This window comes from Myxococcus sp. AB036A (assembly GCF_006547355.1).
Classification (GTDB): domain Bacteria; phylum Myxococcota; class Myxococcia; order Myxococcales; family Myxococcaceae; genus Myxococcus; species Myxococcus virescens.
This window is the reverse complement of the sequence record NZ_VHLC01000074.1, coordinates 1-44554: the sequence shown is the minus strand read 5'-3', so window position 1 is coordinate 44554 and position 44554 is coordinate 1. Positions and strand designations below refer to the sequence as shown.

General features: G+C 68.3%; 35 protein-coding genes. 11 read left to right on the top strand and 24 right to left on the bottom strand.

The window, feature by feature from the left end; all coding sequences use genetic code 11:
* Positions 1–60: 60 nt before the first annotated feature.
* Genes FL344_RS26365 through FL344_RS26355 form a run of 3 tightly spaced genes read right to left on the bottom strand, consistent with a single transcriptional unit; the run spans position 61 to position 3675 of the window.
* Positions 61–270, bottom strand: coding sequence for a mersacidin/lichenicidin family type 2 lantibiotic (locus tag FL344_RS26365; RefSeq protein WP_011552916.1), 210 nt, complete (start codon positions 268–270; stop codon positions 61–63).
* 31 nt (positions 271–301) lie between these two features.
* The gene (locus FL344_RS26360) at positions 302–514 is read right to left on the bottom strand and encodes a mersacidin/lichenicidin family type 2 lantibiotic (RefSeq protein WP_141591823.1); all 213 of its coding nucleotides are present in this window, start codon (positions 512–514) and stop codon (positions 302–304) included.
* Positions 511–3675, bottom strand: coding sequence for a type 2 lanthipeptide synthetase LanM family protein (locus FL344_RS26355; protein ID WP_228565383.1), 3165 nt, complete (start codon positions 3673–3675; stop codon positions 511–513). Before FL344_RS26355 ends, FL344_RS26360 begins: the two co-directional genes overlap by 4 nt.
* A gap of 286 nt (positions 3676–3961) precedes the next feature.
* Between FL344_RS26355 and FL344_RS26350 the strand changes: the two genes are divergently transcribed.
* The 3 genes from FL344_RS26350 (at position 3962) to FL344_RS26340 (ending at position 8998) form a co-directional block, all read left to right on the top strand.
* Positions 3962–4138, top strand: a complete 177-nt coding sequence (locus tag FL344_RS26350; protein WP_153881187.1) for a hypothetical protein — start codon at positions 3962–3964, stop codon at positions 4136–4138.
* Positions 4139–4229: 91 nt separating this feature from the next.
* The gene (locus FL344_RS26345) at positions 4230–7181 is read left to right on the top strand and encodes a DEAD/DEAH box helicase (RefSeq protein ID WP_141620459.1); all 2952 of its coding nucleotides are present in this window, start codon (positions 4230–4232) and stop codon (positions 7179–7181) included.
* The gene (locus FL344_RS26340; protein ID WP_141620458.1) at positions 7178–8998 is read left to right on the top strand and encodes a DUF885 family protein; all 1821 of its coding nucleotides are present in this window, start codon (positions 7178–7180) and stop codon (positions 8996–8998) included. The genes FL344_RS26345 and FL344_RS26340 overlap by 4 nt, the downstream gene beginning before the upstream one ends.
* 13 nt (positions 8999–9011) lie before the next feature.
* On the opposite strand, the gene FL344_RS26335 is transcribed toward FL344_RS26340, so the two are convergent.
* Complete coding sequence (locus tag FL344_RS26335; RefSeq protein ID WP_141620457.1) at positions 9012–10271, bottom strand: P1 family peptidase; 1260 nt, start codon at positions 10269–10271, stop codon at positions 9012–9014.
* Positions 10272–10394: 123 nt separating this feature from the next.
* On the opposite strand from FL344_RS26335, the gene FL344_RS26330 reads away from it, so the two are divergent.
* Positions 10395–12062, top strand: a complete 1668-nt coding sequence (locus FL344_RS26330; RefSeq protein ID WP_141620456.1) for a HEAT repeat domain-containing protein — start codon at positions 10395–10397, stop codon at positions 12060–12062.
* Between the two features lie 181 nt (positions 12063–12243).
* Positions 12244–13302 carry a hypothetical protein gene (locus tag FL344_RS26325; RefSeq protein WP_141620455.1) on the top strand — a complete coding sequence of 353 codons (1059 nt, stop codon included), beginning with the start codon at positions 12244–12246 and terminating at the stop codon, positions 13300–13302.
* Between the two features lie 6 nt (positions 13303–13308).
* On the opposite strand, the gene FL344_RS26320 is transcribed toward FL344_RS26325, so the two are convergent.
* From FL344_RS26320 to FL344_RS26305, 4 genes are all read right to left on the bottom strand, one after another.
* Positions 13309–14442 carry a hypothetical protein gene (locus FL344_RS26320; RefSeq protein WP_228565382.1) on the bottom strand — a complete coding sequence of 378 codons (1134 nt, stop codon included), beginning with the start codon at positions 14440–14442 and terminating at the stop codon, positions 13309–13311.
* A 78-nt stretch (positions 14443–14520) separates the two neighbouring features.
* A complete protein-coding gene (locus FL344_RS26315; RefSeq protein ID WP_228565381.1) occupies positions 14521–14877 on the bottom strand; it encodes a hypothetical protein in 357 nt (118 codons plus the stop codon).
* Positions 14878–14907: 30 nt separating this feature from the next.
* On the bottom strand, positions 14908–15969 hold the full coding sequence (locus tag FL344_RS26310; protein ID WP_141620454.1) for a BamA/TamA family outer membrane protein: 1062 nt from the start codon (positions 15967–15969) through the stop codon (positions 14908–14910).
* Between the two features lie 9 nt (positions 15970–15978).
* Entirely contained in the window at positions 15979–17340 is a 1362-nt protein-coding gene (locus FL344_RS26305; protein WP_141591832.1) for a S9 family peptidase, read from the bottom strand.
* A gap of 107 nt (positions 17341–17447) precedes the next feature.
* Between FL344_RS26305 and FL344_RS26300 the strand changes: the two genes are divergently transcribed.
* A complete protein-coding gene (locus tag FL344_RS26300; protein WP_141591833.1) occupies positions 17448–18047 on the top strand; it encodes a TetR/AcrR family transcriptional regulator in 600 nt (199 codons plus the stop codon).
* 22 nt (positions 18048–18069) lie between these two features.
* On the opposite strand, the gene FL344_RS26295 is transcribed toward FL344_RS26300, so the two are convergent.
* Positions 18070–20154, bottom strand: a complete 2085-nt coding sequence (locus FL344_RS26295; protein ID WP_228565380.1) for a lamin tail domain-containing protein — start codon at positions 20152–20154, stop codon at positions 18070–18072.
* Between the two features lie 95 nt (positions 20155–20249).
* Positions 20250–20837: a TetR family transcriptional regulator gene (locus FL344_RS26290; RefSeq protein ID WP_194863262.1), complete on the bottom strand. Its 588-nt coding sequence runs from the start codon at positions 20835–20837 to the stop codon at positions 20250–20252.
* Between the two features lie 94 nt (positions 20838–20931).
* Here FL344_RS26290 and FL344_RS26285 point away from each other — a divergent pair, with 94 nt between their 5' ends.
* Both FL344_RS26285 and FL344_RS26280 read left to right on the top strand, forming a co-directional pair.
* Positions 20932–22746, top strand: a complete 1815-nt coding sequence (locus FL344_RS26285; protein WP_194863261.1) for an NAD(P)/FAD-dependent oxidoreductase — start codon at positions 20932–20934, stop codon at positions 22744–22746.
* A complete protein-coding gene (locus tag FL344_RS26280) occupies positions 22743–24404 on the top strand; it encodes a PQQ-binding-like beta-propeller repeat protein (protein WP_194863260.1) in 1662 nt (553 codons plus the stop codon). The genes FL344_RS26285 and FL344_RS26280 overlap by 4 nt, the downstream gene beginning before the upstream one ends.
* Before the next feature lie 17 nt (positions 24405–24421).
* Here FL344_RS26280 and FL344_RS26275 read toward each other — a convergent pair whose 3' ends face one another.
* Complete coding sequence (locus FL344_RS26275; RefSeq protein WP_228558135.1) at positions 24422–24751, bottom strand: hypothetical protein; 330 nt, start codon at positions 24749–24751, stop codon at positions 24422–24424.
* Between the two features lie 304 nt (positions 24752–25055).
* On the opposite strand from FL344_RS26275, the gene FL344_RS26270 reads away from it, so the two are divergent.
* Complete coding sequence (locus FL344_RS26270) at positions 25056–26249, top strand: AI-2E family transporter (RefSeq protein ID WP_141620450.1); 1194 nt, start codon at positions 25056–25058, stop codon at positions 26247–26249.
* A gap of 85 nt (positions 26250–26334) precedes the next feature.
* Here FL344_RS26270 and FL344_RS26265 read toward each other — a convergent pair whose 3' ends face one another.
* The 3 genes from FL344_RS26265 to FL344_RS26255 all read right to left on the bottom strand — a co-directional run bounded on the left by FL344_RS26265 (position 26335) and on the right by FL344_RS26255 (position 32293).
* Complete coding sequence (locus FL344_RS26265; RefSeq protein ID WP_194863259.1) at positions 26335–29907, bottom strand: endopeptidase; 3573 nt, start codon at positions 29905–29907, stop codon at positions 26335–26337.
* Between the two features lie 256 nt (positions 29908–30163).
* Positions 30164–31666, bottom strand: coding sequence for a glycosyltransferase family 39 protein (locus tag FL344_RS26260; protein ID WP_141620448.1), 1503 nt, complete (start codon positions 31664–31666; stop codon positions 30164–30166).
* A gap of 63 nt (positions 31667–31729) precedes the next feature.
* Positions 31730–32293, bottom strand: coding sequence for a bacterioferritin (locus FL344_RS26255; protein ID WP_141591841.1), 564 nt, complete (start codon positions 32291–32293; stop codon positions 31730–31732).
* A 235-nt stretch (positions 32294–32528) separates the two neighbouring features.
* On the opposite strand from FL344_RS26255, the gene FL344_RS26250 reads away from it, so the two are divergent.
* On the top strand, positions 32529–34136 hold the full coding sequence (locus tag FL344_RS26250; protein WP_141620447.1) for an FGGY-family carbohydrate kinase: 1608 nt from the start codon (positions 32529–32531) through the stop codon (positions 34134–34136).
* A 17-nt stretch (positions 34137–34153) separates the two neighbouring features.
* On the top strand, positions 34154–35683 hold the full coding sequence (locus FL344_RS26245) for an aminotransferase class V-fold PLP-dependent enzyme (protein ID WP_141620446.1): 1530 nt from the start codon (positions 34154–34156) through the stop codon (positions 35681–35683).
* Here FL344_RS26245 and FL344_RS26240 read toward each other — a convergent pair.
* The 10 genes from FL344_RS26240 to FL344_RS26195 all read right to left on the bottom strand — a co-directional run bounded on the left by FL344_RS26240 (position 35671) and on the right by FL344_RS26195 (position 44497).
* Positions 35671–36963: a TIGR02270 family protein gene (locus FL344_RS26240; protein ID WP_141620445.1), complete on the bottom strand. Its 1293-nt coding sequence runs from the start codon at positions 36961–36963 to the stop codon at positions 35671–35673. The two genes, FL344_RS26245 and FL344_RS26240, sit on opposite strands and share 13 nt — an antisense overlap.
* 6 nt (positions 36964–36969) lie before the next feature.
* Positions 36970–37494 carry a DUF6484 domain-containing protein gene (locus FL344_RS26235; protein WP_141620444.1) on the bottom strand — a complete coding sequence of 175 codons (525 nt, stop codon included), beginning with the start codon at positions 37492–37494 and terminating at the stop codon, positions 36970–36972.
* A gap of 42 nt (positions 37495–37536) precedes the next feature.
* A complete protein-coding gene (locus FL344_RS26230; protein WP_141620443.1) occupies positions 37537–38127 on the bottom strand; it encodes a DUF1629 domain-containing protein in 591 nt (196 codons plus the stop codon).
* Positions 38127–38930 (bottom strand): AHH domain-containing protein, encoded by an 804-nt coding sequence (locus tag FL344_RS26225; RefSeq protein WP_141620442.1) that lies wholly within the window; start codon positions 38928–38930, stop codon positions 38127–38129. Before FL344_RS26225 ends, FL344_RS26230 begins: the two co-directional genes overlap by 1 nt.
* 8 nt (positions 38931–38938) lie before the next feature.
* Positions 38939–39262, bottom strand: a complete 324-nt coding sequence (locus FL344_RS26220; protein WP_228559531.1) for a DUF4150 domain-containing protein — start codon at positions 39260–39262, stop codon at positions 38939–38941.
* A 68-nt stretch (positions 39263–39330) separates the two neighbouring features.
* Positions 39331–40395: a beta-ketoacyl synthase N-terminal-like domain-containing protein gene (locus tag FL344_RS26215; RefSeq protein ID WP_141620441.1), complete on the bottom strand. Its 1065-nt coding sequence runs from the start codon at positions 40393–40395 to the stop codon at positions 39331–39333.
* Between the two features lie 16 nt (positions 40396–40411).
* On the bottom strand, positions 40412–41440 hold the full coding sequence (locus FL344_RS26210) for a DUF2169 domain-containing protein (protein WP_141620440.1): 1029 nt from the start codon (positions 41438–41440) through the stop codon (positions 40412–40414).
* A gap of 181 nt (positions 41441–41621) precedes the next feature.
* On the bottom strand, positions 41622–42803 hold the full coding sequence (locus tag FL344_RS26205) for an iron-containing alcohol dehydrogenase (RefSeq protein ID WP_141620439.1): 1182 nt from the start codon (positions 42801–42803) through the stop codon (positions 41622–41624).
* Entirely contained in the window at positions 42797–43114 is a 318-nt protein-coding gene (locus FL344_RS26200) for an antibiotic biosynthesis monooxygenase (protein WP_090492690.1), read from the bottom strand. The genes FL344_RS26205 and FL344_RS26200 overlap by 7 nt, the downstream gene beginning before the upstream one ends.
* Positions 43115–43201: 87 nt before the next feature.
* On the bottom strand, positions 43202–44497 hold the full coding sequence (locus FL344_RS26195; protein ID WP_141620438.1) for a heparin lyase I family protein: 1296 nt from the start codon (positions 44495–44497) through the stop codon (positions 43202–43204).
* Positions 44498–44554 lie beyond the last annotated feature (57 nt).

Here is a 44554-nt window from a genome sequence, read left to right as displayed (position 1 = left end):
CGTTAGCGCAGGGGGTGGGGGACTGGCCCGGGACTGAACCAGTCCCCCGCTGGGCTTTCGCTACATGCACACGTAGGGCGGGCACGGCGTGCAGTAGTAGCTGCCGAACTGCTCGCAGCTGTCCGCACCCGAGATGCTCTCCAGGACCTCGTCGCTCAACTCCAGCTCGGCGGCGGGGTTGGCGGGCAGGGCCGCGCGCTCCTCTGACGACAGGCTGTTGAAGTACTCGGGGTCACGCCACGCACGGAGGATGTGTTCCTTCTTGCTCATGTCTGCTCCTGGATAGGAAAGGGGGGACGAATCAGAGACAGTGCCGCGGCGGGCACGGCGTGCACTGGGCGCTGGACTGGCCGGGCAGGCAGAAGTCGCCGCCGGTGATGACCTCCAGGAGGTCGTCCCCCAACTCCAGTTCGGCGGCGGGGTTGGCGGGCAGGGCCGCGCGCTCCTCCGACGACAGGCTGTTGAAGTACTCGGGGTCACGCCATGCACGGAGGATGTGTTCCTTCTTGCTCATGACAGCTCCTGGTTGCGGCTGGAGGGACGGCCATCCGGGGTGCCCAGCCCTTCACCTCGGACGATTCGTGGCGGCGCGACCGTCAGCAGCGAGGGCAACCGCTCCGGCATGGCCAGCCGCGCCAGTCCGTAGGCGATGCCTGCCAGGCCCACCATCATGCCCGGCGTCTCCGTGCTGCCTTGCAGGCCGAAGAGGTAGCCGTGTTCGGAGATTCCGCGCAGGATGCCGCCCGCCACCGCGTTCGTGCGCTCCTGGAGCTTCGAGTCCCCGAGCGTGGCCGCCGCTTCCAACAGGAAGTCCGCGTTGCCCAGGTCTCCGTGGCACAGACCGTGGTTGCGGCCGAACCCCCTCGCCAGGGTGGAGTCCAGCGCGATGGCAATCTCCTCGCGCACCCCTGCGTCGTCCACGAAGGGCAGCCCAGACAGTCGCGCCAGGCCAATGCCGGGGGCGCCGGTGCACCATGCCCAGAGGAAGTGTTCCGTCCCCTCCGCCGCCGCCGCCAGTTCCTTCGCGCCCGCGCGCAGGTCGGGCCAGTTGCGCTCCTCGGGCGTGTAGAGCCCGCGCTCGTACTCCATGCCCGCCACCGCGGCGTCACGCAGGCGCGTATCGCCCGCCCGTGCGAACAGCCGCAGCAGCGCCAGGCTGATGCCGGCGGCTCCGTGCGCCATGCCCGCGAGGTAACGATTTCCGGCGGCTTCGCAGAGCCAGGCCGCGCCTCGGGCCTGGGGCGTGGACGTCTCCAGCAGCCGCTGGCCGCAGGCGTCCACCGTGGCCCACAACGTGTCTGACGGGCGGTGCTCACCGAGCACCAGCAGCGCCAGGAGGCAGCCCGCGGCGCCCGCGCCCACGTCCAGCACCGTGTCCTTCTCCACCAGGGGCCGCAGCCGCCGTACGTAACCCGCGGCCTCGTCCAGGAGCGCATCGTCCTTCCACAGCACGCCCAGGTGCGTCAGCGCGTAGAGGATGCCGCCCCAGCCATTGAGGATGCCCAGCCCCACCACGCTGGCGGGCTCCTCCGCCAGGAGTCGCGCCTGGGTGCGCAGCGTGGCCCGCGCCAGCCGCGTGAAGCGCGCGTCTTGCGTGACGTCCCCCAGGTAGCCCAGCGCGAGCGCGATGCCCGCGCGCCCCTGGAACACGTCCGGCCCCGGAGAACCGAGCCGCCAGCCGCCGTCTCCCGCATCCAGGCCAAGCCAATGCGCTTCGTCGCGGCGCTCGAAGGCCAATGGCAGCAGCCGTTCGCCCGCGCGTCGTGCTTCCGCGAGCAACGCGTCGCGGAGGCCGGGCTGGGTGTGCTCCTGGAAGGGATACGACGGACGCGCCACCGTCTGCGAGCTCAGCAGCAGGACATCCAGCGAGCGCTCCAGCACCCAGCGCTGCCGCGTCTGGTCCTCTGGCGACAGGCCCTCCAGCCGGCGGCGCACGCGCGCCATGCCCGTCTCCTGGAAGAAGTCCGGCAGGCGCTGGCCCGAGCCCGCCTCCAGGTCCTTCGAGTCGGCGCGCGCGGTGAAGTACGGCAGGTCTCCCCGCTCCAACTGCTCCGTCTCCAAAGGCACGAGCGTCGCGAAGTCCGGGGCAGGCACCACGACGCGCCACAGGTGATCGAAGAAGCGTTGGCGCTCGAGCCCATCCGTCAGCGCGTGCGGGTGGTAGCTCTCGAAGAGGAGCGCGCCGTACACCGCCGTGTTGCGGAAGAGGACGCGCATGGGCACGTGCGCGAAGGCGGCCAGCGGCCCGTCCTCGGCGAGCAGCGCCTCGCGGTGCTCCAGCAGCAGGCCGTACATGCGGGTGAAGCCGTCGGCCAGCGCGTCGCGGTAGTCCAGCACGGACGCGGTTTCGCCCTCCAAGCGTGGCAGGTTGTTGGACCCGGGCAGCTCCACCGGCCGCCGCTCGAAGCGCATCCGGTCCGTTCCTCGCTCCGTCGTCATCAAGTAGGCCTGCGGCGTGAGCTGACCTGCCCGAGCGCTCAGTCCGCTCAGGTCCACACCGGCCTTCTTTCGCGTGCCCCAGAACTGCTGCGGCAGCAGCCCGCTGCGGAGCACCGACACCGGCGGCGCCTCCACCGCGTGCTCGGAGTCTCGAAGCGTGCGCGTGCCCGACAGCGGGTGGAAGAGCGTCTCCGCGTCCACCAGCACCGGGTGCTCACCGGCGGCGATGAGGTTCTCGAAGTGCAGGTCCGTGCCGTCCAGCGCGTGCATCAGCGCGACGTAGGCGCCCTGGCGTTCGTAGAAGCGCCGGACCTCCTCCGCTGACGCGCACGGCGCGGGGTCCACGTACTCCATCCACCCGTACTCGCCTCGGTCCAACGCCTCCGCGCCCTTCATCGTGGGCGTGGCGCCGCGCGCGTTGAGCCATGTGAGGAGCTGCTGGAGCCCGGCCTCTGCTCCCAGGGAGCGCGGCTTGTAGACAATCCGCAGCCCGGACTCGAAGCGGAGGATGAAGACGCCCTGGCCGCCCCGGTGCGGGTCGGAGAAGCCGCCGCGTGCCTCCACCAGCGCGCCGGGGGACTGGCCCGCGTTGAACCGCTGCCAGAGCAGGGGCGCGTCCCGCGTCAACCGCTTCATCAGCCCCAGGCAGTTGGACTCCCACTCCGCGATGCGCAGCACGACGCAGCGGGCCAGCACCGGGTAGCGCTCCAGGATGTCCAGGGCGACCTGCGGCTGGCGCAGCCGCCTCGTGAAGTCCTGGAAGCGCGCTTCCGGGGTGTCTCCCGCGAGCAGGCCCTCCAACTGCGCGGCATGGAGCTCCACCACCATGGCACGGCCCAGGACTGGTGCCAGTACCTGGGGCAGGTGGCCCAGCATCGTGGAGACGACGACGCTCGGCTCCAGGTCGAGCCCAGGCGCGGCGTGCCTCAGGGGCTTCAGCGCGGCGGTGAGCTGCGTCACGGCGCGCGACACCAACGGCTCCACCAGCGGCAGGAAGGCTGAGCGGTCCGGGCCCTCCGTGCGCTCGGGCCAGGGGACGGGCGCGTGCGAGGGCTCCGCGTAGGTGTGCTCCAGCACCTGCACCCAGCCGGGGACTTCAGCAGGCAGGGTCCAAGGCGCCTCGGTGGGTATCTCCAGCAGCGTGAGCAGCTCCGCCTCGGTCAGCCCCGACGATTGCAGCCTGCGCTGCCACCAGTCCGCCTGTCCGAAGGGCTCCTGCTGACGCCATGCATCCAATCGCTTGCGCGCCGCAGCGGATGTGTCTTGTTGCGTCGTATTGGTTTTGAGAGTGAATTCGGCCCGCTCGGTGAGTGTGGTGGCCTGTGCCCAGCGTGCGAACCGGGACGGAGTGTTGGCTCCCGGCATCGCCTCGTCCTGCCTCTGCGTGATTTCCACGCGGTCCTCTCGTTTCCTGGGCAAAACCCGGTGAGCTGGCTTCGTTGGAGTAGCAGGGAGATGACTGTGATACAGGTAAGTCATTTCATCTTTGCCTGTCAATGCTGGGCGCCCGTGTTCGGCTGGCATGCAATCCAAGCGGGACGGTGGGAGTGATTTGTACGACGCGCTCATCATCGGCAGTGGCGCGGGCGGTGGGCCGCTGGCGTTGAAGTTTTCCCAAGCAGGGCTCCACGTACTGGCCCACAGCTTCCGGAGCGCGGACCCCATCGTCCGCCGCGTCCAGCCGGGGGATTTCGCCTGAGCCGGGGCAGGGAGAGGCCGCCTGCCACGCGACGGTGCGCGCTCATGGCCGTTGCGCGATGCATTGTCGGGGCGTAGGGAAGCAACGCCCCATGTCCGCCACCGCCCAACTGCTCGAAACCGTCCGGAAGGAAGCCAAGCCGGGAATCTGGTCCAACGGCGTGAACCTCGCCCGCTCCGGAGCCGTGGTGCTCCAGTCCCAGAAAGGGGGCGAGCTGGAGCTGAGGGTCCGCGCCAAGGGGCGCCCGGTCGCCCTCACGGTGGTCCTGTACCCGAACGACGACGCCTGGGAGTGCGACTGCCCCAGTCAGGTGGACCCCTGCGAGCACGTGGTGGCGGCGGCCATCTCCATCCAGCAAGCGGAGAAGCAGGAGACGCCCATGGAGACGGCGGCCACCCGCTGGGCCCGCGTCGTCTACCACTTCACCCGCGTGGACGGCGGCCTGGAGCTGCGCCGCTCCATCGTCCAGGTGGACGGCACGGAGACGCCGCTGGAGGGCAGCCTGACGTCGTTGATGGCCCGGCCCGCGGAGGCCGCGAAGCTCCAGGTGGAGAACGCGGACCTGCTGGCCGACCGCATCCTGGAGCAGCGGCGCACACGGGGCACCCTGGCGCCGGAGACGCTGGAGGCGGTGCTCAAGGTGCTGGAGTCGGCGCGCAACGTGCTGCTCGACGGGCGCCCGGTGGCGGTGTCCGACGAGCAGGTGCTGCCACGCGCGGTGGTGGAGGACCGCAGCGGCCAGATTGTGGTGACGGTGAGCAAGGACCCGCGCGTCCAGGAGGTGGTCAGTCCCGGGGTGGCGCTCGCGAGCGATACGCTGGTCCGCCTGGGCGAGACGGCCATGTCCGGCCCCTGGCTGCAGAACCTGCCCATCGTCCGCACGTACTCGGCGGACCACCTGGGTGACCTGACCTCCAAAATCATGCCCGAGCTGGGCCGCCGCCTGCCGGTGGAGGTCCGCAGCAAGCGGCTGCCGCGCCTGGACCGCGAGCTGAAGCCGCGCATCCTGCTGGAGCTGAACCAGCTCGACGCCGGCCTGTCCGTGCTACCCACGCTCGTCTACGGCGCGCCGCCGGTGGTGCGCATCGACAACGGGCGCATGGTGTACCTGCGCGGCGCGGTGCCGCTGCGCGACGAGGCCGCCGAGCAGCGCCTCATCCACCAGCTGCGCGACGAGCTGAACCTGGTGCCCGGCCGCCGGCTGACGGTGCAGGGCTCGGAGATGGTGCGCTGGGCGGACAAGCTGCGGCGTTGGCGCGGCGACCTCGCCGGTGACGCGGCGGGGCTGGTGAGCCCCGACGTCAAGCTGCGTCCGTCGCTCCACCTGGAGTCCAGCGTCACGGGGCAGGGCGTCCCCGACGTGCGCTTCCAGCTCTCCTTCCAGGTGGAGGGGGCCAAGGGCGAGGTCAAGGACGTGGACGCCGCCGCCGTCATCCGGGCGTGGACGGAGGGGCTGGGGCTGGTGCCTCTGGACGGTGGTGGCTGGGCGCCGCTGCCCCGGGCCTGGCTGGACAAGCACGGTCAGCGCGTGGCGGACCTGCTCAACGCGCGGCAGGAGGATGGGAAGGTCTCCAACCACGCGCTGCCGGAGCTCACCGCGCTGTGCGAGACGCTGGAGCAGCCGCCTCCGCCGGGCCTGGACCGGCTGGCGCCGCTCATCTCCGGCTTCGAGAAGCTGCCCCCGCCCGAGCTGCCCGCGGAGCTCAACGCCACGCTGCGCCAGTACCAGCTCCAGGGCGTCAGCTGGCTGGGCTTCCTGCGCGGCGCGGGGCTGGGCGGCATCCTGGCGGACGACATGGGTCTGGGGAAGACGCTCCAGACGATTTGCGCCCTGGGGCCCGGGTCGCTCGTGGTGTGCCCCACCAGCGTGCTGCCCAACTGGGCCGCGGAGCTGAAGCGCTTCCGCCCGTCGCTCAAGGTGTGCGTGTACCACGGGCCCGGCCGCGCGCTGGAGCCGTCCGCCGATGTGACGCTCACCACCTACGCCATCATGCGCCTGGACGCGGCGGTGCTCGGCGCGAAGACGTGGGACTCGCTGGTGCTGGACGAGGCGCAGGCCATCAAGAATCCGGACAGCCAGGTGGCGCGCGCGGCCTTCGGGCTCAAGGCGAACTTCCGGCTCGCGCTCAGCGGCACGCCGCTGGAGAACCGGCTGGAGGAGCTGTGGAGCCTCATGCACTTCACCAACCCGGGTCTGCTGGGGGGGCGCAAGCACTTCGAGGACAAGATTTCGCGGCCCATCTCCGAGGGCCGGCAGGACGCGGCCGAGGGGCTGCGGCGCCGCATCCGCCCCTTCGTGCTCCGGCGTCTGAAGCGGGACGTCGCGCCCGAGCTGCCGCCGCGCATCGAGTCCGTCATGCACGTGCAGATGGATGAGCGTGAGCGCTCCGTCTACGACGCGGTGATGGCGGCCACGCGCAAGGAAGTGGTGGCGCTGCTGAACGAGGGCGGCAGCGTGCTCAAGGCGCTGGAGGCCCTGCTGCGGCTGCGTCAGGCCGCGTGTCACCCCGCGCTCGTTCCGGGCCAGCGGGCCAACACGTCATCCAAGGTGGAGACGCTGGTGGACGCGCTGGAGACGGCCGTCTCGGAAGGCCACAAGGCGCTCGTCTTCTCGCAGTGGACGTCGCTGCTGGACCTCATCGAGCCGCGCCTGAAGGCGGCGGGCATCGGCTTCGGCCGGCTGGACGGCACCACGGCCAACCGCGGCGAAGTCACCGAGCGGTTCCAGTCCCAGGAGGGCGAGCCGGTGCTGCTCATGTCCCTCAAGGCGGGCGGCACGGGCCTCAACCTCACGGCGGCGGACCACGTCTTCCTGGTGGACCCGTGGTGGAACCCGGCGGCGGAGGCGCAGGCCGCGGACCGCGCCCACCGCATTGGCCAGGAGCGCACGGTGATGGTGTACCGGCTCGTGTCCCAGGGCACCGTGGAGGAGCGCATCCTGGGGCTCCAGGAGAAGAAGCGGGCCATCTTCGAGGCGGCCCTGAGCGAAGCCGCCGCCGCGACGGCCATCACCCGGGAAGACCTGCTCGAACTCTTCTCATGACGCGCGCAGTCCTTCTTTCCGCAGTGGGGTTCCTGACGATGCTTCCCGAATCCGCCGACGCCCGGCCCCAGGCCGCCGCCACGCTGCACGCGCTCATCCAGCAGGAGTGGCAGTACCAGTTGGAGCACAGCCCGACGTACGCGTCGGTGCAGGGCGACCGGCGCTGGAACGGCCGCTGGGATGACCTGAGCCTCGAGGCCATCGAGGCGGACCACCAGCACAACCTCCAGGTGCTCGCGAAGCTAAGGAAGGTGGACCGCAAGGCGCTCTCCGCCGCGGACCAGCTCAACTACGACCTGTTCCGCCGCGACTACGAGACGTGGGTGGAGGAGCACCGCTTCAAGACGTACCTGATGCCGGTGAACCACATGGGCGGCATCCCGGAGGGCATCAAACAGCCGCCGGGTGTGCAGACGGCCTACCAGCTCGCGGACAACCTGCGCTTCGAGACGGTGAAGGACTACGAGGACTGGGTGGCCCGGCTCCAGGGCTTCGGCACCTACGTGGACCAGGTGCTGGCGCTGCTGCGCGAGGGACTGCGTGAGAAGCGCATCCACCCCCAGGTCGTCCTCCAGCGGATTCCGCCGCAGGTGGCGAAGCAGTTCGTGGCGGACCCGGCGGACAGCGGCTTCTTCGCGCCGTTCCGCCGCTTCCCCAAGGGCATTGCCTCCGCGGAGCAGCAACGCCTGTCCGCGGCGGGCCGCGCGGCGATTTCGCAGGGCGTGCTCCCCGCGCTGAAGCGCTTCCACCAGTTCCTCACCGAGGAGTATGTCCCGAAGGGCACGGAGGCGGTGGGCATCTGGCAGCTGCCCGACGGCGCGGAGCTGTATGCCTTCCTCGCGCGCAAGTTCACCACCACCGGCCTGGGCGCGGAGGCGATTCACGCGCTCGGCCTGGCCGAGGTCCAGCGCCTGCGCGCGGAGATGGAGGCGGTGAAGGCGCAGGCGGGCTTCAAGGGCACGCTGGCGGAGTTCTTCCGCTTCCTGCGGACGGATGCGCGCTTCTATGCCCGGGACGGGGACGAGCTGCTGATGCGCTACCGGGCCTTGTCCAAGCGCATCGACCCGTCGCTGGTGCGGCTGTTCAAGACGCTGCCCCGGCAGCCCTATGGCGTGGAGCCGACGCCGGAGGCCATGGCTCCGGACGCGACCACCGGCTTCTATTACCCAGGGGCGTCGGATGGCTCGCGGCCGGGCACGTACCTGGTGAACCTGTACCGGCCAGAGACACGCCCCCTGTGGGAGATGGTGCCGCTCACGCTGCACGAAGCCGTGCCCGGTCACCATCTGCAGACGGCCCTGGCCGCCGAGCAGCCCGGCCTGCCCGAGTTCCGCCGCTACGGCTACTACGTGGCCTATGGCGAAGGCTGGGCGCTCTACTGCGAGACGCTGGGCGACGAGCTGGGGCTGTACACCAGCCCGTACGACAAGTTCGGCCAGCTGGCCTACGACATGTGGCGCGCGGTGCGGCTCGTCGTCGACACCGGCATGCACGTGAAGAAGTGGACGCGGCAGCAGGCGCTCGACTTCTTCATGGAGAACTCGCCGCGCCAGGAGCTGGACACCACCAACGAGATTGACCGCTACATCGCCTGGCCGGGGCAGGCGCTGGCGTACAAGGTAGGGCAGCTCAAGATTCGCGAGATGCGCACACGCGCGGAGCAGGCCCTGGGCCTGGGCTTCGACGTGCGCGAGTTCCACGACGTCGTGCTGCTCGACGGCTCCCTGCCGCTGGACATCCTCGAGGCGCGGGTGCAGGCCTGGGTCCAGGCGCGGCAGCGTGGGGCCGCCGCGCCCACGCCTCAGCGCGCGGACTGAGGCGCGCGCGGCGTCACGGCGCGGGAGAGGCCAGCCGGCCGTACTTCTTCATCACCTGGATGAGCCGTTCCTGGGGCAGGCCGAAGACGCGGCTGCCCTCCGCGCCCGTCATCGTGTCGGAGGCCAGCATCGAGTTGAGGATGGCCTCCTGCGTGGCCTGGATGGTGGCCTCGAAGAGCGGCGTCATCCGCTCGTTGTCGAGCGCCGACACGCTGGCCACGGCCGTGCCCGCGGGCGGCTTCAGGCGCTGCGTGGAGAAGGCCACGAAGATGTCGCCGGAGGAGTTGGCCCCGAGGCCTCCCATCTTCCCGATGCCCAGCGGCACGCGCTTCGCCAGCCGCTCCAGTTGATGCGGCAGCAGCGGTGCGTCTGTCGCCACCACCACGATGATGGAGCCGGCGCCTTCGGGCGTTCGAGGCTGGGTGTCGCCGCGTGACGCCGAGCAGGGCGGCACGTTCTTGAACATGCCGGGGCTCGGCTTCTTGGGCCCGGTGTAGCAGGGGCGCAGGTCGTTGATCTCCTCGCCCACCGGAACGCCCTCCACGGTGAAGAGGTGGCGCGCGCCGTAGTTGCACTGCAACAGCACGCCCACGGTGTAGCCGCCCTCCGACTCGGGCAGCTTGCGCGACGCGGTGCCGATGCCGGCCTTGAAGCTGTGGCACACCATCCCCGTGCCGCCGCCCACCGAGCCCTCCGCGACGGGACCACTCTTGGCGCTGTCGAGCGCGCGGTGAGCGTGCGTGGCCTTCACGTGGAAGCCGTAGATGTCATTCAGCAGGCCATCCCACGTCTCCGCGACGACAGGCAGCCCCAGCTCCCACTCCAGCCCTCGCTTCATCGCCCAGGAGATGACGGAGTCGCGCACGGTACCCACGTCATTGGTGTTGGTGAGCATGACGGGACCGGCGAGCTGGCCGGACTCGGTGAGCCAGTGGGAGCCCGTCATCTCGCCATTGCCGTTGAGGGCGTAGATGGCGGCGAAGACGTCCTCGGACACGCCGTTCTTGCCGCGAGGCAGCACGGCGGTGACGCCGGTGCGCACCGCGCCCTTGCCGCGCGGGCCGCGGGTGTCACCCGAAATCAGCGTCGTGTGGCCCACCTCCACGCCGGACACGTCGGTGATGGCGTTGTTCGAGCCGGACTGGCCGCCGAAGGTGATGCCCAGGTCGCGGGCGCGGGGCCTCGTTTGGGTGGACTGTGCTTCCGCTGGAAGGGAGCTCAGCAACAGACAGGACACGACGCCCAGGCGCAAAGGGAGACGGAACGGGTTCATGGCGTGGCGTCATATCGCGACCGCTTCAGGCCCCCAACGGGTGGTCCCGTCTGGCCATGTCCGTTGTCTCCCTGCCAGTATCTCCCGGAGTCCCCTCACCGTCGGGAGGCTGTCGGGCTGCACATGGCCGAACACGAAGACCTTGATGCGTTGTGGCGCAAGGCGCGGCCGGACGACCTCGCCTCGTTGCGGCGGCTGGATGCCGCGCTGGTTCGTTCAGGCTACCAGGTGGAAGGAAAGACGGTGCGCGAGTGGATTGCCGCGCTCGCCGGAGACCGCATCCGCTGGTTTGACGGCAGGGATGCACATGACCGCGTGTGCCAGGCGGGGCTCGCGGCGGTGCCCGCGCTCATGGAGGCCCTGGCGCGAGCGGACCAGGAGGCTTCCTGGCAAGCCACGCGCAACATGCTCGGGCAGTGCGTCGCGGCGCTGGGCACCATCGACCCGCTCCCCACCTGTGCGATTCCGGCGCTCCTCGACGTGCTCCGTCAGCCCGTGGCGCGGGTCCGGCGAATGGCGTTGGCGGTGCTGACGCGCATGCGCCCACGCGCCACCCCCATAGCCCTGCGCGCCGTCCTGCCGTGTCTCAAGGAGCGGGGCGACGCGCCAACGCGGCAGCACGCGGCGCAGGTGCTGGCGGCGATGCAGGACCCGTTGCCGGAGGAGGTTCGCGTCGCCGCGCTCGCGTTGCTCGGGGATGCCCACCGCGCGGTGCGCCGGGAGGGGCTCCATGTCCTCGCTCGCTTTCCGCGCGACGAAGAGGTCCTCACCGCGCTGGAGGAGCAGGCCATTGTGGACGATGAGAATCGGAACGAGGCCCTGCGCGTGCTGTCGCTGCTGGCGCCGGCCCGAGCGATTCCAAGACTGCTCGAAGTGGCGAGTAGCGCGAGGTCGCGCCGGCAAGAAGATGGGCCGCCTCCGCCTTCCTGGCGGGGCCCGCTCGGTGAGACCCGACGGCTCGAAGATGGGAAGCGAGCCCTCTTGTTCATCGCCCGGCTGGGTGTCCGGGGCGCGGAGGCGCTGGCGTCGCTCGACACGCTCCGGTCCGTCGAGGTCCTGGCACCCTATGTGGACGCCGTCATGGACGACATCACGCGCGCGGTGCTGCGACAGCAAGCGCCGCCCTTGAGGACGGACCGTTTCCAGGAGCCGCTCTGCGCCGCGCTCTTGACGGACGTGGCGTGGCCCGTCGAGCGCACCGAGGAGCCGTCCCTGGCGCTGCGCCCGTGGCTCGAGCCCCTGGCCGCCTTCGGTACCGAGGTGGAGGTGCGCGTGGCGCTCGCCGCTGCGAGGCGTGTACTGTGGCTGTGGGAGTCCCAGGACCCGAACAATGACTGGTCGCGCCGCGCCGTCATGGCCATGGACCGCTGGCTCTGCGAGCCCTCGGAGGAGCACGCGGCGCAGGTGGCCGAGGTGGGAAATTTCACCCCCAGCCAGTTCTGCGCGCCGGATGCCTTCTCCGCCGCCTGGGCGGTGAACTACGCCTGCGGGTGTGTCCCCCGGCCGGCCGCGCCCGTCGCCCCACGCCGGACTGAAGAGGACCCCCTGGGCGCGTGCGTCCATGCCGCGTGCCGGGCGCTGAGCCGCCGGTCGGTCATCACCTTCGCGCTGGGCGCCAGCGAGGAGTCTCCAGAGCCGCTCAGCCCGCATGAGTCAGCACGACAGGTCCATCGCGCCATCGTGGACGAGGTGCTGCCCTGGGCTTGTGGTGCCTGGGACCCCGTGAAGGACACGCCACGGCTGCGCAAGGCGCTGCGCGCGGACAGCTGGCGCATCCCCGGCGCGTCCTGACTTCACGCGTCCGGCTGTCCGCGGGTGTGCAGTGGCCGTGTGACCGCCGGGCCGGGGAGTGTGTGCTCGCCTGACGCTGACGCATGTGAATGCCCCTGAGCGCGCGAGCGGTCCACGGGGGCAGGTGACAACCCGTTGGCCACAGGTCTGAGGTCCGGCCCCGTGAATCATGGGGGCGTCCATGGCGTGGAGGGGAGGGGGCGGAGTCCAGCGGTGGTGGGCCGCCCTGCTGTGGGGGACGTGTGTCCTGCTGGCGGGCGTCGTCCGCGCGGACGGGTGGCACGTGGAATACGACGCGCCGATTCCCCTCTTCCTGGACCGCAGCTACATCCTCGACTCCCCCAATCGCATCCGCCGTCAGGGGGCGCCGAATTCCCCGGAGAAGCTCATCTTCGAGGCGCAGGTGGCGCCCAACCTCTTTCTGCCACAGCTCCATCACGGAGACTTCACGCGGCCCGGCGGTGAGTATTTCCTGTCGCTCATCATCACCCCGGCGGTGCAGCTGCGCATCGTGGACACGGCGAGCGACCCCGCCATCCCGCCGTCCTTCATCGCGAAGGCGACGTTCCAGGTGGCGCACCTGCGACCGCTGGCGAAGCCTCGGGCAGAGGGCGCGGCGGTGCGGGGATTGGCGCTCGGGCTCAACGTCATCGTGGCGCACTACTCGAATGGGGAGTCCGGGTGCTTCTACAGCAACCAGACGCGCGGCGAATCCGGATGCACGCCGTCGGAAGGACAGCTGCCGCTGAACGAGGTGTCTGGCAGCTTCACGACGAACCTCTTCCGCATGGAGTTCCACAGCCGGCTGGCTTTCGACGTGGAGCCGGACCTGCGCAACGCGTGGTTGGTGGGCGGGTTCGCCGCCTTCGAGCTGAATACCTCCATGGGCCCTGGCCGCATCACCCACGCCCAGCGAGTCGTCTACGGTGACGGACACTGGGCGGCCGGCGTCATGGGCCAGCGCACGTGGAGCAACCACCGCTTCCCGTTGGAAGTGTCCGTGTCGCAGCCCTTTGGGGAGACGCCCTCGCAGCGGGCCACGTGGAAGGCTGAGTTCGGCGTCTACCCCCGGTGGGGCGCGGGCTTCGGCGTCTTCGCGCGGTACGTGAAGGGACAGGACTACTACAACATCCTGTTCCTGGAGCCCGTGGCGCTGTGGCAGTTCGGGCTCGCCTTTGAGCTCAACCCCGGCGCGCGACTGCGGGCGGCCGAGGAAGGTCGGCCGCCCGGGTTTCCTTGAGCCGCGTCAGGGCAGGCGCGCGTCGAGCCACGTCAGGTGTGCGTCGATCGTCTCCGCCACCGCCTGCGCCTGGTCCGACGCGCTGGGGTCCGTGTAGGGATTGCCAATCTCCTTGTGCTGCCACTTCACCCAGGTCTGCTTGTACCAACCCCAGTCGAGGTTCGTGCCCGTCGAAGGCGGGGTGCTGCCCGCGTAGCCGGAGAAGGCGCGGATGCCCGTGGCGGGAGCGACTTCCTGGCCTCCCACCACGTGGAAGATGTGGAGCCTGTCGCGGCGGGGGAACTGGGCCGTCAGGTTCGTGGCCCACGCGCCATAGAAGGTGCCCCAGGGCCGCACGGGGTTGTTGATCTTGCTATCGAAGGTCCCCAGCTCACCCTGGCTGTTGCGGCACACGCCGTCGAATGACGACACGTAGATGTCGATGCCGTCGAGCGCCGTGTTCGCGCGGAGCGCTTGCGCCATGCGCATCATCAAGCAGCCACCGCGAGAGCTGCCCGCCAGGTAGATGGCGCGCGTCTCCGGACGGACCTGCGCCTGCAGCCAGTTCGAGAAGCCATTCACGATGCGTTGCTTCGTGTCGCTGTCGAACAGGTGGTCGAAGTTGGCGTCGTTGACGACGGACAGGTACGTCTTCCCGCTGGGAAACAAACCCAGGGCGCGCAGCTTCATGGCCAGCGAACGGCCGTCCAGGCTCACATTGGGACAGGAGACGCTGTCACAGGACGCATCCCAGTTGGAGGACTGCCCGGTGACGCCGCTGGAGTGGCCGCTGCTCGAAATCTTCTGGCCTGCGGACATGAGGACCAGGGCCTCGCGCACGGCAGGCGCGTCCACTTCCGCGATGCGGATGTTGTGGAGCGCGAGGTCAAAAGCGCCTGCCGCGCGGAAGTGCTCGAATCCCGCCGCCGCTTGATAGGCCCCCGAGCTGTTCCTGTAGACGACACGGCGGGACACCACCGTCTGGCTGCTGCCGCTGGGATACGTCAGCGCCTGGGCCTGGGCGTCCTGCGCGCCCTCGGGTTCGAGCGCGGACGGGGCCGGCTCCATGGGGCCCCCGCAGCCCGAGAGGGCACCTGTGAGCAGCAGGGCCAGGTTCAGCCTGGAGAAGACACGACGAGCGACGCGTTCGGTGCGGACCATGGTGTGCTCCGAGGGCGGAGGGAGGTGCATCGGCACGCCCTGGGCACGCCCCCTGGGCCCAGGTCGAAGTCGAAAGGCTCAGGGCACGCTCACGGTGGCTCGGGCCAGGGCGAGCCAGGAGTTGCGCCGGCCGAGGGCCTCACCCATGTGGGGGCTCTTGGGCGGCGCGTCCGGCAGCGCGACAGCCAGGGACACGCCTTCACCGTCCCGGTATTTGAGGATGCGGTGGTTCTGGTCGTCGGCGATGTAGAGCGTTTCGCTCTTGGCGCCCCAGAACAGTCCGTTGGGGTCGCCGTCCAGTGGGATGGCTTTGGGGCCCCGCTCCACCGGCGCATCCTCCCCCGGGCCGTCGGAGGGGGCATCAGAGCAGCCCGCGAGGGTGAGCAGGGCAAGGAGGGGCAACAGGGGCGCGCGCATGGCCGGCTTCTTACTCACGGGACGGTGAATGTTGGCTGCTTTCCCAGTCTAGAAAGCCTCTCCCACGTTCAAATAGAAGCTGGGTTCGCTTCCGTAGGCAATATCGAGCCGGATATTGACGGGAACGTCTGTCATGGGGGCGAAGCGCAGCCCTGCGCCAGCCGCGGGTTTGATGTCACGCATGTCAAAGTCGCGTGGGCTGCGTGCCACCGTCGCCGCGGAGACGAAGGCCACGCCGCCCAGTCGCCAGAAGAGGGGCGCGCGGTACTCAACCTGCGCGCCCAGGTGCTGGCGCTCGCGGAAGCGCCCCTCCAGGTAGCCTCGGCTCAACTCCATCCCTCCCAACCGTCCCGTGTCATAGAAGGGCGGTTCACCGTCGCGCAGGTCGACGAGTCCCTGCATCGCGAGAACGTGCCGCTGCCCCCATGGAAGTGTGAGGTAGCGCCGGACATCCAGCCGCAGCACATCGAAGACGTAGTCGGAGCCCCACGCGTCCCGGGCCCGGCGCAGGTTGAGCCGCGCCACCAGGCCTGTCACCGGATTGAGCGTGTTGTCCCGTGAGTCATAGAGGGCGGTGAGCCCGAATTGAACCGTCGAACCGCCCTCGGCGCCCGTCATGTGCCGCACCGCCCCGTCCTCCGCGACATAGGTGAAGCGCGCGTGCTGATAGCGCACGGTGGGGCCGACATAGAGGCGGGGGGCGATGCGCCACTTCGGACTCAGTTCAAGCTCGAAGAAGATGGGGGTGAAGTCCTCCTCATCCTCCGCCCGCGTGCGTGCGCCCATGCCGAAGAAGCGGTCCGGGAAGCGCGCCGCGCTGGCGGTGGCCGTGAGGTTCAGCCGGTCGTCGAGCAGATTCACGTCCGGCTGGAGGAGGAGGGTGAACTGGCCACGGGTGCTCGCGGCTGCGGCCAGCATCACCTGGGACTCCCTGCCGCCTCGCGACGCCGGGGGCTGATAGATGAGCGATGCCGCGCCGCCCAGGAGGAAGCTCGTCTCCGGCTGGTAGGCGGGCAGCACGAAGGGGACGATGCTGAAGCGCCCCTCCGGTGCTTCCTCGGGAGTGGCCACGAGCAGGACGCCGAGAACGGCCGTGAGGAGCGGTGTCATGGCGGGGCCTCAGACGTTCTCGTCGAGCCAGTCGAACAGGCGCGCTTCGGCCAGCGCCGTGGACGCCGCCTGGCAGTGCAGGGGCGCGGCCTCTTCGTGGGTGAACATCATCAGGTGCTTGGGGCCCCGGAGCGCGTCGTAGAGCTTCTGGGATTGGCCGGGCGAGGCATCCTCCGCCTCGCCCTCCATGATGAGCACCGGGCAGCGGATGCGGTCGACGATGGCCTCGTTGGTGAACTCCTCCAGCTTGCGGAAGAGCTCCGACGGCGACCGGGCGCCATGCTTCCAATACACGTCACGCAGCCAGTACTGGGCGGTGGGCCAGCGGTCCGCGAGCGCGGTAATCGCCTGGTCGAACTGCTCCGGGTGTGACTTCAGCAGTGCAAGCGAGCCCGGGAGGAAGCGGTTGAAGTGCGAGCTGGTGGACTCCCACCAACTGAGGACGCCGGGGTTGGCGATGCACAGGGCGATGCGAGGCTCGAACGCCGCCGCCCGAGGCGCCAGGGCGCCGCCGAATGACAGGCCCATGAGGAGGATGCGGCGAGGGTCCACCCCGCTGATGCGCTCGGCCGCGTCCACCACGGGGCTGACGGCCTTCTCCCAATCCGGCCGGAAGCTCAGCCGGTGTTCCCGCAGCGAGCGGCCCTGGCCCGGGCCGTGGAACATGAGCACGTGGTAGCCGCGTCGGGCCGCGCCTTCCCAGACCCACTTCGTCTCCTCCGGCCAGGCATGCAGCCCCTGATGGAGGAGGATGACAGGCGCGCTGGGCTTCGCGTGTGGCGAGCGCACGAAGTACGCCGCCAGCGTGGTGCCCTCGTAGGGGATGGCCAGCGGCTGGATGTCGTAGCCGAGCAGCCCGTTCGACTTCTCGAAGGTGGTGGCCGCCTGTCGCGTCACCTCGAGCGTCCGCGGGTCCTCCAGGTCCGTGTAGTGCATCGTCGCCGCGCGGTAGTAGTTCGCCGCGCGCGCGTAGGCCTGGCCGGCGCTCAGGAGGTGACCCTTGGACTCGGCGTTCTGGGCGTGGCCGTGGACCCGCCGCGCCGTCTGGGTCCACGCCTCGAACCAGCTGCGCTCGTCCCCGGGCTGGATGCGGCTGGCCGTCTCCAGCACGTCCCCCACGTCGCTCTGGCCGTGGGTGGCATGGCTGAGGAACCAGAGCACCTGGTTGTCCATCAGCCCGTCCCCCGTGAGGCGGATGTCGTACCAGGCGTCGCTTCGGGGGTTGATGCCCTGCACGTCCTTGGACACCGGTGCCAGCGCGCTCCGCAGCCCCAGCGCCGCCGCCGCGCCGCCCGCAAACAGCCCCGCTCCCATCAGCACGCCTCGTCGAGAGGGTCTTCCTGCGGTAGGTTCGCCTTCGGGCTTGACCATGGGATTCAATCTCCTGGGTTAATCGGTTGATTGAATCAATAGATTTAAAGTTGCCCGCGCCTGTCAAGCGTCGGCGCGGAGTCACGTCGTTTCAGGGGTTTGCAGGGATGGGGACCAAGGAGCAGGAGGCCCGGGAGCGCATTCTCCGGGCGACCATCGTGTGCATCGGCCGGGACGGACTCGATGCGACGGGCATCCGGGAGATTGCCCGCGAGGCGCAGGTGAACAGCGCGGCCATCAGCTACTACTTCCGGAGCAAGGAGAAGCTGGTCGCCCTGGCGCTGGAGCAGACGCTGGACCAGGCCTTCGGGAACGTCCTGGAGGACTTCGATCGGCTCCGGTTGGAGGGCCTGGGCATTCGCGAGGCGTTCGAGACGCTGCTCGAGGATTTGATGAGCAACTCGCTGCGCTACCCGTACATCGCGCACGCGCACTTCCACGACGCGCTGGCCCATCAGCGCTACGACAGCTCCGCCATCCAGCGCCTCAATGCGTTCCTGGCCGAACTGGCCGGGCGGCTGGCGCCGGGGGCGCCGCATCTGCCGGAGAACCGGCTGCGGATGGCGCTCACCCAGGTCTGGGCCTCCCTGAGCCTGCTGTCGATGATGCCCCGGCTGTTCGACCAGTTCATCCTGCTCGACTTCGGCACGCTCGATACGCGGCGCGCCTGGGTGCAGCAGGCGTCACGGCTCCTCTTCGTTCCTTGAGGGCCGTGTCACACGCGTCTCGTCAGAATGCCGCGCCGTCCGCGCGCAGCCCCGGAGAGCTGGCGACGCCCGGCGTCAGCGTGTCATGCGCGACGAAGCTCGCATCCGGCGTGGCGTCCGGCGAGCGGTTGACGGAAACCCCGGGCACGGTGGACGTGTAGTCGTACTGGTCTACCAGCGTGGAGTCCTGCCGCCGGACGCGCACGGAGTCACTGCTGTTCCCCAGGCCCAGCAGACCACTGGACGCGGCCAGCGCATTCGCCTGTCCCGCAGGCACCGCCGCGGCGCCACCGAAGACGACAACGGCCTTGCCACCACCCAACTGCGTCCCCTGCGCGAAGACATGCCGCGCGGAACCGTTGGTGGCGTCCCACAGCGTCCAGCCGGAGATGTCCACGGGGAAGGGACTGGCGTTGACCAGCTCCACGAACTCGTGCGTGGAGGCCTGGGCGCCTTCATGGGCCAACACCTCGTTGATGAACACGCGCGCGGCGCCACTGGCGATGGTCAGCGCCGCGTCACTCATGTCCGTGTGCGCCGGTTCGTAGACATCCACCACGCGCACCCACACGTTCGAGCCCGCCTCGTCCGGAACGCTCCAGGCGAAGCGCCCCAGGGCCGCCGGGATGGACGCGGCCAGGACGCTCCAGTCCGTGCCACCATTGGTGGAGACTTCGACGCGGACCTCGCCCACGCCCCAGGACGTCCAGGTGATGGGCAGCGTGCTCCCGCCCTGGTACGTCCCGCCGTGGGGCGACTTCAGGCGGAGGAAGGGGCCGGTTGCCGCGCTGAAGGAGTAGCTGCTGACGACGGGGCGATGGTCGCTGACCACGTTGAGGAAGTCGGGGAACCACTCGTCCACGTAGAGCACGCGGGCCGATTCCGCGAGGTATCGGTCCGCCGCCTCGTTGGTGGCCAGGGTGTGGTCGACGACGTTCTCGAAGCCAATGGAGGTGTCATCCCCCGCCAGCGACAGCTCCTGGGTGATGAAGGTGAAGCGAGCCGAGTCGGAGACGAAGTTCTGGTAGGGCGTGGCCAGCGGCGCGCCGGAGGTGGGGTCGAGCGAGATGGACTCGTCCACGTCGTCATTCCAGTCGCCAATCACGAAGACGTGCTGCGTGGGCAACTGCTCGTCGAGGTACGCCTTGAGCGCCGCGGACGCGCGCTCCCGGGCTTCGCGCGGACCCGTCGGGTCGGCGCTGTTGGCGCGCATGTGGACGACGATGACGGTGAGCGGCGTCTCCGCCCCGTTGATTTCGGTGGTGAAGTCCACGCGGAGCGGCGGGCGGTCCGCGAAGTCGGAGATGCTCCCAATCCGGACCAGGGTCGCGCTCTGGAAGGAGAGGGAGCTGTCGTAGAGCACGCCCAGCTTCTGGCTGCTCGTGCCATAGGGAGACGTTCCGCCAGAGACGAAGGCCGCGTCGTTGGAGAGGAAGCCGTCGAAGCCGGGGAGCTGGGCCTTGAGCAGGTCGAAGTCGGCGGCATCCACCATCTCCACCATGGCCCACAGGTTGGCGCCCGCCGCGAGCATGATGTCGCGCGCACCGGCAATCTGCAGGTCATCGGACGTGCCGCCATTCGACGAGGAGTTCGACGGGCCGCGCGAATCCGAGCCGAAGTAGGTGAGGTTCCACTGGCCCGCGGTGAACACGGGGGCGCCCGGCGCGCTCACGGAGAGCGTCAGTTCCCGGGTGTCCGTCTGGCCATTCGCATCCTCCACCGTGACGGTGAAGGTGCTGCCGGCCACCTGGGCGGGCGTGCCGCTGAGGGTGCCCGTGGCGGCCAGCGTGAGGCCCGCTGGCGCCGTCCCCGCCGTGATGCTCCAGGTCAGGGGCGCGGTGCCGCCCGCGGCGGCCAGTGTCGTCGTGTACGCCCGGCCCACGGTGCCTTCCGGAAGGACCTCGGTGGTGATGCCGGGCGGCGCATCCTGACCGGCGTCCGCTCCCGCATCGGAATCGGTGCCCGCATCGGAGTCCGTCCCAGCGTCGGGATTGTTTCCGGCGTCGACGACGACGCCACTGTCCGCGGGCGTGGGCGTGGGATCGTCCCCACAGGCGGTCAATAGGAGCAGGACGAGAAGAGGCGCGAGTGTGCGGGGTGGCGACATGAACGACTCCAGGGCATGGAACGAAGCTCGAAGGACAACGACGCTAGCCGATGGGGCGGACATGCGCCCTCTGCCATGACAGGACCGCCGCGTTCTCAGGTCGCGCCTTCGTCAATGACTGACTGGATTGCGGCCGCCAGCCAACGCTGGGTGGACGTGTCGAGTCCCTCTGAGAGCCGTTGGATGGGCAGCAGCCGCCCGCTGACGAGCAGGCCATTCCAGAGGATGTTGAGCCGGGCCGCGCGCCCCTCGCCATCCGGAGCGCCCAGCCAGCGGGCCAGGGGGGCGATGACCTGCTTCTGGAGCAGTTCGACGCTGGTCGCATGGGCTTCGGGGTCGGACGCCGACAGGATGAGCATCGCCAACGGACCCGAGGCGTCGTGTGCGCCCAGGAAGAGGGACACCACCGTCTCTCCAAACTGGCGCCTGTCTATCTGGAGCAACGGGCCGATATCGAGCACCTGTGCCAGCGTCTCCCGGTACAGCCCCTGCTTGGAGCCGAAGTAGCGGCCCACGAGCGAGGAGTTGACTCCGGCCAGCGCCGCGATGTCCCGCACCCCCGTGTTGGCGAAGCCCTGTGTGGAGAAGAGGGCCCGCGCGGCGGTCGTCAGGGCGGTGCGTGTGCGTTCGGAGTCTCTTTGCCGAACGGCTGGCTTTGCAGTGGGCGGTCGGGTCAGGGGCATCCGGGTTTACTTATAATTCAGACTGAGTTATGTCTATGTAAGTAAACGACTGTGTACGTCGTGCGTGGCTTCCAACTCGAAAGGACATGTGCGGATGACTGCGACAAAGCAGGAGGGGCGCGCTTTTTCTCCGGAAGCCTTGAAGGAGAAGTACCGCCTCGAGCGTGAGAAGCGGCTGCGGCCCGACGGCAATACGCAGTACATCCCTTTGAAGGGCGTCTTCGCGGACTTCGACAAGGACCCTTATGTCGAGCCTGGCTTCACACGCCCGGCGCTGGCGGAAAAGCTAGACGTCTTGATTGTCGGAGGTGGGTTTGGCGGCATGTTGTCGGCCGCGCGGCTGCGTCAGGCGGGCGTGGACTCCATCCGCATTGTCGAGAAGGGCGGCGACTTCGGTGGCACCTGGTACTGGAACCGCTATCCAGGCGCCGCTTGCGATGTGGAGTCCTACATCTATCTGCCGCTGCTCGAAGAGACTGGCTACATGCCCACGGAGAAGTATGCGCGGGCGCCCGAAATCTTCGCCCATTGCCAGCGCATCGGCAGGCACTTCCAGCTCTACGAGAAGGCGCTGTTCCAGACCCTGGTCCAGTCCATGGATTGGGACGAGGACGCCCGGCGCTGGAACGTCACGACGGACCGAGGGGACCGGCTGGCGGCGCGCTTCGTCATCATCGCAGGAGGCATCCTCCACAAGGCCAAGCTGCCCGGCATTCCAGGCATCGAGACGTTCAAGGGGCATTGCTTCCATACCAGCCGCTGGGACTACGCCTATACCGGTGGCAGCCCCACCAGCCGCATGAGCCGGCTGGCTGACAAGCGCGTGGGCATCATCGGCACGGGCGCCACGGCGGTTCAGGCCATTCCCCAACTGGGTGCCGTGGCCCAGCGGCTGTATGTCTTTCAGCGCACCCCCTCGAGTGTTGGCGTGCGCGGCAACCGGCCCACGGATGAGGCCTGGGCGAAGTCGCTCCAGGCCGGCTGGCAGCAAGACCGCATCCGCAACTTCTCCGCGATTGTCTCTGGCCGCCCGCTGCTGGTCGACATGGTCCAGGACGGCTGGACGTACATCTTCCTGGACGGCGCGACCCAGCAGGCCCGGACCCCCGAGGAAGCCGCCGAACTCCGCCAGTTGGCTGACTACCGGAAGATGGAGGAGATCCGCGCGCGGGTGGATGCCATTGTCTCGGATGCAGCGACGGCCGAGGCGCTCAAGCCTTATTACAACCCGATGTGCAAGCGGCCCTGCTTCCACGACGAATACCTGGAGACGTTCAACCGGCCCAACGTCCAACTCGTGGACACGGAAGGCAAGGGCGTGGAGCGGATTACGCCGACGGGTGTGGTGGTGAAGGGGAAGGAATACCCGGTCGACTGCCTCATCTACGCCTCGGGCTTTGAAGTCTCGGGTGACTACACCCGGATGCTGGGCTTCGACATCCGGGGCCGGGATGGCACATCGCTCCGGGAAAGCTGGGCCGACGGTCCGGCGACGCTGCACGGCATGCACAGCCGCGGCTTCCCGAATCTGTTGATGTTCACCACGACCCAGAGCGGCTGGGCCATCAACTTCGTGCACATCCTCGACGAGCAGTCCCAGCACGCCGCCTACATCATCGGGCGGTGCCTGATGCAGGGCGTGGAAGTCATCGAGCCCTCGGCGCAGGCACAGCAGCAGTGGTGGGACGTGATTCTCTCCCGCCTCAGGACAGGGATTTCCTTCGGCGGGGCGGATTGCACGCCCGGCTACTACAACAACGAGGGTGTCAGCCCGGGGCCGAACGCCATCCGCTACGCGACCTTCGGAGGCGACACGCTCGCGTTCATCGATGTCCTGCGTGCCTGGCGTCAGGGCGATGGACTCGTGGGCCTGGAGCTCACGCAGGGCAAGGCGGCTTCGAAGCCATGAGTGCCTCCATGTTCCGATGCGTCTCCAAGTCCCTGGCCGCCGGTCTGCTGTTGATGGCGGGCCCGGCCTTGGCGACCCCTCCCAAGTCCTACCGTCAGGAGACGGTGGTGGCTGGCTCCCACTTCCAGGGTGTCCACGGGCTCGCCGTGGATGGAAAGGGAAACCTGCTGGCCAGCAACCTGCTGGGCCAGTCGGTCCACGCGGTCAACCTGAGCACGGGCGCGGTGAGCACGCTCGTGGGGCCTCCGCTGGGTGGCGCGGATGACGTCGCGCTGGGGCCTGACGGCTCCATCTACTGGACGGGTTACTTCTCCGGCCAGCTGATGCGGCGCACGCCGGATGGGAAGACGCGCGTCATCGCGAGGAACCTGCCGGGCCTCAACTCGCTGGCCTTCCGCGGCGATGGCCGGTTGTACGTGACGCAACTCGGGCGAGGCGACGCGCTGTGGGAGGTGGACCCGACCGGGCGCAAGCCGCCCCGGAAGGTCATCGACGCGCCCGGTTATCTCAATGGCTTCGAGTTCGGCCCCGATGACCGGCTGTATGGCCCGCTCATCCTCAAGGGGCAGATTGCCCGCGTGGACGTGGACACGGGCCTCATCGAGAAGGTGGCGGAAGGCTTCACGGTGCCCGTCGCCGTCAACTTCGACGCGCGGCGGGAGAACCTCTACGTCGTCGACGCGGCGACGGGTGAACTGGTGCGGGTCCGCCTGCCGTCGGGTGCCAAGGAGGTCGTCGCGAAGCTGCCCACCGGGCTCGACAATCTGGCCGTGGGCCCGGATGACCAGGTGTACGTGTCCAACATGGTCGACAACGACATCCGCGTGGTGAATCCCGCCGATGGCTCCGTTCGCCTCCTGGTCGAATCTCGCTTGTCCGTGCCCTCCGGTATCGCCGTCGTGCCAGATGACCCCGAGGAGACGCTGTACGTGGCGGATGTGTACGCCCTGCGCCGGGTGGGCGGGCGTGAGGGTCTGGTGAACCAGACGACGCGGGTCCTCTCGTCGCAGCTGAACTTCCCCATGAACGTGAGCGTGACTGCCCGGCATGTCGTGCTGAGCACGGCCTATCTGGGCAGCCACAGCACCCTCCAGGTGTTGGACCGAGCCACGGGAGCGCTCCTGCGGACCATTCCCAGTCCGAATGGCGCGCAGGGCGTGGTGGCGCTGGAGGACGGCACGCTGCTCGTCGCCGAGGCCGCCACGGGCCGGCTCGTTCGTGTGGATACCTCCGAGCCCGCCGTCACCTCGGTGCTGGCGGAGAGGATGGGTGGGCCCGTGGGACTCGCGGCCGACACGAAGGCGAAGGAGCCAGGGGTGTACGTGACTGAGGTGCGGTCGGGGAAGGTGACTCGCGTGCGCCTGTCGGATGGGGCTCGGCGCACGGTGGCTACGGGCCTCAAGGCGCCCGAAGGCATCGCGCTGCATCCCGATGGCGGGTTGATTGTCGCGGAGGTGGGCCGCAAGCGGCTGGTGCGCATCGACGCGGCCACGGGCCGCGTGACGGTGCTCGCCAGTGGCCTGCGCATCGGTCTGCCTGAGAGCGAGGGACTGCCTCCGGGCTACCTCCCCACGGGCGTGGCAGTGGGCGCGTCGGGCACCCTGTATGTGACGTCCGACATCGAGAGCGCGCTCTACCGCTTCGTCCCCGTGCCTTGAGCCTGCACGGCCAACCGTCACACGGGGACTTCGAGGTTCATCGACAGACCCGCTTCGAACTCGGGCGCTTGCCGGAGCCGCTCCAGGACGATGCGGGTGCAGTGGAGCGTGACGAGGGGAATCGTTCCCGGTTCGCTGATCCACCGGACCGCGTCCATCAAGTGGTGGTTTTTCAGGAACGCGAGCACGGCGTCCCAGAAGCGGCGTCCCTCGTCGAGCGCGGCCTGGTAGGCGGGCCGGCGGTCCGGGGCTGATGCCGGGATGGCATCGGCTCCACGCTTCTTGCGCGGCGAAGGCCGGTACGGCGTGGCGCTCTGCCGGGGCATGACGATGGCTTCAATCCACATCGCGTTACCCTCCACACTCCCGGTCCTCGGGTGGGTCTGGGAATTATCGGACATGGCGCGTGCAGGTTGCGCCCCCTTCGGCTCGCACTCAAGGGTGGGGCACGCTCGCCCCCATGGCATGCGTTGCCTGCTCCGGGGCTTGAGGCCCGCTCGTACTTCAGGCGCAACAGTGGGCGCACGTCTGCTTGCCTGCTGGGTGTGCGCTACGCCAACCGCCTGAAGTTGCAGGAGCGCCTGTCAGGTGACGCGGTGGTGTGCTTCGGGCCGCCTACCGTCCGTGCAACCACATCCTACCTTGTGAGGCATGAAGGCATCTCGTCGGCAGCTCCCCGTCTATGTGCCGCCGCGGACGGTCTGGATCGTCGGAACGCAGGTCCTGCTGCTCATCCTGTTCTGGGCCGCGCTCCGGGCGGTGTACCCCGTGCTCACGCTGCTGGCCGTCGTGCTGCTGCTCTCCATCGCGCTGAGCCCCCTGGTGCGCCGGCTGACGCAGTGGGGGCTTCCTCGCGGCGCGGGTGTGGCCATCGTGGCGTTGGCGCTGCTGGGGATGATGGGCGTCCTGGTGGGCTCGCTGGTGCCCATGCTCATCCACCAGCTCCAGGCACTGGTCCAGTCGATGCCCGCCATGCTCGAGCGGCTCGCGCAGTCCCGCTGGGTGGAGGAGCTGAGCACGCGTTATGGCGTAGAGGTCCAGGCTGAAGACCTCATCCGCTTCGAGCCAACGGACGTCGCGGGCCGCCTCATCAACGTCCTGTCGTCGACGCTGGGTCTGGTGGCGGGCGGCATCACCGTGGTGGTCCTCACGGTGTTCAGCCTGCTGTTCGGTGAAGACCTCTACGAGAGCATCATCCAGTGGGTGTCGCCGCGTCGCCGGCCACGCGTGCGGTTGCTCATGTCCCGGATGCGCAAGGCCGTGGCCAACTACCTGGCGGGAACCCTGCTGGTGATGACCATTGGCGGAACGGTCGCCGCCACCATGGCGCTCATCCAGGGCGTGCCGTACTTCCTGCCGCTGGGGGTGATGGTGATGATGATGGGCGTCATTCCCTATCTGGGCAGCATCATCAGCGCGGTGCTGGTGGGCGTCATCACCCTGGCCGCGGTGGGGCTCAAGGATGCGCTGATCGCGGTGGCCGTGTTCATCGTGTACCAGCAGATTGAGTCCAACGTGCTGGGCCCCATGATTCAGCGGCGGGCCATCAAGATGAACCCGCTGCTCATCTCCATCGTGGTGCTCTGCGGCGGCGCGCTGGCGGGGCTGCCTGGCGTCGTCCTGGCGGTGCCGCTGGCCGCGGCGGCGCAGGTGCTGGTGCAGGAAGTGCTGGGGCTTCGCCAGGAAGCGTGGCGGCGCAGCCATCGAATGGAGGACTCGAAGCGGGAGCCCGGCCGAGGCGCGGTGGAGGAAGGGTTGCTCTTCGCGGGCCCCATGGCGGGGCCGCGTCCGTCAGCGCCGCCGAGCCGAGAGCCACCGCCGCCGGACACTCCCTCGGCGCACTGAGCGCGAAAGCAGAAGGGCCTCCGGACGTCGACCCGGAGGCCCTCGCGTTCATTCCGCCGTCACGCCGGGTGACGGGGGGCGTTCATCAACGGGCCGCCTGCGTCGAGCGTCCCTGCACGCTGCGCGTCTTCTCCGGCGCCGCGGAGGCCACCGCGGCCGCCACGCCGAAGACGAGGTCGTCGCGGTCGTTGTAGCTGCCGGAGGTGCACGAACTCGCGGTGCCGCCGTATCGGAATTGCGCGCGGATGGCGTGGTTGCCCGCGGTGGCGCCCAGGTTGAAGGTGTGCGTGAAGGTCCGCGCACCGCTGCCCGTGCAGGCCACGTCCGTGGTCAGCGCCGTCCACGACGGCGCGGAGGTGTTGGTCGTGTAGTACAGGTCGAAGCGGTCCGTGCTGCCCCAGCACCACACCGTCACCTCGGCCGTCACCTGCTTGCCAACGGAGAAGGCGCTGTGGTCCACCGTGCGGAGGACCACACGGTCGACGCTCTCATCGCTGTGGTAGGTGCCGGAGCTTCCGTCCGCGCAGGAGGCGTTGAGGGTGTTGGGCTGGTTGGGCTCGGCGCCGCCGGACATGGTGCCGCGGCCGTTGACGAGCACCGTCCCGGTGTCACACCCGCACACGTTGCCGCAGGACGGTGCCCGCAGCGTGGTGTTGTAGGTGGCGGCCACCGGCGTGCAGATGTTGGTGGTGGTGAAGCTTCTCGCAGTGCTGTAGGCGCTGGTGCCGCAGGAGTCGGCCGCCCGTGCGCGCCAGTAGTATGGGGTGCTGCTGCTCAGCGCTGGCGTCACCGTCCACGCGCTGGCCGTCAGGGCGGTGGCCGAGCGGACCACATTGGTGAAGGCCGAGTCCGTGGCCACCTGGACCTCGTAGGTGGCGGCGCTGGGCACGTCACTCCAGTCGAGCGCCGCGGACGTGCCGACACCGGTGGCCCCGTTGGCGGGGCTGCTCAGCGTGGGCGCCGCCAGGGCGACGCAGCCGCGCGTGGTGAAGGTGGACGCCGCGGTCCAGGCGCCCACGCCACCGCACGAGTTGCTCGCGCGCACGCGCCAGTAGAACGAGGTGCTGGTGGCCAGGGCTGGCGACACCGTCCAGGTGCTGGCCGTCAGCGCGGTGGCGCTGGCCACCACGTTGGTGAAGGCCGCGTCGGTGGCGACCTGCACCTCGTATGTGGAAGCGCCGGAGACGTCGTTCCAGTCCAGCACCGCGGTCAGCTCCACGCCGGTGGCGCCGCCGGAGGGCGCGGCGAGCACGGCCGTGCCGGGCGCGGCACAGACGGGCGTGGCGCACGTGCAGGCGCTGGCGGCGCCGTAGCACGCGTTGGAGGACGCCGGGACGACGGAGTAGCAGTACTGCCGGCCGTTGGCGACCTCGCCGTCCGTATAGGTGGTGCCGGTGACGGTGGCGACCTTCGCCTTGCCGAAGTCGCAGCCCGCGAAGCCCTCCGTCTTCATCACCCAGTACTGGGTGGCGCCCGCGGACGCGTTCCAGCTCAGGCTGACCTGCCCGTCACCCGGGGTGGCGGTGGTGTTGGCGGGCGCCGCGGTGGGGCCGGCGGCGCAGCCGCTGTTCGTCACCGTCGGGGTGGAGCACGCGATGCGGTGCCGGTTGTACGCCGCGTAGATGGCGGACATGTGCGGCGTGCCGTTGGCCAGGTTGCCGTCGTCGTCGTCCGCCGCCAGCCACTGCATGTAGCCGTTGGTGGCGCCACAGCCGTCAGACGTTCCCGCCGTGCAGTTACAGGCGTGCCACGTGCCCACGTTGCCGCTGCCCTGGTAGAACGTCTTGTTGCCCACGATGAAGGCGGTGTTGGAGTCGTAGTTGAACGGCGGCGCCGTCAAGTCGCGCGTGACGAAGTCCCAGGCCGCCTGACGCACGGGCGAGGCCGCGCAGTGGACCTGGCGGCTGCACGGGCCGGAGCCGGAGCTGCACATGGGGCACACGAAGTTCTGCGGCGTGGCGGGGATGTTGGGCACGCTGGCGGCCCAGTCCGCGTCACGCACGCCGGAGCACTTGGTGTTGCACCACGACTGGCCGGAGACCTGCGCCTCCTGCTGGTTGTAGCCCGTGCCGTCCGGCGTCAGGCCGCAGCCGGTGTTGACCGTCTGGAAGAAGCCGTAGCCCACGCAGGACGTCTGCAGGCGGTAGATGGCCGCGATGTCCGCGTAGCCTTCCGACGAGTTGCTGAGCGAGCCGTTGGCGTCGAAGTCGTCGATGCCGTGGCCCCACTCGTGGTCGAACACGGCGCCAATCTCACCGGTGTTCCGGCAGCCTCCGCCGCTCCGGTAGAAGTTCACCGAGCTGCCGTTCCAGAAGGCGTTGCAGGTGCTGTTGATGTTGACGTTGGAGAGCAGCTGGCCCTGGAGCCAGGTGTTGGTGGGCAGCCACCCGCGGGCCTGCTCGGCCAGCTTGTTCAGCTCGTAGAAGCTGGAGCGGGACGCGGCGGTGTTGCCCGGTGACGTGCCCGGAGGCACGGTGCAGTCGTGGTCGTTGTTCACGCCGCCCAGGTTGAGGTTGCCCGTGGAGGAGCTGATGTTGATGGCGCCGCACGAGTCGCTGATACGCACGTACTTGCCCGCCAGCGTGGTGGTGACGGTGCCGGAGCTGTAGTTGACGATGCCCGCGCCGTCCGTGAAGTTGTTGGGCGCCGCCAGTCCGGTGTTGGCCCAGGGCATGGGCGAGTTGGGCTGCATGGTGCCGCACGTCTCGTTGGAGGTGCAGGTGCCGATGTTGGTGGACGGATAGATGCCGCCCTTCATCTGCGCGTCGAAGTAGTGGTTGTCGTCCTCCACGGCGAGCACCTCGCCCGTCTGGGCGTCCACCGTCGTCTTCCAGCGCTCGTTGCCGCCGGCCTCGGAGAAGCCGTAGGTGTACACGAGCCGGTGCTCGTAGCCGGTGCCGACGGCGCCGTTGAAGGACTCACCCGCGAGCGCCACGGGGGCAATCTCCAGCGTGGGCTGCTGCCACAGCGTCTGGGGACTGGTGTTCAGCCCCACGAAGCCGTTGCCGGACACCAGCGCGTCCTGCGGGGCCAGCCGGGGGCGGGTGTCGATGCGCACGTTGGCCCAGGCCTCGGTGCCGATGAGGATGAGGTTGCCGTGGCTGATGGTGGCCGCGATGCGCCCGTGGCGCACCGGGACGCCGTTGACCTGCTGGGAGATGTGGACCTGGATGAGGTCGTCGTTGATGCGCGTCACCCGGGGGTTGCCCATCTGCATCAGGTCGACGTTGAACGCGGCCTGGTTGTCCGCGATGAACTTGAAGATGAGGTCACCGACGGCGGACTCATCCACGTTCGCGATGGAGCGGCCAATGGACTCACGGACCTCGTCCATGGTGACCTTGTTGTTGAAGCCGTCACCCGGGATGAGGGGAATGGTGCCTTGCACCGCGGTGGGTGTTCCAGTGCGCGGGTCGATGTAGACGTTGAAGTCGCGCCCATTGCGCTTGAAGAAGTCGTCCCACGCGTCGGCGCCGAGCGAGTTCATCTGCTGGCGGGCCTGCTGCAACGGCATGTTCTGGATGGGCAGGTACAGCTCTTGTTTGAAGAAAGCCTTGTCGGCGACGGCGCTCTGTCCCTTGTCAGGTGGCTTGAAGGCCCAGGCGGAGGTGGATAGGAGCAGGACGAGACATGCTGCTGACACCCGTGTGTGGCGCATGCGTTTCTCCTCTGCGGACCCGCGGAGGCACATGCCCTCGCGGTGGCTCCTGCACGGAGCACGTCAACGCCCATACCGGGTGTGAAATTAAATCTGAATACGTGGGATTCCGTTCGCTATTCCCGAAGAAAGTTTTGCAAGAATAACGGGACTTAGAAGTGTTCACTGTCGGTATGCTTGGCATTCGAACTGCCGTGCACGAACCGGGCTGACATCCCGCGGGATTGAAGTTTTCCCATGAGGGCGCGAATCGCCTTCAGTCTGGCCAGATGCGCACCCAGTCATCCTGGATGAGCTTGCCGCTGGCGCGGTCGGTGCTCCCGCTGGCCATGAAGCGCCGGGGCGCGGTCAGCGCGAGGACGCCGGCCTCCACCCAGAAGAAGAGCAACGCGGCGGCGGCGACGGCAGGCAGCCGCGTGGACCACCGCTGAGCGGAGGCGCGTGTGGCGAGCACCACGAGCGGCAGCACCAGCAACGGGATGAGCGCGGGAAAGACGGCGAGCAGGCCGCGCGTGTAGCCGAAGAAGGCGACGGTGATGAGGGCCCGGTGCAGCAGCACCGCGGTGAAGAGCGCGAAGCCGCGCCACGCGGGCCGCAAGGACAGCGCGGCGCCCGCGAGCAGCAGCAGGGTGAGCGGCCACTTCAGCCACGCGCTCTCCGGCACGAAGACGTCCACGGGGGCCCGGGTGCCGTGCAGTCCCGCGGGCAGGTTGGAGGCTCCCAAACCCAGCCGGAAGCCGTCCAGCCAGCGGTCGAGCTTGGCCAGCCACAGACGCGCCGCGTCCGCCGGGTAATCCCGCATCCACGCGAGCCCCTCCGCGTACCCGTGCAGCAACAGGTGGCGTTGGGCGGGGTTGGCCACGTCCAGGAAGCCCTCCTGGCCCATCTGGTTGACGCTGTCGGGCGTGAAGCCCCCGGTGGCCGCGGCGTGGTTCGCCATGGCGAAGTTGATGGGGCCGTACACGGTGACGGGGGCCAGCACGGGCAGCGGCTCCAGGTGCGGCGTCCGGGCGCTGAGCTCGCGCAGCACGCGCGCGTTGTGGATTGCCCAAGGCGCCAGCACGACGGCGGTGACGAGCAGGGCCGCGCCCCAACGCAGGGCCAGGGTCCGCGGGGGCGTGGCGCCTCGGTAGAGCCAGGCCCAGGCGAGGAGGAAGGGCCAGAGGTACAGGTGCTCGGCGCGGGTGAGCGAGCCCAGACCCATGACGGCGCCCAGCAGCACGGCGCCCGTCCACGTGGGGCCCGCGCGGTGCTGGAGCATCAGCGCGCAGGTGGCTGAGAGGAAGAGGACGTAGAGCACTTCGTTGCTGTACGTGGTGGACAGCACCAGCCAGCCGAAGCTGCTCGCGAAGAGGGCGGCGCCCAGCAGGCTCCAGCCGGTGCCCAGCACCTTGCGCCACCACCACCCGGTGAAGGCGACCGTGCCCGCGTTCAGCAGCGCCAGGGCGAGCTTGTACGGGTAGGCGCTGCCCTGCGGTGGGCCCAGGACGCGGTAGAGCAGCCCCAGGAGCCAGGGGAACAGGGGCGGGTGGTAGGGCAGGGTGGCGGGCCCGGTGTGCCCCCGCGCGAGGTCGGCGGCGTAGGTGTGGAAGAAGCGCGCGTCGCCGTAGAAGAAGATGGAGAAGGGCCAGGTCCGGTCAGGCGACGCCTGCAGGTAGAGCCAGCGCAGCAGCAGGCTGAGGCTGAAGGTCGCGGCGGCGCCCAGGGCCACCGGGTGCCGCCGACACAGCTCGCTCACAGCGGTGAAGCGCCTGCGCATGCCACCCCCCGGACGCGTTGCCCGCCAGCTTAGCCAGGCGCGCGCGCGGCGGCCAGGCGGCGCTCAGCTCCGCAGGGGCGGCTTGCCCTGGTGCGCCACCAGCAGGTCATGCATGTCGTTGGCGTGCTCCTCCTCCTTGGCGAGGATGTCCTCCATCATCCGGCGCGTCGTCGGGTCATGGTTGGCGAAGTAGCGCACCATCTCCTGATACGTCTGGATGGCGATGCGCTCGGCGATGAGGTTCTCCTTGATCATGTCCACCAGGTTCTGCCCTTCGGCGTACTGGCTGGCGCTGCGGGACAGCAGTCCTTCGGGGTTGAAGTCCGCCTTGCCTCCGAGCTGGTTGATGCGCTCGGCGATGCGAAGTGCGTGTTGCTGCTCCTCGCGGGCGTGCTCTCCAAACTCGTCCTTCACGGACTCGCTCTGGATGCCCACCGCGGCGATGTAGTGGTAGGTGTAGCGCAGCACGCAGACGATTTCCGTCGCCAGCGCGTCATTGAGCAGCTTGATGGTGGCGTTGACGTCGCCCTCGTAGTCTTCGGTGATGGCGCCTTCCTCCAGGTGCTCCCGGGCTCGGCGGCGAATCTCGGTGATATCCGTGAGGAAGGGCTGCTGGACTTCGGCCATGGTGGTCCCCCTGTTCTTTGCCTCGCGCAAAGGTAGGAAGGGCGGGGCGCGTGGAAGCCACCCGCGGGAGGAACAGTCCGCCACCACGCCCCGGGGGCGGACGAGGGCGCGGGGACTTCTTCCGAGCTTTCAGAAAAACGACGAACTTCCACGCGTCGGTGGCAGGCTGCACGCATTCGTTTCCTAGACTCGGCCGCCGCGGCAGTCGCCCGCCCGGTCTGTCTTGACGCCCGGCATGGAGGGAAGTGTGTCCCACGCAGGTGAGCAGGCCATCCTGGCCATTGACCTCGGGACGTCCGCCGTCAAGGTGGCGGCCGTCACGCTGAGGGGACAGATTCTGGGCGGTGACGTGGAGCCGCTGGAGCTGTCCCTGCTCCCGGATGGGGGCGCTGAGCAGCAGCCGGAGGCGTGGTGGCGCGCCATCGTCCTTGCGACGCGGCGCCTGCTGGCTTCCGGGGCCGTGCGCGCGGAGGACGTCATCGGCGTCAACTGCAGCTCGCAGTGGTCCGGCACCGTCGCGGTGGACGCGTCCGGAACGCCTGTGTGCCCCGCGCTCATCTGGATGGACTCGCGCGGCGCGCCGGACGTGAAGCGCGCGGTGGGCGGCTTCCTCTCTGTGGAGGGCTACGACGTCCGCCGCCTGATGACGTGGATTCGCCTGTCGGGCGGAGTGCCCAGCCTGTCGGGCAAGGACCCGGTGGGCCACATCCTCTACCTGCGGCGCGAGCGCCCGGACGTGTACCGCCGGACGTACAAGTTCCTGGAGCCGAAGGACTGGCTCAACCTGAAGCTGAGCGGCCGCTGCGCCGCCTCGTACGACTCCATCACCCTGCACTGGGTGACGGACAACCGCGCGCTGGGCCGCATCGCCTATGACGACCGGCTGCTGAAGATGGCGGGGCTCGAGCGGGAGAAGCTCCCGGACCTGGTCCCCGCCTCCACGGTGCTGGGGCCGCTCCAGGCGCAGGCCGCGAGCGAGCTGGGCCTGCGCGAGGACGTTCAGGTGGTGACGGGCGCGCCGGACATTCTCGCCGCCGCCGTGGGTTCTGGCGCGGTGGGAGACTTCGAGCCCCACCTGTGCGTGGGGACCTCGTCGTGGCTGTGCTGCCACGTGCCCTACAAGAAGACGGACCTCTTCCACCAGATGGCGTCCCTGCCGTCTGCCTTGCCCGGGCGCTACCTGCTGGTCAACGAGCAGGAGTCCGCCGGCATCTGCCTCACCTTCCTCAAGGACAACATCCTGTATGGCCGGGATGCGGGGGCGGACATGGATGGTGACGCGCCGGACCTCTACCGGGTGATGGAGGCGCAGGCGGGCACCGTCCCCGCGGGCAGCGACCAGCTCATCTTCCTGCCCTGGCTCAACGGCGAGCGCAGCCCGGTGGACGACAAGTCACTGCGCGGCGGCTTCTTCAACCAGTCCCTGAAGACGACGCGGGCGCACATGGTCCGGGCGGTGATGGAGGGCGTGGCCTACAACTCGCGTTGGCTCTTCACCTATGTGGAGCAGTTCGTGGGCCGGCGGTTGGACTCGCTGCGAATCATTGGCGGCGGGGCACGCTCCGCGCTGTGGTGCCAGATTCACGCGGACGTGCTGGGCCGCGCGGTGCAGCAGGTGGATGAGCCGGTGCTCGCCAACGCACGAGGCGCCGCGTTCCAGGCCGCGGTGGCGCTGGGGAAGCTGACGGTGGAGGAGATTCCCTCGCTCGTGCCGGTCGCCCGCACCTTTCACCCGGATTCGAAGAACGCGGCGCTCTACGACGAGCTGTTTCGCGAGTTCGTCAACATCTACAAACACAACAAGGCCATCTTCGCGCGGCTCAATCGCGCGCGAAGCGCCTGAACCCCCAGGAGTTCGCCATGGCACTTCCAGACCTGAAGGCGCTGAGCCTGCTCAACCACGTCCCGCCGAGGCTGCTTTCCGCGGCGGAGCGCTATCTCAAGGCTGTTCCGGGTGTGAAGGGCCTGCTCAACCGGGAGACGGGCTCGCTGCTGTCCGAACTGGAGAGCGGCCTCAAGCCCTACCGCGGGAAGATGCAGTCGTTCGACCACCTGCCGCCGACGGGGCGCCCGCGCGAGGACGTGCTGCGTGAACTCCAGGCCCTGGAGTCGCAGGAGGAGTACCGCTGGCGGGAGGGCCGCGTGTCCGGAGGCGTGTACAACGGTGACGCGGAGCACATCGCGTTCCTCAACCGCGTCTACGCGCTGCATTCGCAGAGCAACCCGCTGCACGCCGACCTGTGGCCCAGCGCCACGAAGTTCGAGGCGGAGGTGGTGGCGATGACGGCCAGCATGCTCGGCGCGGACGTGGCGAACGCGGGCCAGCCGGAGGAGGCGCGCATCTGCGGGGCCATGTCGTCCGGTGGCACCGAGAGCATCATGCTGGCGATGAAGACGTACCGGGACTGGGCCCGGGAGACCAAGGGCATCACCAGGCCGGAGATGGTGGCGCCCGCCAGCGCGCACCCGGCCTTCGACAAGGCGGCGCACTACTTCGGCATCAAGATGGTGCGGGTGCCGGTGGGCCCGGACTACCGCGCGGACGTGGCCGCCATGCGCAAGGCGGTGAACCGCAACACCATCGTCATTATCGGCTCCGCGCCGGGCTTTCCGCACGGGGTCATCGACCCCATCGAGGCGCTGTCCGAGATTGCGCGCAAGAAGCGCATCGGCTTCCACACCGACGCGTGCCTGGGCGGCTTCGTGCTGCCCTTCGCCATGAAGCTGGGCTACGACGTGCCGCGCTTCGACTTCCGGCTGCCGGGCGTGACGTCCATGTCCGTGGACACGCACAAGTTCGGCTACGCGGCCAAGGGCTCGTCGGTGGTGCTGTACCGGGGCACGGAGCTGCGGTCGCACCAGTACTTCACGGCGACGGACTGGCCGGGTGGCATCTACTTCTCGCCCACCTTCTCCGGCAGCCGGCCTGGGGCGCTCATCGCCTCGGCGTGGGCCGCGCTGGTGAGCACGGGGGAGCAGGGCTACCTGGATGCGACCCGGAGCATCCTGGAGACGGCGGCGGCCATCAAGAAGGGCATCCGCGACATCCCCGAGCTGCACGTGCTGGGGGACCCACTGTTCGTCATCGCCTTCGGTTCGGAGTCCGTGGACATCTTCCAGGTGATGGAGCGGATGAGCGAGCACGGGTGGAACCTCAACGGCCTGCACAAGCCGTCCGCCGTCCACCTGTGCGTCACGCTGCGCCACACGCAGCCCGGCGTCGCGGACCAGTTCCTGGTCGACCTGCGCGACGCCGTGGATTACGTGAAGTCCCACCCCAGCGCGAAGGGGACGATGGCGCCCGTGTACGGCATGGCCGCCTCCGTGCCCTTCCGTGGGTTGGTGAGCGACCTGCTCAAGAAGTACATGGACCTGCTCTACAAGGTCTGAGCGAAGTCGGAGAAGGGCTGGGAGGGGTGGGAAACGGAAGCTGGGCGCAGCCGCGAGACCTGCGCCCATTGCTCCTGGGCGAAGCCATCGGGATTCAGTCGGACGGCCCCCTTGCTGCGAATGGCGACATTCAGAGCAAGGGCAGGCCGCCGTAACATGGGCGCCTGCTGCAGTGCTTCCAGCATCAGTGCGGCGGTCATCGGTTGTCCGTGTAGATATCGCGTGCCCGGCACGAAGCGCTTTCGCTGCTCCTTCCACCACGCCTCAACGGCCTCGTGGTCAGGAAATGGCAGCTCATCCTCGGGCGCCGGGACGAGCGGGGCATCGTCCTCATCCCCCTCATCGTCTGGTTCCTCCCGACGGAAGGGTCCTTCCACGACCAGTCCCGTGATGGTGGCGATGGCTTCCGCCGCGAGGTGTGCCACTTTCGGATTGCGCAAGAGGGGGAGGCAGGCCTCGACGGCCGCCGGACTCCCACTGGTGCCCAGTGCCCGGAGTACGTCCCCCTGGAGTCCGGGCGTACCCAGCGCCTGCGTCAGCATCTCGATGTCCTTGGGTTGGCCTCCCATCGCCACCAGGAGCGCAGCTCGCGCCATGGCCGGTGTGCGGGCATCGACGAAGTGCCTGCAGGCGCTCCATGCAGCCCGTCGGCCCAGCAACAGCCCCGCGACGAGCGCGGCGTCGCGGACTGTCGCGTCGGGCGAGTCCAGGGAGCGCGCCATCGCCGCAGTGTCGAGTGGCGACAGCCAGCGGCCCACCGCGCGCAGAGCGGCGGCCTGGAGCCGGGGGACTGCGCTGGACAAGAACGGTTTCAGTTCGACACGGGGATGCGGCTGCCGGAGGCTCACGGCATCGAGTGCGGTGGCAAGTACGGACGCGGGGGCCGTGCCTTCCGTCAATATCTTCTCCAGCCGTGCCGTGAGGGCCTCGCCCCCTCCCAGTTCCAGCACGCGGCGGATGCAGGACTGTCGCTGCTCCGAAGCCTCGTCAAAGCCATCCAGCAGCGTGTCGAGATGCGTTGCCGTCGAATCCGACAGCAAGGTGAAGGCGGCGGTACAAAAGAGGCCAGCCTCCTCTTCTTCGAGCGCGGGTCGCAGCAGCCGCTCGACGGCGAGCGCTCCGCCCTCGCACAGGCCTTCCACGTGCGCCAGCAATCGCTCCTCAGGCCCGTCGATGACCTCTCGCAGCACGTACCGAGGTGAGCGTAGCGAACGTTCCCACTGTCCCCAGAGAAAGGCCGCTTCGTTGAGATGCTCTTCGAGGATGTCCCAGAGAATCATGGACACCTAGTTGACCTTCACCGAAGCGCCCTTGATGCGATTGGTGCCTGTGGCGTGGGTTTCGACCATGGTACCCCGGATGACGACCTTCCCATTGCGCTGCAGCGTGATGGTGGCTTCGCCACACCGGAGCACGACCTCCTCTTTCCCCTCCAGGACGACTCGCCGGCCATCTACATGGGCATCCAAGGCGGATTCAGAGGCGGCTGCTCCCGAAAGCAATGCCTCGACCAAGGGCGAGGTGGACGCCGGTTGAAGCAACCCGATGAGCACCGGCCGCGACAGGTCATCCTGCTCGAAAAGCAGGACCGCCCCTGGCCTTCGCGTGGTGGTGTCCGCCAGTACCTTGTGGCTCATGGGGATGATGGTGCGCGCGGAAAGGGGACCCGCCGTATTTCCCTCGAAGTCCACCTGTGGATTTCCCTCTCCATCCAGGCCGACGAGCCAGCCGAACCGAGGCCCCCGGGAGTCGACACGCGGCTCTTTCGCATCTCCGACGAACGGAACCGTTTCACCAGTCTTTGCGCGCATCGGCTTCTCTCCTGCTTTGGGGACTTGCCTCGCGACCGCTTGTCAGACGCCCGCGTAGCCTTCGGCGGGTTTGAACTGGAACCCCCGCATGCCTGACTTCTGAAGCACTTCCTTGACCGACTCGTGGACGATGAGGACGGACGGCTTCCCGAAGAGCCTGAACAGCTTCGCCCCCTGGACTCTCTGGGGGGCCAAATGCAGCTCCTTCAATTCGAAGATGGTGTTCTTGCCCAGGGGCTCCGCTGGGAAGCCGGCCATGGGCGTGAAGACCGACGTCTGCCGGTCCATGCAGTCAATCAGGCCGACGACATTGGCCGCCTGATGGCCGGACGTCTTCTTGCCCGACGCCTCGTCGATGAGCGTCAGCGGGTAGTAATCGACGTTGTCGACTCCGGCTGATTCCAGGGCCTCGCGGAAGCGGGGGGAAAAGACCAGGGTGGCGGGAGACGCGCTCATGTAGTCCACCATGTCTCCCTCGGCGCCCACGCGTTTTCGCGCGGTCAGGGGAGGCAGAGGGCCCAGCCGGGCGCCGCTCATGAATGACACCTTCTTCTTTTCGAATCCGGGAATGGGATCCAGGTACAGGCTCGCTGCGTTGTCTTCGGCGGGCCCATAGCGAATGACGTGGTACATCAGACTCCCTTTGAGGCGATGCGTTGCGTGTTGTTGAGGATCTGCTGTCGCTGCTGCTCCATATAGCGTTGCCGCCGATCCTCCAGGGTGCGAACCGCACTGGTATATACTGACAGCGAGTTCAAGTGCAGCCCCCAGAACTCCACGCCACTGGCTTGTTGTCGGATGCCCAGGATTCGAGTCTGGACGAACAGCGAAGCTTGCATCAACTGCTCTGAAAGGGCGAGTTGTAATGCGACATCTTCTTTGCCCTGGCAGACCTCTGCGTACGCGTTCTCGATGTCATCCAAGAGATCCGCGATGGGGGAGGTGTATGCGCCAGGATGGCTGCCGTTGTGCTGCTGCAGGAGGTGGAGCGCGACGTCCGCCTCGTCTTTGGGCAGGAGCATTCCGTTGGAAACGCCGTTGATGTCCCATCCAGCGAGGACGGCGTTGTCCTTCAAGGTCGAGGTACTGTCCAACTGCTCGACAGGCAGGATGTGATGGGCCTCGACCCGATAGGGATGGGTCTCCGCTTTGAGCGTGATGGTGCCATCCTTGCGCTGGTCCAGGTACATCTTGCGGACGTTGGTTTCGCCATGACCTCCCTTGGCCCATGGTTCCAGGTTCTTCCCGTGCAGGGTGTCCCGTAACTTTTGGCCCTGGCGCGACACGTTCCCCGTTCCTTTCGGGTTGTACTCCGCGTCGAGGTTCTTCTCGTGTCCCTCGCAGTTGGACCACTTGCACTTCTTCTTGTCTGGGGCCTTTTCCTCGTCGGCCTGCTTCGCGGCAATCCCGGTGGCACCATCAAATTGATTGGGCATGGTGGGCCTCAACCCATGATGTTCTTCTTGTTGTGGAAGAGGGGATCTCCCATGCGACACACGTTCTTGCCTTCGAACTTCACGTCGAAGGAATAGAGCATGAATTCCGCCTCGCCCTTGGTCGAGCCACTCACGACTCCTCCTGCTGAACCGGCTTCATCGCCCGCGGTGAGGCTGTACTTCGCGCCCTTGACCATGGGCATTTTTCCCTCGACCACGACGGATTTGGGGCCCTTCGCCGTATCGCTCGACTTGCCAATGTTCGGGTATGGAATGGGGACGGGGCCGGAGGGCGTTGGCGTCTTGCATACGTCAGGGAAGACCGTGTTCATGCCTCCGCTCCCCTGATGCACCACGCCTCTGAAATTGACGAAGACTGAACTTGGCATTGGCTTTTCCCCTATGACGGCATGGGTCCCCTGCTGACGAGGGTGGCGGCGCGCGGAGCCGTTTCGGAAGAACACCAAGCAAGGCACGGCCCGGGCAGGTGGCCTCTCTTCAGCCCGAGCGCCGCGAGTCCAACGAGGACCGGGCCAGTCGCCGCCCCGAGGTCTCCGAAGCAATCCGCGGGGTGCTCCATGCGCAGTTCCGGGTGCAGGGCCTCTCGGTTGCGGATGAACGCCACGCCCCATTCTTTTGCCCCGAAGCTCTCACCGTTCAAGCTCGCGAACACGGTTCGAATCGGAAGGCCAGAGGCCCCCTCGACAGCGGCGCGGACAGCATCTGCCAGTCCATCGCCCAGATATGGCTGTTCGCTATACCGATGTCCCTGTTCCTCTCCCAGGCCGGGAGCGGACACGTGGGCTATGGCCCTGGAGTTAGGGAGGATTTTCTGCGCGGACAGCAAGAGAAACCCAGCGCCTTCACCTGGTACGAAGCCATCCAAAACCTCCTCCGCATGAACCCGTCCCTCCTGGTCCAGAATGCCGAGCACTCCAGCGTCCACATGGCTGTCGACGCCCCCAACCAGGACCGCGCGCGCCGTACGGCTCTGCAGCAAGGCGAGGGCGGGCTTCAGCAATTCCAGTCCCGCAGCCCTGCCGCGGGCCGACAGGCGGCTCGTTCCCGCGGCAAAGCGAATACCCGTTTGAAGTGAGAGCCGTTGAAGAAATTGAGCATCCAGGGGCCCTTGTCGCCCGGGAGTGGGCTCGGGGCTCGCAAGGAGCAAGGGCAGTGGCTCCTCCTTGAGGGGGGCGGCAGCCTCCTGCAGTGCATGGGTGGCGAGCCGGAGCATGCGGGCCTGCCGTGATGTGAGCGAGTGCTGGGCAGCCAGTTCCGGAACGAGGGCCGGCAACACCTCGTCAGGCAGGGAGGCGAGGATCATCGGGCGTCCCTGACGGTTGATGAAGTCATGCTCGCGGAGCCGGCTGATCCCCGCGCGAATGGCGGTGGCACTCGCCGCGGCCCTGAGCCCGACTGGCGTCGTCATTCCCATTGAGTGAATCCAGGCGCCGTCGCGTTCCATGCACATGCTCCACGCCCTACGGTTCCAATTGCAGCTTGTTCAGACGGGCCACGACGTGCCGGACCTGAAGCACCTTCTTGTCGCACGGAACAGCTGCACGCCAGAGCATGCACACGCGGTGCTCATCTGGCTCGATGAGTACCGTCTCAAGGCTGGCTCGCGGCGTTTCCTGCTTGCCTGCGACGTCGACTCGGATGGCGGGCTCACAGAGTGGCAGGGTGAATTGGCACACGCCTTCCTTTAGCGCATGCAGGATGGAAACGGTCTCACCGCCCTTCAAGAAGGCTGGGGCAATCAGGTCCGAGGAGGCGACTTGGAAGAAGCGCTCGTCGAAGTCGGCCGGAAGGAAGGGGGCGCGGCGCTTGCGCCATGTCTCGTCGTACGTCCCAACGTATTCCTTGCGTGGTGACCAGGAGGGCGCAATGGGCGCGAAGCAGGCGGGTTCCGCGCGATCTCCTGCCTCGGCGACTGGACGGCGTGGATCCTCCAAATTCGGGAGAGGCAGTCCGACCAACTCCGACATGCCGCGTTGCCCGCGAAAGCCTCGTCCCACCGGATTACGTGCCACGAACAGCGATTTGCCTGAGGGCGTGACATGGGTTCCGCCAAAGGCACGCTCGTAGGTGAGTGGCATGGTCAGAAAGGGCTCGGGAGAGGAAATGCGGGGCCCCCAGACCCCTGCGCGCCAGGAGCGATCTCCAAAGACGCGGATGGCCTTGGTCAGCCTGCCGACAGTGAGTTGGACATCCAACTCCGATACGGCCTTGCCCCGAGGCGCATGTGCGTTACCGACGAGCAGGACATCCGTGGATGTCTTGCATGGATGTCGCTCGCCTGCCTGGCGCAAGCTCGATGCGGCCTCTTCGTTCCAGGGGACATCGGACACCCGGATCGGCACCTGCTTCTCGGCCACGGCGAGGCTTCGCACAGGCGGCCGGAGGTCGAATGTGCCTTTCATTGCCACGTACAGCGTGTCGACCCCGCGCGGATCCGGAAAAAGGTCGATACCGACCTCGAATGGCGTGGAGTTGGTCACCTGCAGCATGACTGGGCCCCTGGGTTAGTTCATTGGCATGGCCTTGGTTGTTAGCACTTGGGGTGTTGTGAGTGCAAATGTCCGAGGCTCATGCCTGGTGCGTCTGCATGTGCGGGGCATGTGTCTTGTGTTGGACGTTAGTATTTGGCTCTGCGGGGTGACACCATCAGCCGAAGTGTCACCCGTCTGCTTAGAGCGACCGGCTGGCGATTTCCGCCAGCTCCTCGTCCGTCAGCACCAGGGGATTTGCCTTCATGCTGCTGGCCTCCTTGGCCTTCGCCACCAGCGCGGGCACCTGGGCCTCCGTCAGCCCGTAGCGTCCCAGCCCCGGCACGCCCAGCGCCGCGCGAAGTTCGTCCACCCACGTGACGGCGTCCTCGGCCCTTGCATCCACCCGCCCCGTCAGCAGCGCCGCCAACTCCTGCACCCGGGGCAGTGATGGATGCGTTGGCGCACGGGCCCGCAGCGCGCGCAGGTTGACGTCCAGCACTGCGGGCAGCAATGCCGCGCACACCGCGCCGTGGGGCGCTTCGAACATGCCACCGAGGGGCGCGGCGAAGCCGTGCACCGCGCCCAGGCCAGCATTGGCCAGACACAGACCGCCGAAGAGACTGGCCAGGGCCAGGTCCTCGCGGGCGGGCGCATCCGGACCGTCCAGCACCGCGCGCCGCAGCGAGCGGGCCGACCTTCGCAGGCCCTCGCGTGCCAGCGCGTCCGTCAGCGGGTTGGCGCGCGCGGAGAGGAAGGGCTCGATGAGCTGCGACAGCGCGTCCATGCCACTGGAGGCAAGCACGGCGGCCGGCGCCCCCGTGAGCAGGTCCGGGTCCACCAGTGCCGCGCGCGGCAGCATGTGTGGACTGCGCAGGCTGGCCTTCGCCTTCGCGTCCTTCGAGCCCAGCACCGCGTTGCGCGTCACCTCGGAGCCGGTGCCGGCCGTGGTGGGGATGGCCATGAAGGGCAGCGACGGGCGGGTGAGCGGCTGACTCCGGCCAATGACTTCCAGGTAGTCCAGCGGGTCGCCCCCGTTGGCGGCGAGTGCGGCAATGGCCTTGCCCGCATCCAGCGCGCTGCCTCCGCCCAGGGCCACCACCACATCACAGCCCGCTTCCGCGACGCGCGCGGTGCCTTCACGAGCACGCTCCACGGTGGGCTCGCCGTCCACGGAGAAGACAGTCACCCCCAGGCCCAGGCGCTCCAATGCGTCGTGGAGGGGCCGCGCGCGTCTGGGATTGGCGCCGGTGACGAGCAGCACCCGGGAGCCCCCGAGGCCGCGAATGATTTCGGGTGCCTCGGCCAGGCGGCCCGGGCCGAAGAGGACGCGGGTGGCGGTGGCGAACTCGAACGAGGAAGAAGCGCTCACGTCCGTCACCACCCGGCGTCTTCGGGGAAGCGGTTGACGAACTTCCGGCTGGTGCGGGGCTCCGCCATCATCGGCGCCACGGTGTCGCGCCAGGTGAGGTAGTGCGCCGTCTCCTTGTGCGCGGCGGGGGCCTGCGGCGTCCGGTACGCCTCCACCAGCACGAAGCGCGTGGGGTCCTCGGCGTCCTGCAGGACGTCGAAGCGGGCAATGCCAGGCTCCTTCACGCTTTCGCGCGCATTGGCGAGCGTGGCCTGGTGGAAGGCGTCCACGTGCTCCTGCTTGACGTGGACCTGGACGTGAACGACGAGGAGACTGTGGGACATGCCCCGGAAACTACTCCGGGCCGGGGCCGCGTGGGGACGCGACCTCCGGCCCGGGTGGGGGCAGGGGTGTTGGCTGCCCGTCAGTCGCTACGGGGCCTTGAGGACCGCCGTCGGGCTGATGACGTCTTCCAGCTTGCGGGCCATGGTCCAACCGTCGTGGTAGACGATGCCCACGGGGCTGATGGTGTCATTCCGGTACAGGCCGACCTTCAGGTAGTTGAGCTGGCCCTTGTACTGCGTGGCGATGTAGCGCTTGGGCAGCACCACCTTGCCGTCCAGGTACAGCTCCACGAAGCCCACCTTGGAATCCGGCGACCACTTCACGTGGAAGATGAAGTCCAGCCAGCGGCCGCGAACCAGCGGCGTGCGCCAGACGATGGTGCCCGGGTTGCCGCCGATGTTGAGGCGAATCTCCTCGCCGTAGACGTAGAACTCCACCGGAGGCGAACCGGAGTTGCCCTCGTGGTGCCACTGGGTGAAGAGCTGCCACGTCTTCGCGCTGGGGAAGCTCGAGTCGAACATGGTGCTGAAGCGGTAGTAGTACTCGGAGCCCGTGGCCTCGCGCGTCATGCGCACCAGCTCGTTGCGGTTGCCGCTGGAGTTGATGGGGTCGTCGCCCTTGCGCACGGTGGCCTTGAGGGCGTAGCGGCCCTGCCGCGCGGGCGAGCTCACCACCGCCAGCCGGTCCGCGCTCACCATCTGCGTGTGGCTCCACTGGGAGCGGCTGTTGGTCTCGAAGTCACCGACCCACACCACGCTGGCGCCGGTGCCCGGGGGCGGCTGCTCCGGCGTGGGATCCGGATCCGGGGTGGGGTCGGTGGGAGTCGACGTCGTGGACGAGCAGGCACGCGCCTCGGCGATGCTGGCCCACTCATTGACGTTGTTGCTCAGGAAGGTGACGCGAACCCGGCGCGTGTTGATGGCCTTGAAGCTGTACGTCTCCGCGGCGGTCGTGGTGCCGCTGCTCTTGCCCGAATAGACCTGTGTATAGGTATAGCCATCCGGTGAGACAGAGACGAAGAACTCATTCGTGCGGGTATTGCCCTGGTGCCACGCGACGGAGACACCGGCGACCTGCTGGATGGAGCCCAGGTCATAGTCAACCCACGAGCCCCGGCCGCTCCGGCTCCAGCGCGTGCCCAGGTTGTCGTCCATGGTATTGGCTGCGACGTTCCCGTCGTCGCCGTTGGAAATCACCGACCGGGCCGTCAGTGCGGTGCACCCGGGGGTGGTCAACGCCGCGGCGCTGACCGCGGAGTTGTCGAGGGCGTCGAATTCGATGGGGGACGCACCGGCTTCAGATGAAACATCATCTTCAGGGGCACCGCAGCCCGTGCTGCTCATACAGAGCAGCGTTCCAACCAGCAGGAGGGTCTTCTTCATGTGGGGGGATCTCTGGGAACTAAAGACAGACGAGGGGGAGTCCGCGCCGTGGGGGAC

Excerpts from the sequence above, each read along its gene's own strand:
- FL344_RS26365 (WP_011552916.1), bottom strand. The coding sequence starts at position 270 with ATGAGCAAGAAGGAACACATCCTCCGTGCGTGGCGTGACCCCGAGTAC.
- FL344_RS26360 (WP_141591823.1), bottom strand. The coding sequence starts at position 514 with ATGAGCAAGAAGGAACACATCCTCCGTGCATGGCGTGACCCCGAGTAC.
- FL344_RS26350 (WP_153881187.1), top strand. The coding sequence starts at position 3,962 with ATGCAATCCAAGCGGGACGGTGGGAGTGATTTGTACGACGCGCTCATC.
- FL344_RS26345 (WP_141620459.1), top strand. The coding sequence starts at position 4,230 with ATGTCCGCCACCGCCCAACTGCTCGAAACCGTCCGGAAGGAAGCCAAG.
- FL344_RS26340 (WP_141620458.1), top strand. The coding sequence starts at position 7,178 with ATGACGCGCGCAGTCCTTCTTTCCGCAGTGGGGTTCCTGACGATGCTT.
- FL344_RS26335 (WP_141620457.1), bottom strand. The coding sequence starts at position 10,271 with ATGAACCCGTTCCGTCTCCCTTTGCGCCTGGGCGTCGTGTCCTGTCTG.
- FL344_RS26330 (WP_141620456.1), top strand. The coding sequence starts at position 10,395 with ATGGCCGAACACGAAGACCTTGATGCGTTGTGGCGCAAGGCGCGGCCG.
- FL344_RS26325 (WP_141620455.1), top strand. The coding sequence starts at position 12,244 with ATGGCGTGGAGGGGAGGGGGCGGAGTCCAGCGGTGGTGGGCCGCCCTG.
- FL344_RS26320 (WP_228565382.1), bottom strand. The coding sequence starts at position 14,442 with ATGGTCCGCACCGAACGCGTCGCTCGTCGTGTCTTCTCCAGGCTGAAC.
- FL344_RS26310 (WP_141620454.1), bottom strand. The coding sequence starts at position 15,969 with ATGACACCGCTCCTCACGGCCGTTCTCGGCGTCCTGCTCGTGGCCACT.
- FL344_RS26305 (WP_141591832.1), bottom strand. The coding sequence starts at position 17,340 with ATGGTCAAGCCCGAAGGCGAACCTACCGCAGGAAGACCCTCTCGACGA.
- FL344_RS26300 (WP_141591833.1), top strand. The coding sequence starts at position 17,448 with ATGGGGACCAAGGAGCAGGAGGCCCGGGAGCGCATTCTCCGGGCGACC.
- FL344_RS26295 (WP_228565380.1), bottom strand. The coding sequence starts at position 20,154 with ATGTCGCCACCCCGCACACTCGCGCCTCTTCTCGTCCTGCTCCTATTG.
- FL344_RS26290 (WP_194863262.1), bottom strand. The coding sequence starts at position 20,837 with ATGCCCCTGACCCGACCGCCCACTGCAAAGCCAGCCGTTCGGCAAAGA.
- FL344_RS26285 (WP_194863261.1), top strand. The coding sequence starts at position 20,932 with ATGACTGCGACAAAGCAGGAGGGGCGCGCTTTTTCTCCGGAAGCCTTG.
- FL344_RS26280 (WP_194863260.1), top strand. The coding sequence starts at position 22,743 with ATGAGTGCCTCCATGTTCCGATGCGTCTCCAAGTCCCTGGCCGCCGGT.
- FL344_RS26275 (WP_228558135.1), bottom strand. The coding sequence starts at position 24,751 with ATGTGGATTGAAGCCATCGTCATGCCCCGGCAGAGCGCCACGCCGTAC.
- FL344_RS26270 (WP_141620450.1), top strand. The coding sequence starts at position 25,056 with ATGAAGGCATCTCGTCGGCAGCTCCCCGTCTATGTGCCGCCGCGGACG.
- FL344_RS26265 (WP_194863259.1), bottom strand. The coding sequence starts at position 29,907 with ATGCGCCACACACGGGTGTCAGCAGCATGTCTCGTCCTGCTCCTATCC.
- FL344_RS26260 (WP_141620448.1), bottom strand. The coding sequence starts at position 31,666 with ATGCGCAGGCGCTTCACCGCTGTGAGCGAGCTGTGTCGGCGGCACCCG.
- FL344_RS26255 (WP_141591841.1), bottom strand. The coding sequence starts at position 32,293 with ATGGCCGAAGTCCAGCAGCCCTTCCTCACGGATATCACCGAGATTCGC.
- FL344_RS26250 (WP_141620447.1), top strand. The coding sequence starts at position 32,529 with ATGGAGGGAAGTGTGTCCCACGCAGGTGAGCAGGCCATCCTGGCCATT.
- FL344_RS26245 (WP_141620446.1), top strand. The coding sequence starts at position 34,154 with ATGGCACTTCCAGACCTGAAGGCGCTGAGCCTGCTCAACCACGTCCCG.
- FL344_RS26240 (WP_141620445.1), bottom strand. The coding sequence starts at position 36,963 with ATGATTCTCTGGGACATCCTCGAAGAGCATCTCAACGAAGCGGCCTTT.
- FL344_RS26235 (WP_141620444.1), bottom strand. The coding sequence starts at position 37,494 with ATGCGCGCAAAGACTGGTGAAACGGTTCCGTTCGTCGGAGATGCGAAA.
- FL344_RS26230 (WP_141620443.1), bottom strand. The coding sequence starts at position 38,127 with ATGTACCACGTCATTCGCTATGGGCCCGCCGAAGACAACGCAGCGAGC.
- FL344_RS26225 (WP_141620442.1), bottom strand. The coding sequence starts at position 38,930 with ATGCCCAATCAATTTGATGGTGCCACCGGGATTGCCGCGAAGCAGGCC.
- FL344_RS26220 (WP_228559531.1), bottom strand. The coding sequence starts at position 39,262 with ATGAACACGGTCTTCCCTGACGTATGCAAGACGCCAACGCCCTCCGGC.
- FL344_RS26215 (WP_141620441.1), bottom strand. The coding sequence starts at position 40,395 with ATGGAACGCGACGGCGCCTGGATTCACTCAATGGGAATGACGACGCCA.
- FL344_RS26210 (WP_141620440.1), bottom strand. The coding sequence starts at position 41,440 with ATGCTGCAGGTGACCAACTCCACGCCATTCGAGGTCGGTATCGACCTT.
- FL344_RS26200 (WP_090492690.1), bottom strand. The coding sequence starts at position 43,114 with ATGTCCCACAGTCTCCTCGTCGTTCACGTCCAGGTCCACGTCAAGCAG.
- FL344_RS26195 (WP_141620438.1), bottom strand. The coding sequence starts at position 44,497 with ATGAAGAAGACCCTCCTGCTGGTTGGAACGCTGCTCTGTATGAGCAGC.